The 57,671-nt window shown below is 34.9% G+C and carries 42 protein-coding genes; 18 read left to right on the top strand and 24 right to left on the bottom strand.

From position 1 onward, the window contains the following. The first annotated feature begins 90 nt into the window (after positions 1-90). Both GQS07_RS08615 and GQS07_RS13815 read left to right on the top strand, forming a co-directional pair. Positions 91-1,185 carry a hypothetical protein gene (locus tag GQS07_RS08615; protein WP_158210453.1) on the top strand — a complete coding sequence of 365 codons (1,095 nt, stop codon included), beginning with the start codon at positions 91-93 and terminating at the stop codon, positions 1,183-1,185. A 150-nt stretch (positions 1,186-1,335) separates the two neighbouring features. Next, positions 1,336-1,467, top strand: coding sequence for a hypothetical protein (locus GQS07_RS13815; RefSeq protein ID WP_262885439.1), 132 nt, complete (start codon positions 1,336-1,338; stop codon positions 1,465-1,467). A 92-nt stretch (positions 1,468-1,559) separates the two neighbouring features. Here GQS07_RS13815 and GQS07_RS08610 read toward each other — a convergent pair whose 3' ends face one another. The 12 genes from GQS07_RS08610 to GQS07_RS08555 all read right to left on the bottom strand — a co-directional run bounded on the left by GQS07_RS08610 (position 1,560) and on the right by GQS07_RS08555 (position 17,082). Further along, positions 1,560-2,054 carry a hypothetical protein gene (locus tag GQS07_RS08610; RefSeq protein ID WP_158210452.1) on the bottom strand — a complete coding sequence of 165 codons (495 nt, stop codon included), beginning with the start codon at positions 2,052-2,054 and terminating at the stop codon, positions 1,560-1,562. Between the two features lie 10 nt (positions 2,055-2,064). Further along, positions 2,065-3,267: a hypothetical protein gene (locus GQS07_RS08605; protein WP_158210451.1), complete on the bottom strand. Its 1,203-nt coding sequence runs from the start codon at positions 3,265-3,267 to the stop codon at positions 2,065-2,067. Positions 3,268-3,531: 264 nt separating this feature from the next. Beyond that, complete coding sequence (locus GQS07_RS08600) at positions 3,532-6,990, bottom strand: DEAD/DEAH box helicase family protein (protein WP_158210450.1); 3,459 nt, start codon at positions 6,988-6,990, stop codon at positions 3,532-3,534. A 321-nt stretch (positions 6,991-7,311) separates the two neighbouring features. Next, positions 7,312-7,713: a hypothetical protein gene (locus GQS07_RS08595; protein ID WP_158210449.1), complete on the bottom strand. Its 402-nt coding sequence runs from the start codon at positions 7,711-7,713 to the stop codon at positions 7,312-7,314. A 153-nt stretch (positions 7,714-7,866) separates the two neighbouring features. Next, positions 7,867-8,988 (bottom strand): restriction endonuclease subunit S, encoded by a 1,122-nt coding sequence (locus GQS07_RS08590; protein WP_158210448.1) that lies wholly within the window; start codon positions 8,986-8,988, stop codon positions 7,867-7,869. A 10-nt stretch (positions 8,989-8,998) separates the two neighbouring features. Beyond that, the gene (locus GQS07_RS08585; protein ID WP_158210447.1) at positions 8,999-9,841 is read right to left on the bottom strand and encodes a hypothetical protein; all 843 of its coding nucleotides are present in this window, start codon (positions 9,839-9,841) and stop codon (positions 8,999-9,001) included. After that, positions 9,841-11,403 carry a class I SAM-dependent DNA methyltransferase gene (locus GQS07_RS08580; RefSeq protein WP_158210446.1) on the bottom strand — a complete coding sequence of 521 codons (1,563 nt, stop codon included), beginning with the start codon at positions 11,401-11,403 and terminating at the stop codon, positions 9,841-9,843. The genes GQS07_RS08585 and GQS07_RS08580 overlap by 1 nt, the downstream gene beginning before the upstream one ends. A 343-nt stretch (positions 11,404-11,746) precedes the next feature. Further along, complete coding sequence (locus tag GQS07_RS08575) at positions 11,747-12,259, bottom strand: hypothetical protein (protein ID WP_158210445.1); 513 nt, start codon at positions 12,257-12,259, stop codon at positions 11,747-11,749. Further along, complete coding sequence (locus tag GQS07_RS08570) at positions 12,256-13,197, bottom strand: DUF6731 family protein (protein WP_158210444.1); 942 nt, start codon at positions 13,195-13,197, stop codon at positions 12,256-12,258. The genes GQS07_RS08575 and GQS07_RS08570 overlap by 4 nt, the downstream gene beginning before the upstream one ends. 976 nt (positions 13,198-14,173) lie before the next feature. Continuing rightward, positions 14,174-14,569 carry a hypothetical protein gene (locus GQS07_RS13685; RefSeq protein ID WP_199269092.1) on the bottom strand — a complete coding sequence of 132 codons (396 nt, stop codon included), beginning with the start codon at positions 14,567-14,569 and terminating at the stop codon, positions 14,174-14,176. Position 14,570: 1 nt separating this feature from the next. Beyond that, positions 14,571-15,818: an AAA family ATPase gene (locus GQS07_RS08560; protein ID WP_158210443.1), complete on the bottom strand. Its 1,248-nt coding sequence runs from the start codon at positions 15,816-15,818 to the stop codon at positions 14,571-14,573. A 358-nt stretch (positions 15,819-16,176) separates the two neighbouring features. After that, positions 16,177-17,082: an endonuclease NucS domain-containing protein gene (locus GQS07_RS08555; protein ID WP_158210442.1), complete on the bottom strand. Its 906-nt coding sequence runs from the start codon at positions 17,080-17,082 to the stop codon at positions 16,177-16,179. Positions 17,083-17,622: 540 nt separating this feature from the next. Here GQS07_RS08555 and GQS07_RS08550 point away from each other — a divergent pair. The 4 genes from GQS07_RS08550 (at position 17,623) to GQS07_RS08535 (ending at position 21,877) form a co-directional block, all read left to right on the top strand. Continuing rightward, positions 17,623-19,047 (top strand): L-serine ammonia-lyase, encoded by a 1,425-nt coding sequence (locus tag GQS07_RS08550; RefSeq protein WP_158210441.1) that lies wholly within the window; start codon positions 17,623-17,625, stop codon positions 19,045-19,047. Positions 19,048-19,051: 4 nt separating this feature from the next. After that, the gene (locus GQS07_RS08545) at positions 19,052-20,227 is read left to right on the top strand and encodes an SH3 domain-containing protein (protein WP_158210440.1); all 1,176 of its coding nucleotides are present in this window, start codon (positions 19,052-19,054) and stop codon (positions 20,225-20,227) included. A gap of 56 nt (positions 20,228-20,283) precedes the next feature. Then, on the top strand, positions 20,284-21,102 hold the full coding sequence (gene panB, locus GQS07_RS08540) for a 3-methyl-2-oxobutanoate hydroxymethyltransferase (protein WP_090407256.1): 819 nt from the start codon (positions 20,284-20,286) through the stop codon (positions 21,100-21,102). 79 nt (positions 21,103-21,181) lie between these two features. Further along, positions 21,182-21,877 carry an RluA family pseudouridine synthase gene (locus GQS07_RS08535; protein ID WP_090407252.1) on the top strand — a complete coding sequence of 232 codons (696 nt, stop codon included), beginning with the start codon at positions 21,182-21,184 and terminating at the stop codon, positions 21,875-21,877. A gap of 221 nt (positions 21,878-22,098) precedes the next feature. Here the strand turns inward: GQS07_RS08535 and GQS07_RS08530 are convergent, their stop codons facing one another. Beyond that, positions 22,099-22,944, bottom strand: a complete 846-nt coding sequence (locus tag GQS07_RS08530) for a sulfurtransferase (protein ID WP_158210439.1) — start codon at positions 22,942-22,944, stop codon at positions 22,099-22,101. 38 nt (positions 22,945-22,982) lie between these two features. Then, positions 22,983-23,927 (bottom strand): hypothetical protein, encoded by a 945-nt coding sequence (locus tag GQS07_RS08525; protein WP_158210438.1) that lies wholly within the window; start codon positions 23,925-23,927, stop codon positions 22,983-22,985. Between the two features lie 124 nt (positions 23,928-24,051). Between GQS07_RS08525 and GQS07_RS08520 the strand changes: the two genes are divergently transcribed. Both GQS07_RS08520 and GQS07_RS08515 read left to right on the top strand, forming a co-directional pair. Continuing rightward, entirely contained in the window at positions 24,052-26,586 is a 2,535-nt protein-coding gene (locus GQS07_RS08520; protein WP_158210437.1) for a heavy metal translocating P-type ATPase, read from the top strand. A gap of 721 nt (positions 26,587-27,307) precedes the next feature. Beyond that, entirely contained in the window at positions 27,308-28,153 is an 846-nt protein-coding gene (locus GQS07_RS08515; protein ID WP_158210436.1) for an EamA family transporter, read from the top strand. Positions 28,154-28,523: 370 nt separating this feature from the next. Here the strand turns inward: GQS07_RS08515 and GQS07_RS08510 are convergent, their stop codons facing one another. Beyond that, entirely contained in the window at positions 28,524-29,519 is a 996-nt protein-coding gene (locus GQS07_RS08510) for an IS110 family transposase (protein ID WP_158210435.1), read from the bottom strand. Between the two features lie 1,033 nt (positions 29,520-30,552). Continuing rightward, on the bottom strand, positions 30,553-30,861 hold the full coding sequence (locus GQS07_RS08505; protein WP_158210434.1) for a DUF6804 family protein: 309 nt from the start codon (positions 30,859-30,861) through the stop codon (positions 30,553-30,555). Between the two features lie 233 nt (positions 30,862-31,094). Between GQS07_RS08505 and gcvT the strand changes: the two genes are divergently transcribed. The 4 genes from gcvT (at position 31,095) to GQS07_RS08485 (ending at position 35,025) form a co-directional block, all read left to right on the top strand. After that, positions 31,095-32,177, top strand: coding sequence for a glycine cleavage system aminomethyltransferase GcvT (gene gcvT / locus GQS07_RS08500; protein ID WP_158210433.1), 1,083 nt, complete (start codon positions 31,095-31,097; stop codon positions 32,175-32,177). Positions 32,178-32,277: 100 nt separating this feature from the next. After that, positions 32,278-32,988 carry a YebC/PmpR family DNA-binding transcriptional regulator gene (locus GQS07_RS08495; RefSeq protein WP_090407234.1) on the top strand — a complete coding sequence of 237 codons (711 nt, stop codon included), beginning with the start codon at positions 32,278-32,280 and terminating at the stop codon, positions 32,986-32,988. Positions 32,989-33,357: 369 nt separating this feature from the next. Then, positions 33,358-34,212, top strand: coding sequence for a neutral zinc metallopeptidase (locus tag GQS07_RS08490; RefSeq protein ID WP_090407230.1), 855 nt, complete (start codon positions 33,358-33,360; stop codon positions 34,210-34,212). A 39-nt stretch (positions 34,213-34,251) separates the two neighbouring features. Beyond that, complete coding sequence (locus GQS07_RS08485) at positions 34,252-35,025, top strand: hypothetical protein (RefSeq protein WP_158210432.1); 774 nt, start codon at positions 34,252-34,254, stop codon at positions 35,023-35,025. Here GQS07_RS08485 and GQS07_RS08480 read toward each other — a convergent pair. After that, positions 35,017-36,558 carry a YifB family Mg chelatase-like AAA ATPase gene (locus GQS07_RS08480; RefSeq protein WP_158210431.1) on the bottom strand — a complete coding sequence of 514 codons (1,542 nt, stop codon included), beginning with the start codon at positions 36,556-36,558 and terminating at the stop codon, positions 35,017-35,019. The genes GQS07_RS08485 and GQS07_RS08480 overlap by 9 nt on opposite strands. A 311-nt stretch (positions 36,559-36,869) precedes the next feature. Between GQS07_RS08480 and GQS07_RS08475 the strand changes: the two genes are divergently transcribed. The 3 genes from GQS07_RS08475 to GQS07_RS08465 all read left to right on the top strand — a co-directional run bounded on the left by GQS07_RS08475 (position 36,870) and on the right by GQS07_RS08465 (position 42,709). Further along, on the top strand, positions 36,870-38,012 hold the full coding sequence (locus tag GQS07_RS08475) for an efflux RND transporter periplasmic adaptor subunit (RefSeq protein WP_158210430.1): 1,143 nt from the start codon (positions 36,870-36,872) through the stop codon (positions 38,010-38,012). Between the two features lie 62 nt (positions 38,013-38,074). Beyond that, positions 38,075-41,224, top strand: a complete 3,150-nt coding sequence (locus GQS07_RS08470) for an efflux RND transporter permease subunit (protein ID WP_158210429.1) — start codon at positions 38,075-38,077, stop codon at positions 41,222-41,224. Positions 41,225-41,236: 12 nt separating this feature from the next. After that, on the top strand, positions 41,237-42,709 hold the full coding sequence (locus GQS07_RS08465; protein WP_158210428.1) for an efflux transporter outer membrane subunit: 1,473 nt from the start codon (positions 41,237-41,239) through the stop codon (positions 42,707-42,709). Positions 42,710-42,986: 277 nt separating this feature from the next. Here the strand turns inward: GQS07_RS08465 and mltG are convergent, their stop codons facing one another. From mltG to dapF, 3 genes are read right to left on the bottom strand one after another with little or no spacing between them, the layout of a single operon-like run. Further along, complete coding sequence (gene mltG, locus GQS07_RS08460) at positions 42,987-44,024, bottom strand: endolytic transglycosylase MltG (RefSeq protein WP_158210427.1); 1,038 nt, start codon at positions 44,022-44,024, stop codon at positions 42,987-42,989. Positions 44,025-44,033: 9 nt separating this feature from the next. Next, the gene (locus tag GQS07_RS08455; RefSeq protein ID WP_090407367.1) at positions 44,034-44,558 is read right to left on the bottom strand and encodes a GNAT family N-acetyltransferase; all 525 of its coding nucleotides are present in this window, start codon (positions 44,556-44,558) and stop codon (positions 44,034-44,036) included. Between the two features lie 4 nt (positions 44,559-44,562). Then, positions 44,563-45,348, bottom strand: a complete 786-nt coding sequence (gene dapF / locus GQS07_RS08450) for a diaminopimelate epimerase (protein WP_158210426.1) — start codon at positions 45,346-45,348, stop codon at positions 44,563-44,565. Positions 45,349-45,485: 137 nt separating this feature from the next. Between dapF and GQS07_RS08445 the strand changes: the two genes are divergently transcribed. Together GQS07_RS08445 and GQS07_RS08440 are read left to right on the top strand one after the other, a co-directional pair. Continuing rightward, positions 45,486-46,889: a S1C family serine protease gene (locus tag GQS07_RS08445; protein WP_158210425.1), complete on the top strand. Its 1,404-nt coding sequence runs from the start codon at positions 45,486-45,488 to the stop codon at positions 46,887-46,889. A gap of 112 nt (positions 46,890-47,001) precedes the next feature. After that, a complete protein-coding gene (locus tag GQS07_RS08440; protein ID WP_090407203.1) occupies positions 47,002-48,450 on the top strand; it encodes a glyceraldehyde-3-phosphate dehydrogenase in 1,449 nt (482 codons plus the stop codon). A 1,003-nt stretch (positions 48,451-49,453) separates the two neighbouring features. Here GQS07_RS08440 and GQS07_RS08435 read toward each other — a convergent pair. From GQS07_RS08435 to GQS07_RS08425, 3 genes are all read right to left on the bottom strand, one after another. After that, positions 49,454-50,020 (bottom strand): TlpA family protein disulfide reductase, encoded by a 567-nt coding sequence (locus GQS07_RS08435; RefSeq protein WP_158210424.1) that lies wholly within the window; start codon positions 50,018-50,020, stop codon positions 49,454-49,456. Between the two features lie 119 nt (positions 50,021-50,139). Continuing rightward, positions 50,140-51,456: a solute carrier family 23 protein gene (locus GQS07_RS08430; protein WP_158210423.1), complete on the bottom strand. Its 1,317-nt coding sequence runs from the start codon at positions 51,454-51,456 to the stop codon at positions 50,140-50,142. A 195-nt stretch (positions 51,457-51,651) separates the two neighbouring features. Beyond that, positions 51,652-53,913 (bottom strand): aconitate hydratase, encoded by a 2,262-nt coding sequence (locus GQS07_RS08425; RefSeq protein WP_158210422.1) that lies wholly within the window; start codon positions 53,911-53,913, stop codon positions 51,652-51,654. A gap of 317 nt (positions 53,914-54,230) precedes the next feature. On the opposite strand from GQS07_RS08425, the gene GQS07_RS08420 reads away from it, so the two are divergent. Then, positions 54,231-54,701, top strand: coding sequence for an OsmC family protein (locus GQS07_RS08420; RefSeq protein ID WP_158210421.1), 471 nt, complete (start codon positions 54,231-54,233; stop codon positions 54,699-54,701). Positions 54,702-54,763: 62 nt separating this feature from the next. On the opposite strand, the gene GQS07_RS08415 is transcribed toward GQS07_RS08420, so the two are convergent. Next, complete coding sequence (locus tag GQS07_RS08415) at positions 54,764-57,526, bottom strand: bifunctional aconitate hydratase 2/2-methylisocitrate dehydratase (protein ID WP_158210420.1); 2,763 nt, start codon at positions 57,524-57,526, stop codon at positions 54,764-54,766. Positions 57,527-57,671: the final 145 nt, after the last annotated feature.

The raw sequence follows: 57,671 nt of genomic DNA, 5'->3' as shown, positions 1-57,671 counted from the left end.
ATAGATAAGCAATAAGCACGAATTTTACAGTATGAGCGCTAACAAAAATCACCTATATTAATTATTAGGAGGTGCAAAACAAAAACAGTTATGAAAAATATAGACAGTATAAGCCCATTCAAAATAACGAATCAAACAACCGATTTTGGTTTACTTACAACTCTTTTAGCTGAAGTTGAAGTATCAACCAAAAATAGTATTTCAATAGATGACAAAACGTTGATGGCAAATTATATTTATAAAGAAAACGACACCTATAATTTAGTCTACACCCTCATTGACGCAAACGGAAATACGGAGAGTTTTATAGAAGAAGACGGCATATTACCTACCTTATTTTTAAGCCCTAATCAGGAGAATTACGTGTCGATTGTTCCCTACCATCCTACTAAAGAATTAGAAATTAGCATTCCTATTTTCAATAGAGAAAATACCGAATTACCAAAGGGCAACCGACCTTTTGAAGGTGATTTCATAGGTGTATCTAATCAGTTTTCTATCTTCTATGATGTTGATTTTTGGTCAGACACAAAACCAGACAAGATGCTGTCGATTGAATTTAAAAACAACCTGATAAAAAAGAAACATAATGTCAAGATTCCACTTCCAAGGAACAACAAAATATTCATTAACAACAATGAAATTCACCTGCTTACGGATAGCGGAAACACTTGGTTACACAGGCAAATTGACGAAAAAGGAAAAGAGCTAAAACAGCGTAAATTACAGTTAACCCAAGACAACTTCCACCAGATACTCAACCTATCGTTTACAGAAGACTCTCATTTAATAACACAAAAAAAAGGAAAAGTAAGCATTGAAAAAATAGACATACAAGGTAATTGCAGAAGCATTGATCTCATCGATATAAAAGATCCTTTTTACAATACGTGGCAACCTGTAAGCCTATCAGAAAACACGTCTATCACCCAATTCAACGGAGAGTTTGGCAACGGTTGGTTCACAATACAAAACGATCAACTCTTAGAGTTTTTTTACAGCAAAGGACAAAAGGGGTATAAGAATTTACTGACAAATGAAGTCTTACCTATGGACAGTGAAAACCTGGCTATTTCAAGTATAAACAAAACGAAACAGAACAGCTATGCTGTTGTATTTTACCCAATGACAGATCACCCAACTAAAAACAAAACGATCCTTGTTTTAAATCGCGTTGTGGGATAAAAATTTATGACACCTTGAGGTTAATATGACTACTATTTTAAAATAAGATAATAACTACTTTATTTTGCTAATAATTATAGCAGTAAATAACGCAGTAATAGTTTAAAATTCCGGATTTTAGTATATCTAACTTAATCAAATTATTATACTATGGGAATCAAACCAGGACCAAAAAGAATCGCTACCTCTACAGGTAAACCAGACAGGCGTCAAAGAGATAATAAAAGCACACCTGGTAACACACCTTCACTTAAACCGCATAAACATAAAAAAGGTGATTAGAAGTACAAAAAAAGCACTATTAATTAAATTAACAGTGCTTTTTTTATGCTATACATAGCTAATACTACTAACTAATACCAAATCCTCTAACCTTATTTTTTTTTTGGCAAATAGTCTGTAAACGCTCTATCCTCTGGTGAAAAACCTAAACTAATATTCTTTTGCAAAAGCAGATTAGCTAACTTAAAGAAATCATCAGGAGTAGTACTCCATTCTGTCAATATATCAATTACCTTTTCCATATCTTTCATTTTAGACATACGAGAGTCAGCTCCACGAGTTCCGTAACTAATATTACTCAATTCTTTTCCTGTCAGCATAATCGTTTTCATCTCTAAAATCACTGTTCTCATTTCCGTTTTTTTAGGCATAAGTGTCGTTAAAAACGATTGAATCCCATTATAAAACAAATCATAAGTCTTCTCTGGATCCTGTAATACATTTTCATCTAGAAGTGAATCCCATACATCACTCCCACTCTCTTTACCAATTTTAAACAACAATTGATCCTTCGAATTTTTCTGACTATCCGTAATTTGTCTTGCCTTAGAAATAAACTCTTCTATTTTCTTTTTTTCCAAACTCATCCTATAAATATTAAGCAGTTAGTAAATTTAATTTCTTTTTCATTTCAAGCACAGCTGCATCAATACTTCTCCTACCTACTGCATCAAATACAATATTCTTTAAAGCTGTTGTAGAACTTGGTAAATATTTAGCAAACCTCGGAAAATCTCTCGTTTGAATACTCTTATTTGCACTGTCCAAATAAACACCATATAACATAGAAGGATGCATATCTAAGCTTTTAGCTAACTGATTTATTTTCGCGCTATTATTAATCAAACTATCAAGAATTTCCATTTTATCCTTTGGCACAAAAATCTCTCTTGCAAATGCATCCGCATTATCTTCAGAAACAAATAAATCTCTATTCTCTATATCAGAAATATGGTAACTAGTTGTTTTTAGATAATCATAATCTTCTATCACATGATATAATTCGTGAAGTAAAGTAAACCATAATTTATAGTATTGTTTTCCCATATCAGTAATTACAATACAAGGTTTATCATTCACTATCATAGTCATCCCATACGCTTTGGTTTTAGTAATGTAAGACTGTACAATAACCGTAATTCCTAATTGAAATAAAACAAGTTGCACCTCACTAAACCCATCTTCTGTATCTTTTGTAAATGATTTAATGCGCTTTAAAAACTCAAACAACAACTCTTTATTAAACTCATTAGGATTATTGATCTTACGAAAACTTTCAATATTAGATTTAACCCAAAAATCCTGCATCATCTTTTCCTTTGTCGGATTTACAGCCATATTTGATTTACTAAAAAGGGGTGCTTTTATTGTAAAATCAGCATATTCAGTAATACTTTTATAACCAAAATACCCACACAACTCCTCTTCAATCTTGTTGTATTCATTTACACTACTAATAACCTTACTAGCTTTTAACTCCGCCAAATCAAAATTATCTAATAGAAAAGCCACTTTCTTTGCATAGTCTAAATACACTTCCTCATCTTCCTTCGCTTGTAACAAGAACCCTTCTAACAAACTTTCACTACTAATATCTAATAACCTGGCAATTCTAATTGCATGACTAACCTTACAATCTTCCCCTTGTAAAATTAACTTCAACGTTTTTCTATTTATATTCAAAATCGTTGCCAATCCTGACTCAGAAAGATTATTCTCTACCATATAATGACTCAACATTTCTCCAATTGTTAAGTCTGCATATTTATCATCCGATAAAAACTCTTTTAAAACCCTCACAAGCTGTCCATTTGAGGACAAATATATTAAAAATAAACGAAAAAAATCAGATTATATTGTCCCAAAAAGGACAATAAAAATAAAAAACATATAAACAACCTTTTAAATAGTTCACATTTCCATTGCTCATTTTAATATAGAAAACAAAGAGAGCAAACCCACTTATATAAAGTTCAATACCATAACAACACAAAAAAAACCGATAACATCATTATCGGTTTTTTTATTTATCTCAGTATTTGCTCTAATAACACTATCCCCTATTTAAGAAACACGTTCAGCATTACCATTTATTCTTTCAATCAAATTTACGATCTTAACCACTTTAGCAGTATCTTCAAAAATACCAAACACACCGTGATCATCTAAATCTGTAAATGGTGGCTCAGAAAGCATGCTTTTCTCTAAAACCCCATTCACTGTTAAGTATTCAATTATTTTCTGCACAAAAAGCATTTGATTTGCATTTAAGTTTTCTTCCGCTATAAAATCAGCAAAATGTTCATTAGCAGCAGTAACATCTAAGCCAATTATCTTACGGATAAAAACACCTAAAGAAACACCATTATACTCTTTTTCAATATCCTTAATTTTAAACTCGCCCTCGTTAAAAAACACTTCTAACACTTTTAATTCAGCATCCGTAATCGGAATATTGCGATACAGTTTATCAATTACCAAGTGATTTTTATTCTTACGTATAAAACTTTCTACGCGGTCTTTATAACTCTGTAGCGATTTATAATTAATCAGTAAATCATGCTCTACAATCTCAGATACAAATAATACATCTTCAAATGCAGTATAAACAGGTACCTCTTTTTCATCCTCTTTTAAAAACTGCATAAGATCACGTAAATCTGTACGCACTTGTTCTAAGCGACTTAAAGTAATCGTACTCCAAAACTGCTCATCAACCACGTTGGTAATAATAGCCTCCCTTTGTTTCACAGCCGGAATATTTATTTTCTTGCGCAAAGCAGTACCAATCGCCATAATATTAGAAATAATATCTGCCTGTCTCTTTTCACATCTCAAAATAGCCAACGTCAATTGATAAATAACCAAATCAAACTTCTTAGCCATTTCATCTCGATCCTCATTATACGAAACAAGACCAGACACATGATTCTCAATCTCCAACAACGATGAATTATTTAAAGCATTCCAATTGTCTTTAACCTTATATTTTTTTACAGTCTCCCAACTTCTTCTTACCTCAAACCTATGCTCGTCTAACCTCTCAACCTTAGCAAACAACTGCTCTACAAATTCTGCCGCCAATGCTTGTTCTTCTTCTGTTGACTCCCCATCGTGTTGTATGGTAAACACCACCTCTACCTGAGCCTCAAAAAGACGTTGCTGCAGTGATTTTGCTGTTTTAGCAGTAAAACCATCCGGATAATTTTCAAAAAACTCAAAATTACCACAGATATCAAAAATCAAGAAAAACTCCTTATCCTTTCCTGGTCCAAAAATATCAGGACACAAACGCGTTCCCCTTCCAATCATTTGCCAATACTTAGCATAGGATTTAACCTCTTTAAAAAAGACTAAATTCAATACCCTTGGCGCATCTACCCCTGTATCCATCATGTCAACAGACACAGCAATTTGTGGGTCTTTTTCTTCCCCTTTATCAAAGCAAAAACGCTCTAATAAATCTTGTGCCTTATCCGAATAATTATCAATTACTTGTAAAAAAGTACCTCCATACTCAGGGTAATTTTTATTAAATCGCTCCTCAATAAATTTAGCATGCTTGTGATTCTTTGCAAATATTATTGTCTTTCCCAACTTGTCTCCAGACTCTATTTTTTGACCGTTTGTCATCAAGTGATCCAACACAAGATCAACCGTATCTGCATTATATAAAAAACTATTAATCTTACTTTTAGGAATATCAAGCACCCCATCCTCTACCTGCTCCTCAGCAGCAATGCCAAACAGTTCTTCAAATTGTCGCTTATCCTTGTCAGACAGGTCGTTGTATTTCACCCCATCTCTCGGAAACTTAACCGGAACAGTATACGCCTTTGGCGGCACTAAATGCCCGTCAGACACTGCCTTATCAAGTTCATACGCAAAAGTGGGGTTATCATCCTCTATCTCAAAAAGAGTATATGTATTTTTGTCAATTTCCGTTTTAGGCGTAGCGGTTAATCCGATTAAAATAGCATCAAAATAATCAAATATTGCTTGGTATTTTTGATAAACAGAGCGGTGAGCCTCATCTATAATGATTAAGTCAAAATGCCCTATTCCAAACAATTTCTCTCCATTACTCTTAGCCTCATCAATTTGATTAAGCATGGTAGGATACGTAGAGAAAACAACGCGAGCCTCTGTATCTTCTTTTTCTTTTGTCAAGTCAATAGCAGACAAATGAGGTAAATGTTCTTTAAACGCATTCTTTGCCTGTATCACCAAAGCGGTTCTATCTGCTAAAAACAAAATGCGCTTCGCCCAGTTGCACTTTGTAAACATATCTACTGCCGCCGCTGCCGTACGTGTTTTACCACTTCCGGTAGCCATCACCAGTAAAGCCTTGCGATGACGACCACGCATCTTTAGCTGATTTATCGTGACCATCTCTTCCGCTATACGCTGAATAGCTTGCAATTGGTAAGGTCGCCCTGCAATAGCCCTATTTACAGTAAAATTGCGCAAATCCATGCGCTCACTTCTTCTGCGAATTAGTACCTGTAATTCGTCTTTGGTATAAAAACCATGCACCGCTCTGGAAGGATAGAAACAATCATCCCACAAATAAGTTTTAAACCCATTGCTATAAAAAATAATAGGGCGTTGTCCGAATTGCTTTTCAAGCGAATCTGCATATAATACGGCTTGGTGTTTTCCTTTTGTAGCATCGTGTAGCGTGCTTTTTGCCTCTACAATTGCCAAGGGCTTTCCATTGTCATCCCACAATACATAATCTACAAACCCCTTACCTGACGGATTAGTAGATCGGGGCATATCCGACACTTCATATTCTATATCTCTACCCGCTTCAAAATTATGCCATCCCGCTTCTTTTAAAAGTAAATCGATCAATTGCTTTCTCGTTTCTTGCTCAGAAGTCAAAGCTGGTACAGGATCGCTATTTTTGTAGGCTTCTTCTCGCTCCTCCTTACGCGCCTTAATTTGGCGCAATTGCTCTTCTAACTGCAGTTTTAAAACCTCGTTTTCTTCGGCCAACAATTGATTGGCTTTAAACGCTTTTTCTGCCTCCTGACGCTTCTTCTCATTCTCAGCTACTAAAGCCTCTAACTGCTTTGCCGTTTTATCTTTCTCATCTCCATAAGGAATAAAACGCTCATCAAAAGCAGGAATATCAGGATTAGACTCACTGTAGTACTTACTCAACCACGACAGAAAGCGAAAAGTGTGTTTCAAAACACTCAAAGCCTCTAATGCTCTCACTTTTTTACCATGGGCTGCATCATTTCCAATACGACGTACAATATCTAATTCTACCAAAATAGATGGTTTAATAATTAGCTTAAACGAATCACTTTTTAGTAGTGATGCTAATTTAGTATCATACGGCAAATCTAATTCTTCATCGTTTTCGTATAGCCAAAACAATGTTTTTTCTAAAACCACACGACACAAAACTGCTGCATGACGAGGGGCAGTAAAAGTGAACTTTTCTGCTTCTATCATATCGGCATAAAACCCTGGAAACTCTCCTTGTAAAAAAGTAAAATTGGTATTCATATTGGCATTGAGTATTTCGACTAAAATACAACAAATTGAAATAGCATAAAAGAATGTTAAACAAAGATTTCTATTGACTTCACAGCCCTATTTATTTTATTTATTTCACATTTTTTAAGAGATACAAATAGAAATCAGACTCTTTTCACCTGCCTTAGTTATAATTTGTTAATCAACAAGCACTTTTTCAAATGCACAAAGTGCTTTTACCTTGCGTATTTATTTGAAACGAAGCAAAAAATAAGCAAATGCAACGCCTTGCAAACTGCCTATAAACAAAAAAGCACAAAGTATTTTACTTTGTGCTTTTATAGATATCGTTTAATGTCTGCAAAGAATAGGATGCCCATATTGCAACCTCCATAGCTTTTCCACGTCACTGGCATATAGAGTATATGCAGCATCATCTTGTAACCAAGAAATCAATTTTTGATGAGCTACCTCATCAAAATTAAAAAACGAAACATAAAATCGTTCTATATCCAAATTGGTGTTGGCTAGATTTAATGTCCCCGTACGAGGATCATTACAATTAAACTCTTGGCGAATGCGCTCTCTTAGCCCAAATGCTGGTTTAATTGAATTGCGATAACCACCTATACCATTGTAGAGTACAATGCGATTACCTACCTGCTGCTTACACACATAATCTAACATCTTGCGTTGATTAACTAAAAGACGAATATTAACATGCCGACTTTTAGGTATGGGTTCGTACGCCATAGTAGCAAGTTCCTCAAATGTATAATCTGTCCAAATCCAATACAGCCCTCTTTGCTTAGAGGCTAAATATGTATTTAGTTCCTTATAAGGCACAATCGTTTGCAATTGCGATTGATGAATGACTTCTAGATCTTCTTTCGTTATCACGCTCTCTTAGTTTTTAAAACTCTCTTGCAACAAACTGTTAAATAAGTCTTGACTTTTAGCAAGGCTTTCTTGTACCTGTTGTTTTTGAGCTTCTATAATTGCTACTCGCTCCGCAAATTGGTTTTGTAACGCTATTGGTGGATAATTAATCTCTAATTCTTTAATCATTGTTAAGTTCATGTTCTTCTGACGAACCCCCCTTTGTTGACTTTTATAAAATTCTTTTCCGTATTGTATTGAAAAATAAACAAATAATGAGTTTACTTTTTTATCATCTAATTTGGAAAAAGCAATAGCTTGATTACATGTTATTTCTTCTGTATTAATACTTGACTTAAGTGCTGCTGTATCATACATTCCTAAAAGAATACTTCCTTTTTCAATAATCTTAGCGGCTGAATTCTGAATAGCTTCTTCTGTAATAAACTCTTTTGATGTATGAATAAAAATTTCATTAAGCTCTCCGGATGAAACCCAAGGTATCCTACCTGTATAATATTTTTCAATAGATCTTAATGGTGTACCTCCTGATTTCCAAATTCCAAATTCATTTAATTCTCTCTTCTCCCATCTCTTTTCATTTTTTACAGGATCACCAAACATATCTAAAAAAAGCGATTGCGTTAAGGCATCATAGTTCGCAATGATTTCTTCCGTATAGCGGATAACTTCTTGCGCTTTATCTAACTTCGCTGCAATGGCTTTTTGCTCAATAAGTGAAGGAAAGGGGATTAAAGTATTATCAAATTTACCTTTTGTAATATGTTTCATTGTTGCACCATGAACTTGAGATTTTAAATCATCAAGAATATACTGAATTACAAAAACAAAATACTTTTTATCAATATTTAGCTTATCAAAAATAACTTTAAATATATGTTGATTTAACCATGCATCATCTCTTTGCCAAATATAAATCCCCAAAGTGGCTGACCAAGAAATTAAAATATCTCCTTTAACAACTTTATATTTTTCATTAATTTCTCCGTCATAAAAGTTAGTATCTTTATTAGACTTCGTTAAATTCTGAATACGAATTATTTCTTTTCCATTTTCTTTCCAATCTGTTGGTTTAAAAGCATATCCATTTACAAATGTAGCTACATCACCTAATCTAACTTTCTTCATACTTAAATAATTAACACCAGTGTACTGGGTTTTGGGTTTCTACTGCGGCTTTGCATATTTTTTCTAAAGCTTCTATGATATACTTCCAATAGCTATCACTTTGGTATATATCTTTAACCACTTCGTAAGCTATTTCTGTTTCCAAGGGCTTATTTTCACCCAACTGCATAGGAAAATAAGAACCTATACGCAAGCTTTTCGCCTGGTGATCGCAATACGCAATTCTTTTTTCTTCTACTACAACAGTAGAGAACTCCATAGCTTGAAACAAAATATAATCGTTCTCCACCCCATCTACTTCTTTGGTTTCTACAATGAAAAAACCTCGATTATCCAAAATCATTTTTTTGTTTAAATCAAAAAAAGCAAATGGAATTGTATCCTCGTAATCTCCTATCATGATAACGTTCTTAGATTCTTTCTCTCGCAAGACAATTTTCTCCATTGGAACTTTTAAACCTTTTAGATAGTGCAATTCATGTAATGCTTTTTCTGCTTGACTTGCAGGCATACAACCACCATTTACTGATGGTAATTCTTTTAGCAATACCGGAAATACCTCCATGCCTCCTTGGCTGTACAAATAACTTTTGAAACCAGCCATTCCCATTCCATTTGCAAGCCACACTTCGGCATATTCCATAGCCTCATGCGAACAAGCGGTGTGTTTCCACTCGTCAAATTGGTTTTGTTTTTCAAAATAAAGCTCCCAATCTTCATCAGTATGCAGATCCGTTTCGGGAATATCTAAACTCAAACCATCTTCATCCAAAACCACCAGCTCTGGAAAAGGCGGAACCGAAGTTTTACCATCTTGGTAACATCTACAAACTACAAAAGAACTGTAACTCACTATCCCAACATTTTTTCCAGTTCTACAATAGCAGCTTGTCTTTGAGCATCTAATTCTTTTATAGCAGCAATAATATCTTTGGGTGCATCGTAGTGCACTTCTTCATATACGACTTCTTTGTATCGGTTAATGCTTAAATCATACCCATTAGCTACAATCTCTGCCTTTGGCACTAAAAACGATTGCGCTGTACGTGCTTCTACTAAAGCTTCAACCTCTTTAGGTGTTAAGTCCCCTAATTTATTCCATGCACCTAAAATAGCAGGTATATCACATTTTCCGGCTACTTCTTCTAACACGCTCTCTGGTTTTGAAAAAACCTGAGCCATAGCCTCTTCTGACACTAACATAGTACGCTTGTCGTCTAAACTATATCCATCAGCTTTCATATCGTAAAACCATACGTTATCTGTACCTCCCGAATTTGTTTTAGTAAAAATCAAGATAGCCGTACTCACCCCTGCATAAGGTTTAAACACCCCACTTGGCATTGAAATAACACCTTGTAATTGCTGGTTTTCAATCAACTCTTTGCGGATGTTTTTATGAGCAATAGAACTACCAAATAACACACCATCGGGTACAATAACCGCAGCGCGACCTCCTAATTTTAACATGCGCAAAATCAAAGACATGAATAATAATTCTGTTTTCTTTGTTTTTGTTACTTGCAATAAGCTACTTTCAACCTCATCATAATCTAAAGCTCCTTTAAACGGCGGATTGGCTAAGATCAAAGAATACTGACTCGTGATTTCGTTGCTTTCTGCTAAGGCACTACCTCCCATCACAACAGGAGTGTCTATACCGTGCAACTGCAAGTTCATAGTAGCAATACGCATCATCGAAGGGTCTATCTCAATTCCGTTAAACATCTTGGTATTGTAATGCTCGCGAAACCCTTTTTCTAAAAACCACTCGTTGTGAACCTCATTTAAATACTGACTTGCATTCACTAAAAATCCAGCCGTACCCATTGCAGGGTCACAAATAGTATCTTCTTTTGTCGGTTGCATCAGCTCCACCATCATACGAATAATGTGGCGAGGCGTACGGAACTGTCCGTTAGTCCCTGCTTCTGCAATTTTACCCAACATATATTCATACAAATCTCCTTTGGTATCTTTTTTATTTAAAGGCAATTTGTCTATTTGTTGTACTACTTTATCTAACAACTTTGGTGTTGGAATCATAAAAGTAGCCCCTTTCATATACTCTGAAAACTTACCACCTACAGCGCCAATGGTTTTCATAAAATCAAAAGCAGTAACGTGATTTAATTCTTCTTTTGGACGTGTAAAAATATCAAACATCACCTCTGAATCTTTGTCTTTAAAAAAATTCCAGCGCAGGCTTTTTTGGTCTTTGGTATAAATATTTTTCTTTACAGAAGTACCCAAATCGTTAATTTCCCTTTCAATTAAAATTTGTCTATCATCTAATTGTTTCAAAAAGATAAGATACGTAAACTGTTCTATTACTGTCAATGGGTTAGAAATACCCCCTGTCCAGAAATCATTCCATATTCTATCAATCTGAGACTTCAATTCTCCTGTAATCATAATTGCCTGTATTTATTGTTATTAGTTAAAAACATTACACCAAACAGCTGTTTACTGTGTGTTTAAAATGCTTTTCATAAACTTATCCACCAAAGATAGGGCAATGCAAAACATTTGCAATTATGCCTTATCTATTATTTTAAAAAAAGAGCCATCTCTTATCTAACACAGATAATGGTTTACAATACAAACAACAGATGAATTAAATATGCTATCCCTCCCAAAAAAAAGAGAAACATTAAATTTCTCTTTTTTAATTTCGTAGTTCATTATATTTTTTTAAACGAATACGTTTTCCTATAAACATTCAAAAACATTACATAAATATGTAGGCAATATTTTTTTAATGGTAATTTTCTAATTCGTTTTTATTTTTATGCTTAATAAGTAAAAACAGTATTTGAATGTATTTACATATATAATACATTGTTATTGTGGATATGGAAACATATAAAGAGAAAAGAACTAAACTTAAATTTAAACTAAATTCTTTTTTTAGAATTGTAAAGCTTATAATTTTTAAAAAAGATTCATTATATAAAACAAAGATGAATGACATCACAATAACTATAATATTTAATGCAATCAGTTTTTTTGAAAATTTTATTAAACTATTATAAAATGGCCTATCACTAAATTTATCAAACAAATATAAACTACCTACAAAAACCCCAAAGAAGAGTGCTGAAACATCTATCAGTTTATCATTAAATAAATTTACCTTGTCACTATATGTTACTTCTAAGCTATAATTTATTATAAATGAAATCACACATACAAGCCAAGGAATTATAGAATCTTTCCTCTTCCTAAATTTTATTCGCTTAATTTCTTTTATATTTTCCTCACTAATCATATATAACTTTTAAGATCCTTTATGTTCTCATTAAATAATTCAATAATTTTTTCTTTCCTTTCATTTTTTTGCAAATCAACTCCAACTCTAAAAACTTCTAATTTCATTCTTAAAAAATAAATATCACCTAACAAATTTAGTTTTGTTAATGATCGATCAGATTCTTCTGTATACCCATCAACCTCTACAACAGAAACATAATCATTTAATTTGGACTTCGATATCGAATTATTAAAATAATTAATAACTTCTAACATTAAATCTTTTGCTAATCCCCCCTTACTCTTAGGTTTGTCTACTTGAAATATAATTTCAGAAGAATCACTATTAAATTCAACAGCTTTCTTAATTTCTTCCTCAAAATTAATAGCTATCTTATCATTAATACTTGCCTGTAAAATTTTTGCTTCCGCTAGATACTTTGCAGGTTGTCTTACCAACATTTTAAACTTTTTATATATATCCATATTTAAAGCTTTCTTATATTGATCTTTTTTATAGATCGTACTAAATTTAATATCATATTTTTCAGTACCATCTTTAATATTAAAACTATGAAGAAAATCTATAAAACCATCTAAGTAAATACTATTAGAATTAATTTCATAAAATAATAAATCATTCTCTTTATCGTATAAAAATATATTCCCATAAACAAGAGAATCCTCTTCTTGTAAATCTAAAGGCTCAATCTTATTTGTAGTACCATTTAATTTAGGTGGAATATTCTTAGTAATTTCAGATTGAATAAATCCTATGAAAACATTGCTATTATCCTCTATTACTTCATAAGAAATACGCTTACCTCTTATTTCTTTTTTTATATTTAAAAGATTTTTTTTAGAGAGTATATCGTAAAATCTCAGGCTTTCTCCTTTTAAATTTTTCACTACAGAACTCACTACATCTACTTTTTTACTTGAAGGCTTATTAGTCATTAAAATATTATTAAAATTAACAAACAAAAGAAAGTTTTATTTGTTAATAAATAAAATGCTTTACTAAATAAACTCCTTACTTCACAAAGTATATAACATAAAAAATCCCCAATCAAGGGGATTTTCATCTTTACTAACAAAAAGCATACAAACTACCACCTTACTAACGTAAAATCGCCCAAATATTGGCTTTTAGAAGATGCTATAATTCGGTCGGACTTAGTCTGATACCAAAAGCCCCAAATATGCACCGTGTGTGATAACCACCCTTTGTGAAACTTTATAAAAGCCTCTGTAGATTCTCTGTTTTCTTCCATTTCAAGAATAGAGTACTCTTTGCTAGTTGGATTATTAATATACAAAACCAGTCTGTTTTTTTCATCTGGCATTAGTTCAGATTCAAACTTGTTCCATCTAATTCTAACCTTTAAACCACGTCTTAACCTTACGTTTCTACTCCTACCTGCCTACCTACAAACACCTTAATCACTGAATTACAACAACATACATATCTCATTCGCTTCTTTCTTTGGAACGGCTTTGCAATAGTACAAGAATCCTTCGCAAAACAAGGGTGTTTTGCGAAGGATTCCTAACCAATGCCAAACTCGTTCCCGATAAAAACAACAAAGTAAATCATTATTCAAACATCATAAAGGCAAATCATTATTCGCCTATATAACAATATAAAGTAAAATATATCTGTAATAAAATATCTCTTTTATAACTGGAAATTGAAAGACAACAAATCTATCATAAATAGTTTTATATAGATACAAGAACAACCTATACCTACTTTTATTCTTATTTGGTTAGAGAGTATGACACAGTACTCAAGCACGTCCTGTGAAATATGATAAACCGGAAACAGGTTGTAGTGCCAGTGCTTTTTTAGGGAAGTTTTAATGAGGAGAGTGTTGTTGGAAAAAGAAAACCCCACAGTGTATGCTGTGGGGGTTTTGGGTTTCTATATAAATTAATAATTATCTATTTTTTTATTCGTGGCTATATCAAGCTTTACATTTGCTCGTCGAGCTTTCATTTGTATATTTTGCTTATCTGTATCTTTCTTAGGAGAACTACTACATACTATATACGCTTTTGAGTTTCCTTTAGCCCCTAATTGTCTTTTAGTTTCAATTATTTGATCTATCCCATGTTTAACATCAGTTCCTTTTAATTCGATGAAAATTTCTAAATCTTTACTGTCTACAATTAGCATAAAGTCACACCTTATCCCCTCTTTAATCTCACATCCATCTACGGCAACTCTTTTGCTTACAACCTGATCGGGATTATTCAGCGTTAATTTTCTTCCATTTTCTTCAAAAACGTGAATCTTACGAGAATCTTCTATTATACATGTACTCATATTAATCAAATTCTATATCCAACAATTGATCAAATTCTCTCCCTATATCATTAGACACCTCATCTAATACAGTAGCATTGATTATATTGTTTTCTTCATCCATCAAATCAATAAGTGCTGTTTTTGTAAGTGCATAAGCTCCAACAGCATCACAGCTTAAAAACTGTTCTTCTGTAATTACTTTCCCTACCTCTTTGCGTTTTTCTGTATTCTTATTTGCTATATTCCCAGCATAAATAAGATTATTAAATGACGACAAGATATACGGACTATGTGTGGTAATGAATATTTGAATATTAGTAGAGTTGCTATTATACACCTTTGCTAACAACTCAACAATTGCTTTTTGAGCTGTAGGAAACAAATGAGCTTCAGGCTCTTCTATGTACAAAATACATCCTGAAGTATTCAACTTTTTATCATAAATAGCTCTCAATATCATCAATAAAGGCAAAGCTTCTTGTTGTCCTGAAGACACATTTTTAAGTTCTACTTTACGATTATCTTTATGCAAGATATAATCTTTACGATTATCATCGCGTATAAACTTACCTCCAATTACATCTTCAATTAAACGATCACAAGAACTATCCTCATTGATTGTAGTTTGAAAATCACTAATTATCTGATATAGCTGTCCAAATTCTCTTAAAAAATAGTCAATTGAATTAGTATCACTATTAAGAATTGAATAAATGTTAGAATGTAGTGTTGAGAAAAAACTACGCCCTGCAGGAATAAAAAGCTGTGGTACATTCCTATCTCTAATTTGATTACGTACTATGTTTCGAAAATTGTTTTTTCGAGATAAATATTCTTGAATATCTTGATCTTTATAAATCTGAAGCTTAGAGTCATTTTTAATATTGTATAATCCTTCCAATAGATTATTTATAGCGTTGGGTAAATGAATATCAAAATTGCCAAGACCATTACCTTCTATAACAAAGATTTCCCCTTCTATACTAGTATAAGTAATTTTAAAAGGTTGTTTTGTATTAAAACTACTTTTATCAAATATCTTTTTAAATTTGTTTTGTACTGACTCTTTAATAAAACTTACTTGATCTGTAGTTTCAATTCGTTCAACTGCATCATTTACAATCCCTTTAAAGAAATAAAGCAATTTTACAACAACACTTTTTCCAACCCCTTGAGGGCCTATTAGAATATTGACTGGTTTAACTTCTAAATATAGATTGTCAATTCCTGCAAAATTCTTAATATCGATTGTTTCTTGATTTACCATAAAGTTATTAGTATAAATATAATGCTTTTTAAAAAGTATGCTTTCTCAAAAACAAATATACTATATATTGTTTTGTTATCAGAGTTGTCTTGTTTTTTATTACTTTAGTTATAAAAAAACACTAACGCATATTGCTTTTTTTAAATATCTTTTCAATAACCTATTAGACAGTTTAAACGCTATTAAAATGAATGATAAATATTGAATATCTTAGAGTTCAAACCTTTTATCCAATTGAGAGAAAAGAGGAACTTGATAAATTAAAAGGAATGAAATTAGAAATTGTCAATGATAATTATGGTTTTTACTCATAACACCTAAAAGCTTATTTTTAAAACTATTTACTTTTAAAAAAACTCTACAAAGCTTGCTTAACCAAGCTCATGATATATTCTAAATTATCTGTACTTGAAACAGCTAATTCATAATCTCCATTTCCATAATGCCCTTTTGTAGAAGCATCAATTGTTAGCTTTTTAGTGTCTTCTAATGTTCCTTTCTTCATATTAATCCACAAGATCAAATTCTTCTGTTGAACACGTATATCAACAATATTATTTTTCAACTTAAATGCGATATACATCTTCTTGGGAACAATTTCTATATCTCCCGATAAATTAAGAATAGATGCTTTAAAAGCTTCATATAATTCTATAATATCATCACTCTTCCCTTCTAAATGATTTTCTTCAGAATAAACAATTATTTCTTTTGCTACTTTAGCTATTTGCGAATCTTGATCGCTCTGTACCTCTTTAATAGCTGGTGCTGACTTTGACTTCTTAATAGGATTAACTACAATGATATCATTCGTATATTGCTTTATCTCCCATAATTCAATAGGCAAGTCCTTAAAATTAGAAGCTTGCTTTTGAAATGAAGTAAATGATGGTGATACAAAAACAACTTTAGATTGAGACCAATCTACATCATTGCGCTTTAGATTACCGCTTTGACTTTCGTTGTATTCTACTATAAAATCTGCGCGATTCTCTAACATCAGATTCAGATAAGATACTCCCTGATCGACTACAGAATAACTGCGCTCTCTTTTATACTCTATAATAACAAACGAATTGTTCTCTTGATCATAAGCTAAAGTATCTATGCGATTTGCTTTGATAGAAAACTCAGATTTAATAAACTTCCACCCTGTTATATTCTCTAAGTTGGCTTCAAATAATTGCTGTATTTCTTTCTCTAGCTTAAATGGCTTTTCTTTTAAGCTTGACAACTTACTTTTTTGTTGAGTATATAATTGCATAGGATACTGTTTTTATTTCTGATTTGATTTTTTTTCACAAGATGTCCAAATATACAATAAGTAAAATCTTGATGATAATTAAATGTGCAAGTGGTGCTCTTTATTTAGTAAACAAACTGGGAACTGAATTAAGTGAGATGTGAAACGTGATGTGTCAAAACTGAAAACAGGAAACCGAAATATCATTGTAAAGAAAACACCACAATTTAACCGGAGCGCCTAAGCGGCCTTATTTGTTTCTTTTTGGTATCAAAAAAGAAAAGAAAGAAATAGAAAAACATAATTTTTCAAGAAAGAAAGGTTGAAAGCTGTGCTTTCAAACAAAATATGCAAATGTTAGATATCAGTCGTAAATGGAAATCATTGCTTTTAATAAACAACACATCATTATAAACCTCATAATTACAACTCATACAACAATAAAAAAAACAATATGTCACGCAGTTATAACCGATGATAGGTCCACGTTAAATCACTTGTTAAAACTTGCAACAGAACAGAATTTAGCTATCTTCGTATTACTAAAACTGAAACAACTTTATGGAATGTATTTCTGTATTTGATATGCTCAAAATTGGCGTAGGACCTTCAAGTTCTCATACTTTAGGTCCGTGGAGAGCAGCAGAACAATTTTTAAATGAACTGCACGATCGCCAAATATTTAATCAAGTTTCTAATGTAAAAATAGACTTATATGGCTCGCTTTCTCTAACGGGAGTGGGACACGCAACGGACTTAGCTGTGATGCTGGGTTTAAGTGGGGCTGACCCTGAGTATGTGCCTGTAGAGGATATAAGCTCAATTATAGCTAAGATAAATGATACGAAAACCTTGGTTTTAGGGGGTAAAACACCAATTACCTTTGATCCTAAAACTCAGATTGTTTTCAATAGAAACTTCTTGCCTTTTCACGCAAATGGAATGACGTTTACTGCTCAATATGGTGAACACGAAATCTATGAATCTACTTTCTACTCTATTGGGGGTGGATTTGTTGTGAAAGAGGAAACAGCACAGAATAAAGAAAATGACGAGATTAAAGCGTCTTTCCCTTTCCCTATTGATAAGGCAACTGAACTGTTAGCTTATTGTAAAGAGCAAGGAATGTCGGTTTCTGAAATCGTGTACGAAAATGAGAAATCTCTTCGTACGGATGAGGAAATTCACCACGAACTTATGCGTGTGTGGAATACAATGCTGGAATGTATGTACATTGGTTGTCACACTGAAGGTATATTGCCTGGTGGACTAAATGTGCGTAGAAGAGCATATGATACTCACTCTAAATTAAAAGGCGAATTACCTTATACTAATCCACAAGAATGGCTACAAACAATCCGCAAGACGAAGGTGTACTTCCGCCAAATCTTGAAATGGGTAAGCTGTTTTGCTTTAGCTGTAAACGAGGTTAACGCTGCTTTAGGTCGCGTTGTTACTGCTCCTACAAATGGTAGTGCAGGAGTAATTCCGGCTGTTTTGATGTACTATTTGGTAATTGAAAACCACAAGGCAAGTGAGAAAGAAATTAAGCAGTTCCTTTTAGTGGCGGGTGAAATTGGTAGTATCTTCAAAAAAGGAGCAACTATCTCTGCTGCGATGGGTGGTTGTCAGGCTGAAATTGGCGTGTCAAGTGCTATGGCGGCTGGTGCATTGTGTGAAATGATGGGTGGTACGCCTGAACAAGTGATGATGGCAGCTGAAATTGCTATGGAACACCACTTGGGATTAACGTGTGATCCGATCGGTGGTTTAGTGCAGGTACCTTGTATTGAAAGAAATACAATGGGGGCTATTAAGGCTATTAATGCGGCTGAATTAGCGTTAGACACTGATCCTAAGAATGCGAAAGTGCCTTTGGATAAAGTGGTTAATACGATGTGGGAAACGGCTAAAGATATGAACAACAAGTATAAAGAAACTTCTGAAGGTGGACTGGCAGTTGCTGTTAGTTTGTCTGATTGTTAACTATATGAAGAGACTAATAACGACAATACTTTGTTGTATTACAATACAAACGTGGGCGCAAGACATACTGTATGTCAACGCGCCTACGGTTGCTTATAAGGATAGCCAAGCAACGCAAAAAATGGGTATCTACACACAAGGAACACAGCTGACTTCGTTTGAAAAAGTGTCTAATAAATTGTATAAAGTGCTGGTTGATTACCAATCGCCTATGTACATAAATGACATTAAAAACCTCAGCACGAAGTATAAAGAGGTGGAAACAATTGCTTCTCCTGCTCCTATTATTGATAAGGACGAGTTTTATGCGGCTCCTCACTTGTTTACAACTGTGGCGGGACTAAAAGTTCGCGAGTATCCTTCAAGTACGTCTTCTGTGTTGGGAACAGTGCTAAATGGTACTATTGTGCCACTACCCTTTTTCCCTGACGATAAAGAAGCGTGGGTTTCTATTGATTATATGGATAGAAAGGGGTATATTCAAGCAAAATTTTTAGGACAACGCCCTGATTTAGACGAGTTAATCCAAGCGTATAAGTATGCTACGGACACTCAGGACCAAAAGAAATACGCTGAGCGCGTGTTGGAATTGGGTTGGAATAGTGCGCATTATTACACGATTCAGGCGTTAGACGTTTTTGTTGAGTATGCTAAAAACAACAATTTGATGGAGTTAGCAGAGATTAATCAACTTAAAAAACAAGTTTTAGAGGCAACTCCGCTTGACGGGGATTCAAGTAAAGTAGAAAAGCTACAGAAAAAACAACAATTTGGTTTTACAATCAACGGCATCGTTGAACCATTGGCTGGTTTTGATGGAGAGCTGGTTAAACAATATATTGGGTATCCTTTAGAGACGTACTCGGATTTGGAAGATTGTGCTTTAGGTGATTATGAAGGTAATGCTTTATATAACTCGGCTGAGTTTATCACGAACGATTTGTCAAATACCGTGAAAGCTCGAAAAATGGATATGCTTAATTTCAACGGTTTTAAAATTGGCAAACATTTGCTAAATGGCGAAACAACGGAGAAAGATTTTTTAAAAATAGCTAAGGGGTTGATAGGTAATATCTCGCCTTTAGACAAATCATACACCATTTATTTAGATGGACAGGCTTGCCTTTTCATCTTCCAAAATGGATTATTATCAAGAGTGGAATTGATTTATTACTGTTAATCCTTTTAATTCCCCTCTTTTTATCTAATTTTACATTTCTAACAAAAAGAACAATTATGTCAGTAGCAAAAAAAGATTATAAGAAAGTGACTACTAAGTCGCTTATCGATATGAAAGCTAATGGTGAAAAAATTTCAATGCTTACGTGTTATGATTACTCAATGGCTAAAGTATTGGAAGCTGGAGGAGTAGATGTAATGCTTGTAGGTGACTCTGCAAGTAATGTAATGGCAGGACATGAGACAACATTGCCTATTACATTAGACCAAATGATTTATCACGCACAATCTGTTGTACGTGGTGCGGAGAGAGCTTTAATAGTTGTTGACTTGCCATTTGGTTCTTATCAATCGGATCCTAAAGAAGCTTTGCGTTCTGCAATTCGTATCATGAAAGAAAGTGGTGCACACGCAGTTAAAATGGAAGGTGGAATTGAAATTAAAGATGGTATTAAACGTATCTTAGATGCTGGTATTCCTGTAATGGGACACTTAGGTTTAACACCTCAATCTATTTACAAATTCGGAACTTACACGGTAAGAGCTAAGGAAGAAGAAGAAGCAGCTCAATTAATTCAAGACGCTAAAATGTTGGAAGAAATTGGATGTTTTGCTGTTGTTTTAGAGAAAATTCCTGCTGCTTTAGCGAAAAAAGTAGCTGAAAGCATTTCTATTCCTGTAATCGGAATTGGTGCTGGTAATGGTGTTGACGGACAAGTATTGGTTATCCACGATATGATTGGTTTAACACACGAGTTCAACCCTAAATTCTTACGTCGTTATTTAAACATTTTCGACCAAATGAAAGGGGCTGTTGAGCAATACGTACAAGACGTTAAAGCTGTTGATTTCCCCAACGAAAATGAACAATATTAAGCTTATATACTCTTTTATATAAGTTCAAAAATATCCTTTAAACACTATTAAAGGATATTTTTGTTTTAAAATCTATTCTATGAAAATTGTTTCTACACCTGATAACTTACAAGTGCTTCACGAGGATAACCATATTATTGTGGTTAATAAACGCGTGGGTGATATTGTTCAAGGTGACCAAACGGGCGATATGCCGCTAAGTGATATCGTCAAGCTTTATTTAAAGAAAAAATACAACAAACCAGGTGAGGTGTTTTTAGGGGTGGTTCACCGCTTAGACAGACCTACGTCGGGATTGGTGGTTTTTGCTAAGACTTCAAAAGCGCTTACTCGCTTGAATGAGTCGTTTAAAAATAGAGAAACACAAAAAACGTATTGGGCGGTAATTAAGAATGCCCCTCCTAAAGTGGAAGATACTTTAGAGCATTTCTTGGTTAGAAACCCTAAAAACAATACGTCTAAGGCGCATAAAAAGGAAGTTCCAAATAGTAAGAAAGCAAAGTTGTCTTACCGTATGTTCCATCAGTTGAAAACATACTCTGCTTTGGAGATTGATTTACACACGGGACGACACCACCAGATTCGCTGTCAACTTGCCGCTGTGGGGTGCCCGATTAAAGGGGACTTAAAGTATGGCGCTGACCGCAGTAATCCTGATGGAGGTATTCACTTACACGCACGCAAGCTTACTTTTGTGCATCCTGTTACAAAAGAATCCTTGACGATAACTGCCCCTACTCCAGAAGATGTTATCTGGAATGAGGTATCAAACTAAAATATAAAAGGTGCATATCGCAATTGATATGCACCTTTCGTATTTTATATGGTTACCAGTTTTCGGTTAACAGTTCCCTGTTCAACGCATCATGTATTTCGGTTTTCGGTTACCGGTTAACAGTTTACGGTTCGACGCATCACGTTTTACGTTTCACGTATTTCGGTTTTCGGTTTTCGGTTATCAGTTCCCGGTTTCCGATTAACAATTCCCCTTTTACTTTACTCCTCTGTAACAATCGGTTTATCATTTCGCGACCACTCACTCCACGAACCAACGTATAACTTCGGAATCTCCATTCCTGCTGAGGCGATGGCTAATAAACTATGGCAAGCAGTGATGCCTGAACCACAGTGAACGATTACTTCTTCTTTTCCTGTAAACGCTTTGGTGTATTTGTCTTTCAACTCATTAGGTGATAAGAACAATCCGTTACCATCTAAATTAGACATAAACGGAATATTCACTGATCCTGGAATATGTCCTGCCACTTGGTCAATAGGTTCTGTGTGTCCTTTATAACGACTTGGCTCACGAACGTCAATAACCAAATAAGTAGGCTTTTCTGAGTTTGCCTCTACTTCATCTATTGTCGCTGTTGGCAATAACCACGCATTAATAGGGTAAGCCCCTACTGCCTTTATCTCTACGGGTTTATCATTCGTAGGAAAACCTTGTTTCACTGCCTCTTGTATTCCTCCGTTTAAGACCTGTACCTTTGGATGTCCTACTGCTTGTAACATCCACCAAAAACGAGCTGCCGAATTAGCGCCGTTCTTGTCGTCGTAAATGACAACGTGACTATCAGGTGTTATTCCTAAGTCTTGTAAAGCTTGAGCAAACTGAGCTAACGTAGGTAAAGGGTGTCTTCCGCCTTGTGCTGCGTCTGCTCCTATATTAGCCAACTGCTTGTTAGAATCGACAAAAATAGCACCCTCTAAATGCTGTGCGTCATAATTTGCCTTTGCGTCTTTGTGGTTTGAAGCATCAACAATAACAAGGTTATCCCCTCCTGTTTGTTGTAATACTACTAACTCTGACACTTGTATAATGGGTTGTAAGCTCATCTTTCAATAGTTTTAATTGTGGTTCTAAAAATACGCGATTACAATCGCGGAATAGCAATAATCTTTGTTAATCTCATTCCTAAGGCTAAAATATCTCTATCGCCTTTCACATCATACGTATTATTAGTCATTGAAATACTCGTTTCTGTATCCAACACCATTCTCTTCACGGCTGTACTCACTTCATAGGTTACGTACAAATCGTCTGTATCTAAAAACTTGGTTACAATTTTCAACACCCCGTGTTCTTCATTTACATTAAACGGTAATACCTTATTAATCGCTGGGTTAAACGATTCAGACACATACACCGTTAGCTCTTTAGGTAAGAAGCGTTGACCAACTGCCATTGCCTCTTTCGCTGTGTACACAATTCGCTCTGCCTTATACCCTACTAAATCAATAAAATCACCTGTTGCCACGCGGTCGTAATTCAACGTATCTATATTCGTTTGCAACTGCTCAGCGTCTATATAATTCTTTTTATAAGAGAAGTTTAACTTGCTGTTAGGTGCAATCGTTGACCCGACATACGCAAAGCCCTCATCCAAAATATCATTCCACTTATTCTCTAAAACATACGTAAGCCCCTCTCCTTTGTAAACCGCCTCGTAACCTGCAACATAAACACTACTACTGATAAAAGGCAAAGTGCCGTAAGTGGTAGTGAAAGACGGACTATTCTTAATCACTTCTTGCAAATGGGCGTTGTCTTCTTTTGATAGTTTAGCCCCGTATTCTTTTGCTAAATCAAGCATATGTAACGGATCTTTACTCACATATTTTACAAAGTCGTTAAAGATAGGATCACTCATAGACATTGTGTACGTCAAGGCACCTTCTTCAAACTTATCTACTTCTTGTTTCTCTTTATTTACTGATTCTGTCTGTGGTTCCCCCGTTGGTTCGTCTCCCTTTTTATCGTTCTTACAACTGGTAATTAGGAGTCCAACACCCAACAATAATAGCATACTTTTTTTCATAAACATCATTTTTTGTATGCCTAAAATACGAAAACTATATAACCCTTTCTAAGAATTGTATAACTAATAATTGGTTGAATTGTTCGTATTTTGTAATTACCTTAATACACATATTTATACTATAATGAAAAAACTATATAAAGTTAGCGGAATGAGCTGCAACGGTTGTAGAACCAAAGTAGAGAATACGCTAAACGAACTAAAAGACATTAATGCACAGGTTACGTTAGAAACGGAAGAGGCTGCTATTGAATCGAAAAGCGAGATTGACACCTTACACTTGCAAAAGGCATTGCTGAAAAAAGGGAACTATATCTTACAAGAAATTGTAACCCATACAGATGGTACACAAGAGGTACTCCCTCCGGTTGAAATTAGTGAGGAAGACCAGTATGTACAGGAGATTCCGCAGGGAATGGCAGACAAGGCAGGGAAGTATTTCTGTCCGATGTTATGTGAGGGTGATAAGGTTTATGACACCAATGTAGGTTGTCCGGTATGTGGGATGAACTTAGAACACATACCAGCTGCAAAGGTTGAAAAAACAGTGTATTACTGTCCGATGTTATGTGAAGGCGACAAGACCTATGACGAACCAGGGGATTGTCCTACTTGTGGTATGAACTTAGTTGAAAAGACGATTTCAGTTGAACCAGAAGATACCACGTATAAGGATATGTTGAAAAAACTGCGCATCTCCTTAGCTTTTACTATTCCTGTGTTTTTACTGGCAATGGGTGGTATGATTCCGGGTGACCCAATTGGCCAGGTAATCCCCCATCACATCAATAACTACTTACAACTGCTATTTACCATTCCGGTTGTCTATGTGTGTTGGATGTTTTTCCAACGAGCGTGGACATCGTTTAAAACGTGGAATCTAAATATGTTTAGTTTAATTGGATTAGGAGCTGCGGCGGGATTGGTATTCAGCGTAGTAGCGTTGTTCTTTCCAAACTTATTTCCTGAGGATTTCAAAGGAGAACACGGTATTCACTTGTATTTTGAGTCGGTAGCGGTTATTCTGACCTTGGTTTTAGTTGGACAAGTAATGGAGGCGAAAGCGCATAGTCGTACCAATACGGCAATTAAAGAGTTGTTGAAACTATCGCCTACTGATGCTACGTTGGTAACAGATAAGGGGGATGAAAAAATAGCGATTGACAAAATAGTCAAAGGCAACAAACTACGCGTTAAACCAGGAGAGAAAATTCCCGTTGACGGTGTAATTGTAGAAGGAGAAAGTAGCATTGATGAGTCAATGATTTCAGGAGAACCAATTCCTGTTCACAAGATAAAAGGTGCCCCTGTAGTAGCGGGAACAATCAACGGCAACAGCTCTTTTGTGATGTCGGCTGAGAAAGTAGGTAGCGAAACCTTGTTGGCACAAATCATTGAAATGGTAAACAACGCGAGTCGCTCACGTGCGCCAATTCAGAAGTTAGCAGATAAAGTGGCGAAATACTTTGTACCAACGGTGGTTTTGATTGCTGTGGTCACTTTCTTCTTGTGGAAAATATACGGTCCGGAACCTAAATTGGCTTTTGCTTTTGTGAATGCCTTAGCCGTGTTAATCATCGCTTGTCCGTGTGCTTTAGGATTGGCAACGCCTATGTCTATTATGGTTGGAATTGGAAAAGGGGCACAAAACGGTATCTTGATTAAGAACGCAGAGGCACTGGAAACAGCGAATACTATTGATGTGGTAATTACGGATAAAACGGGTACGCTGACAGAAGGGAAACCATCGGTTGAGAAAATCGTTAGTCTGACTGAGGCTTACACAGCTGAAGAGTTGCTATACTTGACCGCTTCGTTAAACCAGAATAGTGAGCACGCTTTGGCGACTTCGTTTGTTAATAAAGCAAAAGATGAAGGCGTACAGCTTATTCCTGTAAAAATGTTTACCAACAACACAGGTAAGGGTATTCAGGGAATTGTAGATAAAAAGCGTATTTCTCTTGGTAACAAAGCGTTAATGGTGAGCGTTCGCGCTGAGTTGTCTGATGTGTTAATACAACAAGTAGCAGTTGAGCAAAACCTTGGAAAGACAGTTTCGTATATCGCTGAAAACAACACCATTATAGGATATGCAGTGTTATATGACAAGATAAAAGAGAGCAGTAAACAAGCAGTGAAAGACTTGCAACAAAAGGGTATTGAGGTAATTATGATTACGGGAGATAACCCTAATACCGCTAAGGCTGTAGCTGATGAATTAGGCATTGTTCACTTCCTTGCTGAGGCGATGCCACAAGACAAGTTGAACGAGATTAAGAAGCTACAAGAACAAGGGCGTATCGTAGCAATGGCAGGTGATGGTATTAATGACGCTCCAGCATTGGCACAGGCAAATGTGGGGATTTCAATGGGTACGGGAACTGATGTGGCTATTGAAAGTGCGGAAGTTACGTTGCTAAAAGGCGACTTAGCTGGTATTCCAAAGGCGATTAACTTGAGCCACGGGGTAATGCGTAACATCAAACAGAACTTATTCTTTGCTTTTGTGTACAATAGCGTGGGAATACCAATTGCAGCAGGGATTTTATATCCTGTATTTGGTTTACTCCTATCGCCAATGATTGCGGCAGTAGCTATGAGTTTTAGTTCAGTTTCTGTTATTTCAAACTCGTTAAGACTGAAAAACCTGAAACTTTAGGGAGTTAAAACACTTACTTTAGGGTTGATAAATAAGCTTACCAAGACAACACCAGTTTAGGTGATTATAGTAGATAAAAAATAAAAGGTTGCAACGCTGTGTGTCGTTGCAACCTTTTTACATTTAAAAAACACAATATAAATAAAATCAAAAAAGAGCTCGATATACTCAAGCTCTTTTTCTCACCTTAAATCAAAAACTGCAAACACATTTTACAATTTTAATTTTTTACTTTTAAAAAAAGGCCACTCGATAGAATGGCCTTCTATACTGATACATCTTATATTAAATAAAACAAGTCCCCACTCCGTTTTTTTAAATTGTATTAAGATGCCCAGAGCAATATTTTTTCCTTATTACCTACGGCTAAGATACATATTAATTCCAAACTTTAACAATTAAAAATAAATAATTTTAAATAATTACCAAAAATTAATACATTACAACTAAAAAACAATATTTCATTATTCAATTTTCACAATACACATTGTTTTTTTAACAATTAGCACTTTATACAAACACTCTGTTAGTGAATATATTATTTAAATCATACAATTCCCCCTCAATGTATAGTTTTACTACTGATATACAACTACATAACGCTAACTTTATTCATTTATTGAGTTTACAATGACGCTTTGTAACATATATTTTAACAGCATATACCTCATTATCCGTTTTTTTAAACTAATTTGACCTCTTTACAAAACAATCGCCGAATATGAAAAAATCAATACCTGCTATCCCCGCTGCTATCTTATCTATGATGAGTGTACAAGGTGGTGCTTCTATTGCAAAATCACTATTTCCTATCTTAGGAGCAGCAGGTACAAGTTCACTCCGCATTGGTATATCGGCTATTATCTTGTTCTTTTACAACAGACCTAACTTAAAAAAGCTCACTGCTCTTGAATGGAAGATTAGTTTTATGTACGGAATGTGCTTAGCTTTTATGAACTTATTGTTTTACTTTGCAATTCAGCGTATTCCCATTGGATTAGGGGTTACCATCGAATTTATAGGTCCGCTTAGCTTGGCTATTTTCTCCTCTCGTAAAAAAATAGACTACGTATGGGCAATGATTGCAGCTGTTGGAATATTACTAATTGTTCCTTGGCAAAACAACTCTCTTGATTTTATAGGACTTTTACTTGCTTTTGCAGCCGGATTATTTTGGGCAGGGTATATTGTTGTTGGGGGAAAAGTAGCACAAAAAATGGATAGTAACACATCGGTTACTGTTGGTATGGGATTCGCAGCTTTATTTATTATTCCTTTTGCTTTAGTATCAGGTGATTTAATGGCATTAACTGGAAAGTTATTGTTGATTGGAACGGCTGTTGCGCTATTGTCAAGTGCTATTCCTTTTTCATTAGACATCATTGCTTTAAAGAAATTACCGTCAAAAACCTTTAGTATTTTAATGAGTTTACAACCTGCTTTTGGTGCTATTTCAGGATTATTATTCTTAGGTGAGATTCTGACATTTTTCCAATGGCTGTCAATTTTGTGTGTCATCTCTGCAAGTATTGGAACGACAATTTCTTCAAGAAAAGAAGTTCAATAAGGATTATTTGATGTATCGGGAAACGTGATACGATATATTGCATATTCTATTCAATATATTCATATAGTGAATTACATTGCGGTATCCGTAAGGGTACACCTCTTATTAATTAATAGCATTACAGTATTGTTTGTTTATAAATAAACAACAGGGGGCAAACACGTGGGTTTTCCCCTACGAGCGCGATATGTGATATACATTATGTCGTATGCCGTGCGGGCGAATAATAATTCGATTACTATGACAAAACCAATTAAAAATTAGAAATAATTATTGTTGTTTTTTGAGAATATTTTAATAAAACAAAGCATACAAATCCCTAAGGGTAACTTGTGGTTATCCTTGTTTTTATATTATATGTAAAATTAAATTATGCTATTAATCTAATTTCATAAGGTCTATTATTTTTTACACAAGCACAAATACGATGTATAAGTTTATTTCTAACATTGTTCAATACAAGCATTTTACTTTTACCTTCAGCTACTTTCTTATCATAATATTGTTTCATCTCAATATCATTTTTAGAACTAGATAGAGCACATAAATGCAATAGTTTTTTAAGCTTTTTATTTGCCATAAAATGAACCTTTGCTCTACCACGAACACTTTTACCTGATGTATATTCAAAAGGAACTACACCACAATAAGAGGCTAATTGTCTTGGGTTTTCATAGGTTGTACAAGCATTTGTAAAACAGATTAAAAACAAAGCCGTTACTCTTCCAACTCCAGGAACAGAAGTGATATGATTATATAATACCTGAAGTTCTTGATTCTCTTTAATTAAATCATCTATCTGATTTTCAATAGCTTTTAAAGCTACCTCTTCTGATCTTATGATTGCTTTAATATTCTTTGATAATACATTATAAACTTCTATATCATACACTTTCAATTCATTTGTTCTAACTTGTAAAGCCGTTTTATGAGATAAAATCATTTCTCGTTGCCCTAATAACCCTTGTATTTTATCTAAAACCTTATCCGATGCTTTAAATATTTTTGCATCTTCTTGATTTTTCTTGGCATAAAGAGCTATTCTCTCAGAATCAATTTTATCATTTTTTCCTCGTTGAATTCCACTACTACGAATAATACGATATGACATCTCAACCCAGACATAAAACGATTTATTTATCAAAATATCTAGTATTATCTTATTATAAATACCAGTATATTCCATACAAATTAGAGTAACATCCATAGAACATTTTTCTTGCCTTACCCATTTCAAAAACTGAGTAATTCCCTTTTTTGTATTACTAAATTGATTGTGTGAAGATTGTTTTGATTCACCTAAAATCGTTGCATCGAAATACTCTTTTGAAATATCTATTCCAATAAAATGCTTAAATTTGTTCATAATAAAAATTATTTATAACAACCACTTACTAAAGTATTATCTAAACCTTGATACTAGACCCGAACGTCTTAATTACTAATTTGATACTTCTTAGTATAACCAACAAAGTCCTAATCGAATTATAAGCCTTGATGCTTTGCCCCTACGATGGTACACTTTGTTGGTTTGGTTGTTTATTTATTCTACTTCTCTCGTATATATAAATTTATCATTTTTTTATTAAGCAAATCTAAAGGCCCCTACAAAAGTTGGGTTGTGACGATTTTGTTTGTAATGGTATTTCGTTTTTTATGCATTGGTTCAATTGTGATATTTCAGGGGATAAATGTCATTTCATCGAAATAATCACATCACATACATATTGATTGAATTGTAATATTTCAGGGGATATATGTCATTTCATCGAAATAATCACATCACATACATATTGATTGAATTGTAATATTTCAGGGGATAAATATCATTTCATCGAAATTATCACATCACATACATATTGATTGAATTGTAATATTTCAGAGGATAAATGTCATTTCATCGAAATAATCACGCCATATATATTGATTGAATTGTAATATTTCAGGGGGTAAATATCATTTCATCGAAATAATCACGCAATATATTGATTGAATTGTAATATTTCAGAGGATAAATGTCATTTCATCGAAATAATCACGCCATATATTGATTCAATTGTGATATTTCAGGGGATAAATGTCATTTCATCGAAATAATCACGCCATATATATTGATTGAATTGTAATATTTCAGGGGGTAAATATCATTTCATCGAAATAATCACATCACATACATATTGATTGAATTGTAATATTTCAGGGGATAAATATCATTTCATCGAAATAATCACATCACATACATATTGATTGAATTGTAATATTTCAGGGGGTAAATGTCATTTCATCGAAATAATCACATCACATACATATTGGTTACGTTGTGACGATTTTGTTTGTAATGATATTTCGGTTGAATTATGATATTCTTGTTTACGATGATCTAACAATGTTTTCACCCATTACTTTTTACTCTTCACTTCTTCTTTTTTCTCAAAAAATAGAGAAACAATCAATCCTACTGCAAGTACGCCTTGAATGACTAACCACCAAGTTCTATCGAGTGCGATCACGTAAAAAGGTTGGAATACTAAAATCAAGAAAACATAGGTAATCATCTCTATGACCTTCTTGTTGATATGGGAGTTATATGCTAAAATACCAAAAGCTACAATCACTATAAAACTCATCAGTTGATGGTAATCTTGTGAGGTTACAAGCATATTCAACACTAATAAAATAACTACTATAATTTTGATTGCTCTTTCCATAATAACTATCTTTAAGAATACTTCCTTTAAATATATACATTTTATTTCAATATTCATAGTTATTAATAAGATATCCTAAAAAAATAGCTCATCATTTGCATTATATTTAATATACACTTCCTACTATTATAAATACTGTTATACTTCTATTGTCCTTATTCAAATTTGCTTTTATTTGAAACAAAAAAAACTTACTTTAGCACTTAATTATTATCAATTTATATAACAACACAATGAAACAAGTAACATTAAATCACATACACGAAAGTTTAGGAGCGAAGATGGTTCCATTTGCAGGGTTTTCAATGCCTGTTCAATATGAAGGAGTAAATGCAGAACACGAAACAGTAAGAAATGGCGTGGGAGTATTTGACGTTTCTCACATGGGAATCTTCAAAATTTCAGGTCCTAACGCGTTGAGTTTAATTCAAAAAGTTACTTCTAATGACGCTTCTACTTTAGTTGACGGAAAAGCACAATACTGCTACTTTCCAAATGAAAAAGGTGGTGTAATTGATGATATCATTACGTATAGAGTAAACGAAGAAGAATACCTAATGGTAGTTAATGCTTCTAATATTGAGAAAGACTGGAACTGGGTTACAAGTCACAATGACGTAAACGCTACAGTTGAGAACTTATCTGATGGATACTCTATCTTAGCTATTCAAGGGCCTAAAGCTATTGAAGCAATGCAAAGCTTAACTGCTGTAAACCTTGCTGACATTAAATTTTACAACTTCGTAATTGACACATTTGCTGGCGTTCCTAACGTAGTTATTTCTGCTACAGGATACACTGGTTCAGGAGGTTTTGAAGTATATGTAAAAAACGAAGATATTGAAACTGTTTGGACTAAAGTATTTGAAGCTGGTGCTAACTGGGGAATCAAACCTATTGGATTAGCTGCTCGTGATACATTACGTCTTGAAATGGGATACTGCTTATATGGTAACGAACTAAACGATGAGATTTCTCCTTTAGAAGCTGGTTTAGGATGGGTAACTAAGTTTACAAAAGACTTCGTTAACTCTGAAAACTTAAAAGCAGAAAAAGAAGCAGGTATCAAAAACAGATTAGTTGGTTTTGAATTAATCGGTAAAGGTATTCCAAGACACGATTACGAAATCGTTGACGCTGAAGGAAACGTAATTGGTAAAGTAACTTCAGGTACACAATCTCCTTCATTAGGAAAAGGTATCGGAATGGGATATGTACCAGTAGCTCTTGCAGCAGAAGGAAGCGAAATCTTTATCCGTATTCGTAAGAATGACGTTGAAGCAAAAGTGGTAAAAACCCCTTTTTATAAAAAATAAACTAATTAAAACGGGAGCTTGAAAATAAGCTCCCGTTTTTTTTATGATATATTTGAATAATACTATATTTTTGCACTATTAAAATTAAGTAAGAATTATTATGGGAAGAGCGTTTGAATTTAGAAAAGGACGTAAGCTAAAACGTTGGTCTGCTATGGCAAAAACGTTTACAAGAATCGGTAAGGACATTGTAATGGCTGTAAAAGAAGGTGGACCTAACCCAGAAGCTAATGCTCGTCTTCGTGCTGTAATACAAAATGCTAAGGCAGCTAATATGCCTAAAGATAATGTTGAACGTGCTATTAAGCGTGCTACAGATAAAGATACTGAAAACTATAAAGAGGTAATTTTCGAAGGATATGGTCCTCACGGTATTGCTTTCTTAATCGAATGTGCTACTGACAACAACAATAGAACTGTTGCTAATATCAGAAGTTACTTCAACAAATGTAACGGTACATTAGGTACACAAGGATCGGTTGAGTTTATGTTTGACCACACTTGTAACTTTAGAATTCCTGCTGAAGAAGGTAGAGATTTAGAGGAGTTTGAATTAGAACTTATCGATTTCGGAATTGATGAAATCTTTGAAGATGAAGATGGTGTAATGATTTACGCACCTTTCGAAAGCTTTGGAGCTATCCAAAAAGAATTAGAAGGTAGAGGAATTGAAATCTTATCTTCTGGATTTGATAGAATTCCACAAGTAACAAAAGAACTTACAGAAGAAGAACAAGCTGATGTAGATAAATTGTTAGACAAAATTGAAGAAGATGACGACGTACAAAACGTATTTACTACGATGGCGTAATCACCGATTATAATATTTGAAAGAGCTTCCACTGGAGGCTCTTTTTTTATATCGATACCTCAACGATACTTGTTAGCTGTAAACATAGAATGAACGATTATAAACCACTCACTCTTTAATGGGGTCTATGGTTCCCCCTATTCTTTATAAACTCACAATGAACTATTGTTATTTACTTTTCAATGCAGTTCCCCTATTCAATCTAAAAGCTACTTCTACTAACAACAATCCCACAGCACAATCTATCTTTCATTCCTATTACACCTAAGCATCAAATACCTACCCCACAATTAGCTGTTCTCTTTAAAAAATAGATATATAACATTAAGTACTCAAATTTTGCTATTTTTGCACAAAAAACATTAAAGTATGAAATGGGAAGGTCGTAGAGAAAGTAAAAACGTCACAGATAGTAGAGGTAAATCTTCTGCTGGTAAAACTGCTTTAGGTGGTGGACTTGTGGGGATTATAGCTGTATTGCTATATATGTTTGGAGGAGAAACAGGCAAACAAATTGCACCTGTTTTAGAACAAATGAATACAGGTCAGCAAACCGAGCAAGTTGAAACAAGACAACTATCTCAAGAAGAACAACAAATGGGTAAAATGGTAGCAGTAATTTTTGCTGATACTGAAGATGCGTGGCACAAAATTTTCCAAGAAAACGGAATGCAATATCGCGAACCTAAAATGGAGTTATTTGATGATCAAGTAAACACTAAATGTGGTGGTGCTACTGCTGATGTTGGTCCTTTTTACTGTCCGGCTGACGAGACTGTATATATGGACTTGCGCTTTTTTGAAGAACTACACAACCGTTTTGGTGCTGAACGCGGTAACTTTGCTATTGCTTATGTAATTGCACACGAAGTAGGACACCACGTACAAACACTATTGGGTACAAATAGTAAAGTACACCAATTACAACAAGGTAAAAACAAAAAAGAAGCTAACAAACTTTCAGTTGGTTTAGAGTTACAAGCTGACTTCTACGCTGGGGTTTGGGCTAAATACAACCAAAAATACTTAGAGCCTAAAGATATTGATATCGCTTTAAGCGCAGCACAAGCTGTAGGAGATGATGCTATTCAGAAAAGAGTTACAGGACAAGTAAACCCTGACTCGTTTACACACGGTACTTCTCAACAAAGAAAAGAATGGTTTATGAAAGGGTTTAATACTGGAGATATTAAACAAGGAAATACTTTCGACCACCTGAGATAATAACAATTAATTACAAGGCCAAAACAAATGGCTTAGCTTATGGACAATACAAAACAACGACTTAAAGACATTGCTGAAAACGGTTTAAACCTACAAATGAACAACGTAATGTCTGAAGCCTTTGCTTATTATAAAAAAATAGTAATCCCGACATCGGCAGCTTTAATGCTTCTTACGTTTTTAGCTTCTATTGGTTTTTCATCTATCCTTTTAAAAATGTATGGAGAGGACACAGAGGCTGTATTAGAGCAATTACAAACATTCTCGCCTATGAACTTACCTTTAGATCAGATATATATCTACCTATTGGTTATGACGGGGCTTACTGCTTTTAGTTCAATCCTTATGGCTGGCTTTTTAGAAATGGCTGCAAATGCTTACAAAGGAAAAAGATCAAGCTTATTCTTAGCGTTTAAATACTTTGTAAACGTAAAAGGATTATATCTTTTATTCATACACTTTATAGTGTCTATTGTATTATCTACAATTGTTTTCTTCTTACAAATGGAAGGATTAGGTATGGTAGCAATGGCAATTAACTGGCTTGTAAACGCACTTATCGTGTTTGTTACCCCGTTAATTATCTTTGGTAATTTGTCACCTATTCAAGCTGTAAAAAACAGTGTAATGGTCGTTAATAAACAACCATTCACCATTATATTAATCTTATTGTTTAGCTACTTTGTGGTTGGAGCTGGATTATTCTTTTTCTTAGTAGGGGTTTTCTTTACAATTCCGTTCTTATTCAGTGTGTGTTTTGCACTGTACAGACAGGCGATTGGTTACTACCCTGAAGAAGATAAATTATCCTAACCACCCCTCTCTATCTAAACTACGATATTGTATTGCCTCAGCTATGTGCTGGGGCATTATTTTTTCACTGTGATCCAAGTCTGCTATTGTTCGCGATACTTTCAATATACGATCATACGCACGAGCAGATAAATTCAGTCTATCCATCGCGCTTTTCAACAGGCTTAACGAATCTGCTTCTAAGCCACAATACTTTCTTATTAAAGCCGTATTCATCTGTGCGTTGTAATGTACCCCTTTATGTGATTCAAAACGCTTAGACTGGATATTACGCGCTACTATTACCCTTGCTTTAATGTCTTTACTTGGCTCAGCCAATTGCTTGTCAGACAACTTTTCAAAAGGCACAGGATTTACTTCTATATGAATATCTATTCTATCTAACAAAGGACCAGATACCTTGTTGAGGTAACGTTGCATTTCAGCGTGAGACGATTTGATTGGTGCATCAGGATCGTTGAAATACCCACTTGGACTTGGATTCATACTTGCCACAAGCATAAAAGAGGACGGATACGTTATTGTAAACCTCGCCCTTGAAATGGTTACCTCCCTGTCTTCTAAAGGTTGTCGCATTACCTCTAATACATCTCGTTTAAATTCTGGCAACTCGTCTAAAAACAACACTCCATTATGTGCAAGAGATATTTCACCTGGTTGTGGATATCCCCCTCCGCCAACAAGAGATACGGACGAGGCCGTGTGGTGTGGACTTCTAAAAGGTCGGTTGCAGATTAATCCACTGTCTTTTGCCTTGCCTACTACACTGTGAATCTTGGTAGTTTCTAACGCCTCATCCAATGTCATTGAAGGCAATATACTCGGCAAGCGCTTTGCCAACATCGTCTTTCCAGATCCCGGTGGTCCAATTAATATAATGTTATGTCCACCTGCCGCTGCAATTTCCATTGCCCGTTTAATACTCTCCTGTCCCTTCACATCCTTAAAGTCAATAGCTAAATGGTTTTCCGAATCGTCGTTAAACATCGCTTTTAAATCTAACTTCACGGGTTCTAAATTTATCTTACCAGACAAAAAGCCAATCACCTCATCTATTTTACTAACACCATAAACATCTAACCCTTCTACAATAGCCGCTTCCCTTTCATTTCCCTTGGGAATTATAATTCCTTTAAACCCCTCTTCTTTTGCTTTAATCGCAATAGGTAAAGCACCATTGATACACTGCAAAGAACCATCTAACGACAATTCTCCCATTATCACATAATCCCCTAAAGTCTTTTGAAGAGTAATTTGACTTGACGAAACCAGTATACCAATAGCAATAACCAAGTCATAAGAAGACCCTTCCTTTCTCAAGTTGGCAGGGGCTAAATTGATAGTTATCTTTCTACCTGGCATACGATAACCGTTATTCTTTAACGCTGCCGCAATCCGATAGCTGCTTTCTTTAATTGCACTGTCTGGCAATCCTACAAGGTGATACCCCACTCCTTTGTCAATGTGTACCTCAACAGTTATTGTTGTTGCATCAATGCCGTAAACAGCACTACCAAAAACCTTTTCTAACATATTTCCTCTATTATTTAAGTGTCTCTTTTATCAAAAAGAAGGTTTTTAAAATAAATTAAAGAATAGTGTATCATTTTCATTTTGTAGAGCACATCCCCACAATGCAACACTTTCACAATCTTTGATTTATTTTATATTTCTTTTCTAAATACTTTGATTTATTTAAAAAACACCAAGTATTTAACTACATATCAGTACGTTACAAAAAATATACCGAATATTTCGAATATGTTTTCTCTTTTTTGGCATTAGTATTGAATAGTATTTCAATGTAGATTATTTCTCACCTTCAACAATTAACAGTATTTAAAATGATAACAAGTAAAAAAACAGTTTTAGTAGCAATCTCAGCTTTGATAATGATAGGTACATTGATAGGTATCAACAGCTGTAATATAGGTTCTTCTAAAACGATTGATCCGAAAGAAAATGCACTGGCTTTACCTATCATTCAAGTAGATACAACAACAGCAATTACAATTAAAGACTATATCGGAAATATAGAGGGTAAAGTAAACGTAGAGATTCGCCCTCAGGTAGAAGGTCTTTTAGAACAAATATTTATAGATGAAGGGGCTTTTGTAAAAGAAGGTCAACCTCTTTTTAAAGTGGATCCACAACCTTACCAAGAGGTTTTAAACAATATGGTAGCTACAGAGAATGTAGAAAAGGCTAAACTAAAAAATGCAAAGCTTGAAATAGACCGTTTAAAACCATTGATCGACAATGAGGTAATTGCTGAGGTACAATTGCAAACAGCAAAAGCTAATTACGAAATCGCAAGAGCTTCATTAGCAAAAGCAAGTGCAGCTGTAGCAAGTGCTAAGATTAACTTAGACTACACCGTAATCAAAGCTCCTGTAAGTGGATACATTGGCCGTATGCCTAAGCGTATTGGTAACTTAGTTTCTAAAAGTGATAAAGAACCGCTTACTGTACTTTCTGACGTAAGTGAAGTTTATGTGTACTTCGGAATGAGTGAGTCTGACTTTTTATACTTCAGCAAAGGGAATAAAAAAGCAGATACAACAGCAGCTGGACAGTACTTACCAGATGTAGCGCTGATTTTAGCTGACGGACACGAATATGCTGAAAAAGGAAAAGTAGATATGATTAACGGACAAGTTAACCGTACAACAGGTTCTATTTCTCTTAGAGCTTCATTTCCAAACTCTCAAGATGTGATGAGATCTGGTAACACAGGAACAATCAAATTAAAAGAAACAAATCCTCACGTAATCTTGATTCCACAAGAAGTTACTACTTCTATTCAAGACAAAACTTTTGTTTACATCTTAGACAACGAAGACAAAGTAAAATTACAATCAATCGTATTAAACGGGGTATCTGGAACAAACTATATTGTTTCTGAAGGATTAAAAATCGGAGACCGCGTGATTAAAACTGGTTTTGACAAATTAACTGAAGGAATGTATGTAAAACCTGTCAACTAATTTACTTGTCAAACAACAATTGAACTATGCGTTATTTTACTCACCTTACTAAATAATTTTATATGTTAAAAGCTATTATAAATCGTCCTATCCTGGCTACAGTAATATCAATTATGTTCTTATTACTTGGGTTAGTTGGACTTACATTATTACCGATAACACGTTTCCCAGAGATTGCACCACCGAGTGTTACTGTCTCTACTTCATACCCTGGTGCAAATGCTGAAACTGTTGCTCAGAGTGTCTTATTACCGATTGAGGAATCTATCAATGGGGTTGACAATATGAGTTACATTAGTTCAAAAGCAAGTAACAGTGGATCGGGAACTATAAACGTATATTTTAAAGCAGGTACTGACCCTGACCAAGCATCTGTAAACGTACAAAACAGAGTAAGTAAAGCGTCAGGTGATTTGCCGTCTGAAGTTAATGAAAACGGTATTTCTGTTACTCCTCGTCAGAGTGGTAATATTATGACGATTAACTTTTACAGTGACCACCCTGAAGAGGTGTATGACGAAACTTTCTTACAAGCATACACACAGATTAATATCAACCGTGAACTACTAAGGGTTCCCGGAGTTGCATCTGTTGGACGTATTGGTGCACGTGATTACTCAATGAGAACGTGGTTAAACCCAGAAAAACTGGCTTTATATAGTCTAACTCCTCAAGACATCATTAGTGCGATTAAAGATCAAAACTTTGAAATTGCTCCTGGTGCTTTTGGAGAAACATCTGATGAGGCATTTGAAACATCATTGAAACACAAAGGTAGATTTAGTCAACCTGAGCAATATGAAAACATTGTAATTAAAACAAACAAAGACGGTTCTGTTTTACTATTAAAAGATGTAGCAAGAGTGGAGTTTGGCGCGTCTAACGTGGGGAGTGATAACAGTGTAAACGGTTACCCTGGATTGACAATGAACATTACGCAAACTGCTGGTTCAAATGCCAGAGATATTGATATTGCCGTTAGAAAAGTATTAGAACGCGTTTCTAAGTCGTTCCCAAAAGGAGTACACTATGAAATTAGCTACTCTGTAAAGAATCAGATTGACGAGTCGATTAACCAAGTAAAGAGTACGCTTTTCGAGGCTTTCTTCTTAGTGTTTATCATTGTTTACTTATTCTTACAAGACTTTAGATCAACAATTATTCCCGCTATTGCTATTCCTATTTCACTGGTAGGTACGTTGTTCTTTATCTACTTAATGGGATTCTCTATTAACGTATTAACAATGTTTGCTTTAGTGCTCGCCATTGGTATTGTAGTAGATGACGCCATTGTAGTGGTTGAGGCTATACACGAGAAAATGCATCAGACGGGAATGAAAGCAAAAGAAGCTACAATCTCAACGATGAACGAGATTACAAGAGCTATTATCTCTATTACTTTAGTAATGTCAGCTGTGTTCTTACCTGTTGGTTTTATGCAAGGTCCTGCTGGTATATTCTATAAGCAATTTGCCTATACCCTTGCCTTTGCTATTCTTATTTCAGCTGTAAACGCATTAACGTTGAGTCCTGCTTTATGTGCTTTGTTTTTAAAACAACCATCAGGAGATGAGTATGTAGCAAAGAAAAATAAAAACACAGTACAACGCGTAAGTGGTAGATTCTTCTTTGCTTTCAACACAGCATTTGACAGTTTCACTGAAAAATATGTAGCTACAATTAAGAAGTTAATCACCAATAAAAAAGTGGCTATTGCCGGATTGGCATTAATCATCGGATTAGGAGTTGTATTCTTATACAAAACGCCTTCTTCATTTATTCCAAGAGAAGACGACAGTTATATTACATACTCTTTAGCAATGCCTCCTGGTGCTTCGTTAGCACGTACAAAAGTTGTTCTTGCTAAAGCAGATAGTATTTTAAAACAACGTACGGATATTGAGGGAATGACTGCTATTTCTGGTTATAACGCCATTGATGGTAACGCGAGTCCGTCATTTGCTGTTGGTTTCCTTAATTTGAAACCGTACAAAGAAAGAGGAAAAACAAAGAATATAGATAAGATTATTGAGGAGATTCAAACCGACTTATCTGTTATTAACGAGGCGTCATTCAACGTATTCCCAAGACCTACTATTTCAGGATTTGGTGACTTCGGTGGTATTGAATTTGTTCTTCAAGACCGTATGGGTGGTGGATTCGACGAATTCAGTAAGGTTAGTGATGAGGTGATTAAAGAATTGAAAAGCAGAGATGAAATTGCAAATGCATTTACTTCTTTTAAAGCCAATTACCCTCAATACTTATTAGAGATTGACTATGTGAAAGCAAAATCTTTAGGCGTTAGCGTAAAAGATTTAATGACAACGGTTAAGAATTACTACGGTCGTATAAAAGCTGGGGATTTCAACAGATTTGGACGTACATACCGTGTGTATATGCAAGCAGATATTCCATTTAGAGAAAGTCCAGAGTCATTCCGTTCTATTTACGTGAAAAACAAAGACGGTGAAATGTTGCCTGCCAATACGTTGATTAAACTGAAAAAAACATTAGGTCCACAAACGGTAACGAGATATAACTTATACAACTCTATTTCTATTAAAGCTACACCTGCTACGGGTTATAGTACAGGAGATGCTATGAAAGCCATTGAAGAGGTAACAGGGAAAATACCTGGTAACTATTCGTATGAGTTTACAGGAATGTCTTTAGAAGAAAAAGACTCAGGTAACCAAGCTATCTTGATTTTCGCCTTGAGTATTGTATTTGTTTACTTCTTACTATGTGCACAGTACGAGAGTTATTTATTGCCTATTGCAATTTTACTTACTGTACCAACGGGGTTATTAGGGGTTGCGCTATTTGTAAACTTAGCGGGATTACAAAATAACATCTATGTACAAGTAGGTCTGATTATGCTGATTGGTTTATTAGCTAAGAACGCTATTCTGATTGTGGAGTTTGCTCTACAACAAAGACGCAATGGTCTATCTATTTTTGACGCAGCTATAGAGGGGTCTAAGATGCGTTTAAGACCAATCTTGATGACATCATTTGCTTTCGTAGCTGGATTAATTCCATTGATGTTTACTGTTGGTCCATCTGCTCAAGGTAACCATTCTATCAGTTTTAGTGCCGCTGGAGGTATGGTATGTGGAGTAATCGTAGGGATTTTTATTATCCCTGTACTATTCTTCATTTTCCAAACGTGGGATGAAAAACTTAAAGCAAAATTTACTAACGACTAAAAATAGAAACCTATGAATACAAAAAGAATATTAACATACACTTTATATGCTTCGATGGTTTCTGCTTTGGTGGCATTACAATCTTGTGCACCACAATCGAAATACAGAGCACCTCAATTAGACTTGCCTGAAAGCTATAGAGGACAAAGTGATTCAATTAGAACAGCAAGCGACTCTGTTGGTATTGCTGATATTGATTGGAGAACGTTCTTTGAAGATGAAACGTTAATCCACTTAATTGAGAAAGGATTAGAACACAACTTTGATATGCAGAATGCGGTCAAAAACATTGAAATTGCCAATATGAAAGCGGGCCAAGCTAAATTAGAATGGTTGCCTTCAATTAATATGGATATGGGAAGTGTTTCTTATCAATATAAATCTCAAAACTACTATGGCTCGCCTTCTTCTAAGTACTATGCTGACAAGGGGAAAGATGCTCCTGATAATATGTATGTAAACTCGGCACAATACATCACTGGTTTAGGGTTGAGCTGGGAAATAGATATTTGGGGAAAAATAAAGAGTAAAAGTACAGAGGCATTAGCAAGATACTTACAGACCAATGAGGCTAAGAAAGCAGTACAAACTACTTTAATTGCTAATATTGCTGAGGGATATTACAACTTACTGTTGTTAGACGCACAAATGGAAGTAGCTGAAACCAACTATGAGTTGACTAAAAACACCCTGAAGATTGTAGAATTACAACGCGATGCGGGACAAATCACTTCCTTGGCGATTCAGCAAACGCGTAACCAAATGTTGGTTGCCAAAGCCTTAATTCCTTCTTTGAAACAACAGATTGCTATTCAAGAAAATGCCTTGTCATTACTTACTGGTCAGTTGCCTAATGATATTGAAAGGGACACCAAATTAGCTGATGTGAAATACGACGAAACCCTGACAACAGGTATTCCGTTGTATATGATTAGTCAAAGACCTGATGTACAAGCAGCAGAATTAGAATTACAAGCTAAAAATGCTATTGTAGGGGTAACACAAACAAGTAGATATCCATCATTACAAATAGACCTTACAGGAGGATTAAACAGTATGTTAGGATCTAATTGGTTCAATATTCCTGGTTCTCTTTTTGGTGGTTTAGTTGGTAAACTTACTGCTCCTATTTTCAATAAAAAGAAACTAAAAACAGACTTTGAAGTAGCTAAAATTGAAAGAACGAAGTCAGAGATTGACTTTCAGAAAACAGTTTACACAGCAATAACAGAAGTAACAGATGCTTTGATTACATCTGAAACTGTGAGAGAGCAAATTGATATTGCAGAGGAACAAGTTTCTACATCAAGATTAGGGGTTAAGCAATCTAACTTATTATTTAATAGTGGATATGCAACATATATTGAGGTAATCAACGCACAAAAAAATATGCTTGATAGTGAGTTGAATTTGAATAAACTTAAACAAAACAAATTGCTATCGAGAGTTAAGCTATACAAATCTCTTGGAGGAGGTTGGAAATAGTTTACGAAACGAGTAAAGTAACCAAACTTTAAATAGAAAAACCTAAAAGGGAGAACATCGCAATGTTCTCCCTTTTCTTTTATATGCCGACACTACGCTATCTCCTCATACTTACTTTCACACCCTTTTTTGAGATTGCCTTTGAACTCATCATCCTAACGCAATGAAATCAAAACCATTTAAAACTTTCAAAACGCTAATACAATATACTACACTACAAGTCAAAAAAAGAGGATGCCTATATAGACATCCTCTTTTACGTATAAAAACAAACTGTTTATTTTATTCCATTTTGGTTTAACCAAGCACTGTATTTTCTACTATTAGCATTGTGTTGCGCTAAAGTAACAGCAAACTCGTGATACCCCATTTTCTCAACGCTTGCACAGAAATACACATAATCGTGTTTCTCTGCATTTAACACAGCGTCAATTGTATTCTTATCTGCCATAAAGATTGGCCCTGGAGGCAATCCAGTATTTTGATACGTATTATACGGAGATGGTACTTCAGTGTCTTTTAAGTACACTCTTTTGATTACTTGATCAAAATCACCTGTATATAATTTCTTAGCATACACCACTGTTGGATCAGCTTGTAAAGGCATTCCCATTTTTAAGCGGTTAAGATATACACCCGCTACTTTAGACTTCTCGTCATTTTTAGAAGTTTCTTTTTGTACGATAGACGCTAAAATAGACACTTCAATAGGAGTTAATCCCAAAGCTTTTGCTTTCTCCTCACGCTCAGCATTCCAAAAACGGATATACTCTTTGTGCACTCTATTTCTAATTTTCAACGGATTTACATTCCAATAAAACTCATACGTTTCTGGTAAAAAACACGTCAATACATTCTCTTTTGTAAACCCTGTTTCTTTCAAGAAACTCTCGTCGTAAAACGATTGTAAGAAAGCTAAACTATCTGGTTCAACTTGTGCTGCCATACGCCCTGCCAAGTTTTCAACGCGCTCCATATTATTAAACGTCAAACGAACAGGCACATTATCTCTCAAAGCTTGAATAAGGTCGTAACTGTTCATTCCGTTTCTCAACTTGAACTTTCCACCCATAATATTTCCAGAGTAGCTTCGTTGTTCAGCGATCTCCTCAAAACCATTCACATCATTCAAATACGGCTCTAACTTCTTAACCACAGTTTGAAAATTATCTCCCTCTGTTAAGTACACATATTCTTTTTCATCCCATCCGTGTAAGTTTGGAGAAAATGCCTTTCCGTACCAAACGTACAGATATCCTAATAAACCGAATCCTCCTAATACTACAAGTAAAACTAAGATGTTCTTTAATTTCATAACTACTCTTTAAAATATTAATTGATACATAGCCTCATCTTTATAGACAGAGCCAACTTTATTCCATTGTTTTTTAACGCCAATTAGTTCAAAACCATACTTGGTAAACAAGTGTGTACTTGCCGTATTATCAGTTGCAATATTAGCATACAATTGGTTTAATCCCAAATACTGTTGGCTGTAATTTATAACCAATTCTAACGCTTCTGAACCAATACCCCTATTGCGTTCATTAAGGTCTTGAATAACGATTCCAACCCCCGCTTTATTGTTCTTAGGATCAAAGTCAAACAAGTCTATCAATCCAAGTGTAGCCTTGTCGTCTTTATCACAAATTACCAAGCGCAATTGTTTTGCCTCATAAATATCTAAATGGGCATTTTCTAAATATTGGTGAATTAAAAATCGACTGTATGGCGTTTGCGTATTACTAACCTCCCACAGCGACATATCGTTTTCAATCTGATATATAAACTCTAAATCCTCTGGCTCTAAAGCACGCAGATAAATCGTTTCTCCTTGAATATGCAACATCTCTTTAAATTTCAATTGTTCCTTCAAACACTAATTCAGCCGGACCATTTAAGAACACCTTGCTAAACTTCTTGTTTTCATCTACCTCAAAAGCAACCTTTAGGTTCCCACCTTCCACGTCAATCTTTATAGTAGTATCGTCTGCCTTTCCTGTTAAATACATAGAGATAGCCACCGCTGTTGCTCCCGTACCACAAGATAAAGTCTCGTCTTCTACTCCTCTTTCAAACGTTCTTATTCTAAAATGATTAGGACCTTCTTGCTCTACAAAGTTCACATTAGTACCTCCTGGAGCATATAGTTCACTTTCGCGAATCTCCTTTCCGTTGTTAAAAACATCGTACTCCTTTACATTTCTAACCAACTCCACGTGATGAGGTGAACCCGTATTTAAAAAGCAATATTCTTTATTTACAGTGATCTCTTGCACGTCAATCATCTGTAACGACACCTTGTTATCTTTATCTATCGTAGCATTGTGTTCTCCATCAATAGCAATAAAACGGCATTTATCATTTGTTATTATTCCCAACTGCTTTGCAAAAGCAACTAAACATCTCCCTCCATTACCACACATTGTACTCTCACTACCATCTGCGTTAAAGTAAACCATTCTAAAGTCGTACTGTTCATCGTTTTCTAATAATATCAAACCATCTCCTCCTACACCAAAACGACGGTGACATAAAAAAGCAACTAACGCTTTGTCTTGTTTTGGAAAGAACCCACTTCTGTTGTCAATCATCACAAAGTCGTTCCCTGTTCCTTGATATTTATAAAACTTAATCATATACCTTTAATTTATTAAAGGGGTAAATTTACAAATAATTGTGCGTTAGTTCACATTGTTAAGTGTTGGTTAAAGCATTTACTCTATAAATTTTAGTTTCTTATTTTTACTCTTAAACAGTTAAATAATATTCTATTATGAAGAAAACTCTTAGTATATTCTTTATCAGTCTTCTTAGTGGTGCTCTAACATTAGGAGGATATAAAATTTTATTTGAAAATAAACAACAAGCACAAGAGCTAAATACTACTGAAAATGCGTTGCCAGACACTACTCAGGCATCGCGCATTACTCCTCTTCCAGGCAGTCTTGACTTTACAAAATCGGCAGAAAGCACCGTCAATGCGGTAGTTCACGTTAAAAACCTAAGCTATATCACTACGCGTTCTAATCCGTTGTTAGAATTTTTCTACGGATATAAAGGAGGTACACAAGCACAAGTGGGTACAGGTTCTGGAGTTATCATTACAGAAGATGGATATATTGTAACCAACAACCACGTAATTGCTAATTCGTCTGAATTAGAGGTGACCTTAAATAACGATGAGACTTATAAAGCAAAACTCATTGGTACAGATAAACAAATGGACATTGCCCTGCTAAAAATAGAACCTAAAGACAAACTGCCCTACATCGTATTTGGAGATTCTGACAATATCCAATTGGGAGAATGGGTATTGGCTGTTGGTAATCCATTTAACTTAACCTCAACGGTTACAGCGGGAATTGTATCTGCTAAAGCAAGAAACTTATCTAAAACAGGTATACAGTCGTTTATACAAACTGATGCTGCTATCAACCCTGGTAACAGTGGTGGTGCATTGGTAAACACGCGTGGAGAACTAATCGGTATCAACACAATGATTTCATCCAACACCGGTTCTTATGTCGGTTATGCCTTTGCAGTTCCGTCTAATGTAACCCGTAAAATAGTTGAGGATTTGTTAGAGTATGGAAACGTACAACAAGGGGTACTTGGGGTAAGTGGTTTTGAGTTAAACCAACAGCTCATAGCAGAACTAAACTTAAAAAACACGAAAAACGGTTTTTATGTCAAAGAGATTACTCCTAATTCCGGAGCTGAAAAGGCAGGAATAAAAACGGGAGATATCATAACAAAAATCAACAACAAAGACATTAAGACATTTGTAGATATTAAGTCCGTGCTCAACACAAAAAGACCAAATGATTTAGTTGATATTAGTTTTATTAGAGATAACGAACCACAGCAAACGCAAATTGCCTTAATTAAACGAGAGAATCAGCAATTTGCCTATAAGGGAATTGAATTCGAAGAATTAAGTGACGAAGATCGAGAAGAAAACAACATCAATTACGGTATCAAAATAGTGCGAATTACAGACAAAGAACTGTCAAATTACAAGAGAGAATTAGAGGGTAGCTTGCTTATTTCTATCAATGGAATTAAAATTATGTCTATAAATCAGGCCAAAGACATCCTAAATCAGGTAGGGCTTTCTCAAAAAATAAAGGCAGATATTGTCACTTTGAAAGGAGAACATTTACGTTTACTAATATAAAATAGATGTTCACCCAAAATATCGAAGAAAAAGTCCAATTTGTCATTTTGAATTTGATTAATTCATTAAAAAAACGGACTTTTGCAGGAATTTATCACAACACAATCTAAATATGAAGAACAATAGCTTATACGAAAAGGAATTAGCATTTCAAGCAGACCGCAGAAAGGCTTGTGTAGAATTCATTAAAATCGTTAGTGACTTATGGTATGATAAGTCTATCGAATTATTAATGTTCCGTAATCAACTAATCGACCGTAGCGTAAGCGATATCATCAACTTACACGAATACGCTGCAAAATTTGTTGGAAAACCAATCAACATTTTCGATTCAGTAGAAATCGCTGAAGCTATTCAAAAAGCAGACTTACCACCATCAAGAATTGATATCGGTCGTTTGACTTACGAATACCACTTAGAAGATAACCAACACAGTAACGCTTTAGCTTTCGTAAACGCGAAATTAAAAGATGCTAAAGAAACTGAAGAATTAGTACCAAAAGACGTTGTATTATACGGATTTGGACGTATCGGTAGATTATTAGCTCGTGAGTTAATGAACAAAATCGGTAAAGGACAACAAATGCGTTTAAGAGCAATTGTAACTCGTGATAAAAACGATGCTACTTTGTTAGAAAAACGTGCTTCTTTATTAAAATATGACTCTGTACACGGAGATTTCGAAGGTTCAGTTATCGCTGACCCAGAAAACAATGCTTTAATCATCAACGGAACTACTGTTCATATGATTTCTGCTAACTCTCCAGAAGAGATTGATTATACAGCTTACGATATTGACAATGCACTTATCATTGACAATACAGGAGCTTTCAAAACTGACGAAGACCTTAAGAGACACTTAACTGCTAAAGGAGCTTCTAAAGTATTATTAACTGCTCCAGGTAAAGGTGTTCCAAACATCGTACACGGTGTTAACCACACTGAGTACAACCCAGAGGAAGTTGATATTTGGTCAGCTGCTTCTTGTACTACAAACGCAATTACTCCTATTCTTAAAGTAATGGAAGATAATTTCGGAGTAGTAAAAGGACACTTAGAAACTATCCACGCTTACACAAATGACCAAAACTTGGTTGACAATATGCACAAAAAATACCGTCGTGGTAGAGCTGCAGCGTTAAACATGGTTATTACTGAAACAGGTGCTGGAAGTGCTGTTGCTAAAGCATTACCATCATTAGCTGGTAAATTAACTTCTAACGCTATTCGTGTACCAGTTCCAAATGGTTCATTAGTAGTATTAAACTTAGAAGTTGAAAAAACAACTTCAGTTGACGAGTTAAACGAAGTTATGCGTAAAGCAGCTTTAAATGGTGATTTAGTAGAGCAAATCAAATATTCAATCAACAATGAATTAGTATCTTCTGATATCGTTGGTACTTCTGCTCCATCTATCTTTGATAGTAAAGCAACTATTGTTTCTGCTGACGGTAAAAACGTTGTTATGTACGTTTGGTATGATAACGAATATGGTTATAGCCACCAAGTTATCCGTTTAGCTAAATATGTAGCGCAAGTTAGACGTTATACTTACTATTAGTAGATAGTCTTTTATAATATAATAAAGCCCGTTGTAATTGTTACAACGGGCTTTTTTTTGTTTATAATTTATACGCATCAATTACACATCATATTTTCGGTACCCCGTTTTCAATTTCACGTTTTACGCATCACGTTTCACAAATACCAGTTCCCCATTTTCGGTTTTCGATTACCGATACATCATTTATGTTCACTGGATTATCACATCTCGCGCTCGTACGGGCGAACCCGTGTGTTCGCCCCCTTTTGTTTATTTATAAACAACCTGCAAGATATTTATGTGTATGATTAATTATTGATAATTAATATGGGGTAAACACATAGGTTTACCCCTACACATACCGCAATGCAACGCAATATTTTGGTGCATATATACAATGTGGAGACGTGAAGTATCACATCTGTACCGATAATTACAATGACGTTTCACGTTTTACGCATCACGTTTCACAAATACCAGTTCCCCGTTTTCGGTTTTCGATTGCCGACACATCATTTATGTTGACTGGATTATCACATCTCGCGCTCGTACGGGCGAACCCGTGTGTTCGCCCCCTTTTGTTTATTTATAAATAACCTGCAAGATACTTATGTGTATGATTAATTATTGATAATTAATATGGGGTAAACACATAGGTTTACCCCTACGCATACCGCAATGCAACGTAATATCTTGGCGTATATATGCAATGTGGAGACGCGAAGTATCGCGTCTGTACCGATAAAACAAACCGATAATTACAATGACGTTTCACGTTTTACGCATCACGTTTCACAAATACCGGTTCCCGTTCTCGGTTACCGATATACTGAACGGATATTTACCCCTATAAAACATATCGAAAGTATGCATAATACATATCTATAAAGACGTTTCACGTTTTACGCATCACGTTTCACAAATACCGGTTCCCCGTTTTCGAAACCTCAGTTCCCCCTAAAAACAAAAAAACCTCTGAAAGCAATACGCTCAGAGGTTTTTTTCTTTTCTATATAAAATGCTATTTCAGCAATTCGTCTAACGTAACTCTAAACTTAGAGCTATTCCAATCGGCTGCTCTAAATTTCTTAACCACAATATTCCCTTTTTTGTCAATCACATACGATGACGGAAGTGATGTAGAATATAATTCTGTTGGCGCACTATTCTTTTCATAATACACAGGTAAAGTATATTCATTCTTTTCTTTAAACGCTTTCACCTTATCCACTGGATCATTCGTTACAAACATAAATACTACCTTATCCTTATAATCGTTGTAAAGCTCTTGAAAACTCGGTTTCTCAGCAATACAAGGAGGACACCACGTAGCCCAAAAGTTGATAATAACAACTTTACCTTCTACAGTAGTAAAATCAAAAGGTTTACCCTCTTCATCAACAACTATCCAGTCTTCAAAACTCACCTTCTTCACATCCTCTTGCTTCTCTAAAGACGGACTCATAGCAACAAGGCGATTTACCCATACTTTAAAACTTGTTCCAAGTGGCGTAAAAAACACTACCCCAATAAATATTATAAATAGAATATTAGATATCCAACCTTTCCCCTTTTTCTTCTCTTTCATAGTAATCGCTTAAAATAAACTTATACAAATATAGTACTAAAGCTTCTAAATATTAAAAATAGAACAAAACAAGCGGTATAACCAACAATAATTATATATAATAATAATTTTAACACTTTTTAAGAATCCTTAAACATCTCATCAAACTTAACTTCTTCCCTTCCTGGTAAAACTAAGTTCAAAACAATACCGATGATAGACGCTAATGCCATTCCTTCTAATGAAAACAAATCTCCAATATGAATAGCTGCTCCTCCAATTCCGATAATTAAAATAACAGACGAAATAATCAAGTTTCTCTTAACCTTGAAATCTACATTATTCTCTACCAACATACGCAACCCACTTGACGCAATAATACCGAATAACAAAATAGATACTCCCCCCATTACTGGTGACGGAATAGTACTTAACAAGGCTGCTACCTTTCCACAGAATCCAAATAGAATAGCAAAACACGCTGCCCCGATAAAAATATAAATACTAAAAGCTCTTGTGATGGCTAATACACCGATATTTTCTCCATAAGTCGTATTGGGTGGTCCACCAATCAAAGATGCCAACATTGTCGCTACACCATCTCCTAACATAGATCTATCTAACCCTGGTTCTTTGATTAAATCTTTTCCGATTACTTTACTCAATACCAATTGGTGTCCAATATGCTCTGCAATAGGCACAATTGCCACTGGTAACATCAACAGAATTACATACCAAGAAACAGATGGTTCATAATCAATAAAAGGCATCATAAACTCTGGAACTGCAATCCACTTAGCATTTGCTACAGCTTCAAAATGTACAACTCCCATTATAGAAGCAAAAGTATATCCTCCGATTATTCCTACTAATACGGGAATAACACTTAAAAATCCTCTTGTAAAAATAGCCGTAATAATCGTAATTGAAAGCGTTACTAATCCAATCAACACATAATTCAAATCATACTCTCCAGCCGGATTATTAGTAACCATTCCCACTGCTGTACTTGCTAAACCAAGACCGATAACCATAATAACAGGACCTACTACAATTGGAGGTAATAGTTTCATCAACCAATTCGTACCTGCTTTTGCTATGATTAACGACACTAACGAATACACAACCCCAACAAGGAAACTCCCCACTAAAAAGCTACCAACAGGCATTCCTGAATTAGGATCTGCCTCCAATGCTTTCATTGCGATAATAGGGTTAATAAAAGCGAATGACGAACCTAAATAAGAAGGCACTTTTCCTTTTGTAATAAAAATAAAAACCAAAGTACCAATTCCACTTGATATTAAGGCAATTGCAGGATTCATACCTGTTAATGCAGGAACCAAAACGGTAGCCCCAAACATGGCAAATAAATGTTGAATACTCAATAGTATCCACTGACCTAATTTTGGTTTTTCATCAACGGCCAATACAATAGCCTTTTCTTCTTTAGCCATACTTCTTTATCATTTTGTTAAAACTGCGTAAAATTAAACTTTTTAAATGATTCACTTTTGGTCTTATAGAAAAAACAAAGACATATTATAAAGAAAAATACATAAACCAAGGCACATTAATTCCATTAAGACAAAAAAAAGAGACCATCTGTTATAGATGATCTCTTCTTATATTCTTATGTATTTGTCAAATGACTATTTACCAGCAGCAATTAAATTTAATGCAGAACCAGCTTTAAACCATTCGATTTGACTTGCATTATACGTATGGTTAGCCTCAATTACATCTTTAGATCCGTCGGCGTGTACGAACTCAATATGTAACGATTTACCAGGAGCAAAATCAGTTAAGTCTAAGAAGTTGATTGTATCGTCTTCTTGGATTTTATCATAATCTGCTTCATTAGCAAAAGTTAATGCTAACATACCTTGTTTTTTCAAGTTAGTTTCGTGAATACGAGCAAATGATTTTACTAATACCGCTCTAACTCCTAAATGGCGAGGCTCCATAGCTGCGTGCTCACGAGAAGATCCTTCTCCGTAGTTTTGGTCACCCACTACAATAGTAGGAATACCAGCCGCTTTGTATGCTCTTTGAACAGCAGGTACAGGACCATACTCTCCAGTTAATTCATTCTTAACATTGTTTGTCAAATGGTTAAACGCATTTTCAGCACCAATTAACATATTGTCAGAAATGTTGTCTAAGTGACCACGGAAACGCAACCAAGGACCAGCCATAGAAATGTGGTCAGTAGTACATTTACCAAAAGCCTTAATCAACAATTTAGCTCCTGTAATATTTTTACCATCCCAAGGAGTAAATGGCTCTAACAATTGAAGACGTTTAGAATCAGCAGACACTTCAACTTTTACGTTTGAACCATCTTCTGCTGGTGCTTGATAACCTGGATCATCTACATCAAATCCTCTTTTTGGCAACTCATCACCTGTTGGAGGAAGTAATTTCACCTCTTCTCCGTTGTCATTGATTAACGTATCTGTGATAGGGTTAAAACTCAAATCACCTGCAATTGCTAAAGCAGCCACCATTTCTGGAGACGTTACGAAAGCGTGTGTATTTGGGTTACCATCCGCACGTTTCGAGAAGTTACGGTTGAACGAGTGAACAATTGTGTTCTTCTCCCCTTTATCAGCTCCCTCACGATCCCATTGTCCGATACAAGGTCCACAAGCGTTAGTAAACACTTTAGTTCCCATTTTCTCAAAAGTATCAATGATACCATCTCTTTCAATAGTAAAGCGAATTTGCTCAGAACCTGGGTTAATACCAAATTCAGCTTTTGGAGTAATACCGTGTTTAACAGCTTGCTCAACAATAGAAGCCGCTCTTGACATATCCTCATAAGAAGAGTTTGTACAAGATCCGATTAATCCCCATTCCACTTTTAAAGGCCATCCGTTTTTATCAGCCTCTTCTTTCATTTTAGAAACTGGAGTACCTCTATCCGGAGTAAATGGTCCGTTGATGTGTGGTTCTAATTCAGACAAGTTAATTTCGATTAACTCATCAAAGTATTGTGATGGATTAGCATACACTTCAGCATCCGCAGTTAAGTGTTCTGCTACCTTATCAGCAGCAGCAACTACGTCCTGACGACCTGTTGCAGCTAAATATCTTCTCATTGAATCATCATATCCGAAAGTAGAAGTTGTAGCTCCGATTTCAGCTCCCATATTACAGATTGTACCTTTACCAGTACAAGACATAGAAGTAGCTCCTTCACCGAAATACTCAACAATAGCTCCTGTTCCTCCTTTTACAGTAAGAATATCAGCTACTTTCAAGATAACATCTTTAGGTGCAGTCCATCCGTTTAATTTACCCGTTAACTTAACACCGATTAATTTAGGGAATTTCAACTCCCAAGCCATACCAGACATTACGTCAACAGCATCAGCTCCACCAACACCAATTGCTAACATACCTAAACCACCAGCATTTACTGTGTGTGAGTCAGTACCAATCATCATACCTCCTGGGAAAGCATAATTCTCTAAAACAATTTGGTGAATAATACCAGCTCCTGGTTTCCAGAAACCGATTCCGTATTTATTTGATACCGATGATAAGAAATTAAATACTTCTGAAGATTGCGTTTCAGCAACTTTTAAATCTGTTGCAGCGCCAACTTTTGCTTGAATTAAGTGGTCACAATGCACTGTTGTCGGTACAGCTACTTTCTCTTTTCCAGCGTGCATAAATTGCAATAAAGCCATCTGTGCAGTTGCATCTTGACAAGCTACTCTATCTGGAGCAAAGTCAACATAATCTTTTCCTCTTTCAAACGCTTGTGAAGGTTGTCCTTCCCATAAATGCGTATATAAAATTTTCTCAGAAAGTGTTAATGGACGACCTACCAATTGACGAGCTTTTTCAACTCTGTCTGGCATTTTATCGTACACTTTTTTAATCATTTCAATATCAAAAGCCATATTAATTTTATTTGATTCTACATTAATTACGTCTTCCCAAATTACTAATTATTTCCATACTAATATTTTAAAAAAATGCTAACACCTTCAATTTAAAACGATTCTACTTAAACAAATTAAGTTTGCAAAGAATACTTTAATGCAAAGTTTAAGGATGGTATTGCAAAAGGCAATTAGTTGACTATTTTGTTTAAATTTGAATAAAACTAAAGTTAATAAGGGTGACTATTACACACTCCTTATCTAAACTAACCAACCAAAACACATAGGTAGCAAATACTATTTGTGAATTCATCCTCTTATTTAAAACAACCACTATGTACAAACATCTTTTTAAAGCAGCACTAAATTGGATTGCTACCGACAAGCTAAAAGAGTCAAACAAAAAGGTGTATGCCAAAAGCCATACTATAAAAATAGAAGGAAAAGAGATTCTATCGATTTCTGCTGCCAAAGCCTTTAAAGGAGACCCAACATTGCTAAATCCGGAAGATTTATTACTGACTGCCCTTACATCGTGCCATATGATGTCGTATTTATACGTATGCCAGCAACACAATATAGAGGTGCTTTCTTATGAAGATAATTCAGAAGCGACACTGGTACTAAATGCTGATGGCAGCGGGCGTATAACCAAAGTAGTTTTAAATCCGATAGTACGCATCAAAAATGAATCGCAAAAAGCGTTAGCATTACAACTGCATATTCAAGCTAACAAACTCTGCTTTATTGCTAATTCCTGTAATTTTGAAATAGAACATCACGCACAATGCTTTAACGAAGAATAAACCATAAAAAAAGCGAGGTAATCTGTATAGACTACCTCGCTTTATATATTTATTACTTTCTATTACTTAGTTGAAATAGGAGCAAATTTTGTTAAGTTAATTCCTTCTACTGAAGCTTTATACTCTTCAATTGTTGGAATTCTACCTAAAATAGCTGAAAGAACTACAACTGGAGTTGATGCCAATAAAGACTCTCCTTTTTTGCGTTCTGAATCTTCAACTACACGTCCTTGGAACAAACGAGTTGAAGTAGCCATTACTGTATCTCCTTTTGCAGCTTTCTCTTGGTTACCCATACATAAGTTACAACCAGGACGCTCTAAATACATAATATTTTCATATTCTGTACGAGCATTGTTTTTAGGTAAAAGGTCGCTAAATTCGAAACCAGAGTATTTTTGTAAATATTCCCAATCTCCTTCAGCTTTTAACTCGTCAATGATGTTGTAAGTAGGTGCAGCAACAACTAAAGGTGCGTTAAATTTAACTTCACCATTTTGTTTTTCAATGTTTTTAAGCATTTGAGAAACAATTTTTAAGTCATCTTTGTGAACCATACAAGATCCTACGAATCCTAAATCTACTTTTTTATCTCCACCGTAGAAAGAAAGCTCTCTAATAGTATCGTGTGTATAACGTTTAGAAATATCGTCATTGTTAACATCTGGGTCAGCAATCATTGGTTGCTCGATGATGTCTAAATCAACCACTACTTCAGCATAATATTTAGCATTAGCATCTGGAGCTAAAGCTGGTTTATCACCAGATTTAATCTCTTCGATTCTCTTATTCGCTTTATTAATTAAACCTTGTAATACGTGGTTTTTGTTATCCATACCTTTATCAATCATGATTTGGATACGGTTTTTAGCAATCTCTAAAGACTCGATTAACGTGTCATCTTGAGAAATACAGATAGACGCTTTCGCTTTCATCTCAGCAGTCCAGTCAGTAAATGTAAACGCTTGGTCAGCCAAAAGAGTACCGATATGAACCTCGATAATTCTACCTTGGAATACGTTTTCACCACCAAATTGTTTCAACATTTGAGATTGAGTAGCGTGAACCACATCACGGAAATCCATATGAGATTTCATCTCTCCTTTAAATGTAACTTTTACAGATTCTGGAATTGGCATAGACGCCTCTCCTGTAGCTAAAGCAAGAGCTACTGTACCTGAATCCGCTCCAAAAGCAACACCTTTAGACATTCTTGTGTGAGAGTCACCACCAATAATGATAGCCCAATCGTCAATAGTAATGTCGTTTAATACTTTGTGAATAACGTCAGTCATTGAATGATATTCTCCTTTAGGGTCACGTGCTGTGATCAATCCGAAGTCATTCATAAATTTCATTAATTTAGGGATGTTAGCTTGCGCTTTTTTATCCCAAACTGATGCAGTGTGACATCCTGATTGGTATGCACCATCAACGATAGGAGAAATAACTGTAGCAGCCATTGCTTCTAACTCTTGAGAAGTCATTAATCCAGTTGTATCTTGAGATCCAACGATATTAACCTCAACACGAACGTCAGAACCAGCGTGTAATACTTTTCCTTCTGTTACTCCAACTGCATTTCTATTGAAGATTTTTTCAACAGCAGTAAGCCCTTGACCTTCGATAGAAATTTCTTTTGACGGAGCAAAAACTACAGGAGCATCAACTCCTAATGTTTTAGCAGCAAAAGTTTGGATTTTTTTACCAAATACGATAGCATAAGAACCACCAGCTTTGATAAACTCTAATTTTTGAGGTGTAAGAGCTTTTGCAATATCAATTAACTCTTGGTCTCCATTATAAAGTTTTTTCGCTTTTGTATCAATTGTAAGAACAGTACCTGTAGCTACAGAGTAAACTTCTTCTAATACTGGCTCTCCTTTTTCGTTACGAACTACTTCTCCGTTAGCGTCAGTCTTTTTAACCCAGTTTTTAAGGTCAAGACCAATACCACCAGTTACATCAACAGTAGTTAAGAAAATAGGAGAAATACCATTAGTACCCCCAACAATTGGAGCAATATTTACAAACGGTACATAAGGACTCGCTTGTTTTCCTGTCCAAAGAGCAACGTTGTTTACTCCAGACATTCTTGAAGATCCAACTCCCATTGTACCTTTTTCAGCGATTAACATTACACTTTTTCCTGGGTGTAATTCTTGTAACGCTTTAATTTCTTTTTGTGCTTCAGGAGTAATCATACACTGTCCGTGTAATTCACGGTCAGAACGAGAGTGAGCTTGGTTACCTGGAGATAATAAGTCAGTAGAGATATCACCTTCTCCAGCGATAAATGTAACTACTTCAATTTTCTCAGCTACAGCTGGTAATTCTGTAAAGAACTCAGCTTTTGCATAGCTCTCTAAAATATCCTTAGCGATTACGTTTCCTTTTAAGAAAGCTTCTTTTAAACGATCAGTATCTGCGTCGTATAAGAAAACTTGAGTTTTAAGTACTTTTGCAGCTTCCTCAGCAGTTGCAACATCATTACCTAAAGCTAAATCAAGAAGAACTTCAATAGAAGGTCCACCTTTCATATGAGATAATAATTCGAAAGCATAAGCAGGAGTAATTTCACTTACTACAGCAGTACCTAAGATAATCTCTTTTAAAAATTTTGCTTTAACACCAGCAGCACTTGTAGTACCAGGTAAAACATTATAAACAAAAAGTTTTAAAGACTCTGCGTGATATTCATTAGCAGCATCTTTAACTTGTTCAATAATTTCACTTAATAGTTCAGCACCATCAATTGGTTTCGGGCTAAGTCCTAACCCTTTTCTTTCTTCAATTTCGTTTAAGTAATCCTTATAAAGGCTCATAATTAATATCTATTAAATCTAAGGTTGACAAAGTAATTTTGACATTTCTATCAACCTATTAATGTTATTTTGTTTTTAGTTTTAATACTCGCTATGCTCTCACAAAGCACAAGCCCTTGCTCCCTTTAGATTACTTCACTTTTAA

Source organism: Myroides phaeus (genome assembly GCF_009799805.1).
GTDB lineage: Bacteria > Bacteroidota > Bacteroidia > Flavobacteriales > Flavobacteriaceae > Flavobacterium > Flavobacterium phaeum_A.
Note: the sequence above shows the minus strand (reverse complement) of the source record. Positions and strands in the feature narration are given on the sequence as shown.

Excerpts from the sequence above, each read along its gene's own strand:
- GQS07_RS08490 (WP_090407230.1), top strand. The coding sequence starts at position 33,358 with ATGAAATGGGAAGGTCGTAGAGAAAGTAAAAACGTCACAGATAGTAGA.
- mltG (WP_158210427.1), bottom strand. The coding sequence starts at position 44,024 with ATGAAATTAAAGAACATCTTAGTTTTACTTGTAGTATTAGGAGGATTC.
- GQS07_RS08610 (WP_158210452.1), bottom strand. The coding sequence starts at position 2,054 with ATGAGTTTGGAAAAAAAGAAAATAGAAGAGTTTATTTCTAAGGCAAGA.
- panB (WP_090407256.1), top strand. The coding sequence starts at position 20,284 with ATGTCAGTAGCAAAAAAAGATTATAAGAAAGTGACTACTAAGTCGCTT.
- GQS07_RS08465 (WP_158210428.1), top strand. The coding sequence starts at position 41,237 with ATGAATACAAAAAGAATATTAACATACACTTTATATGCTTCGATGGTT.
- gcvT (WP_158210433.1), top strand. The coding sequence starts at position 31,095 with ATGAAACAAGTAACATTAAATCACATACACGAAAGTTTAGGAGCGAAG.
- GQS07_RS08480 (WP_158210431.1), bottom strand. The coding sequence starts at position 36,558 with ATGTTAGAAAAGGTTTTTGGTAGTGCTGTTTACGGCATTGATGCAACA.
- GQS07_RS08545 (WP_158210440.1), top strand. The coding sequence starts at position 19,052 with ATGAAGAGACTAATAACGACAATACTTTGTTGTATTACAATACAAACG.
- GQS07_RS08470 (WP_158210429.1), top strand. The coding sequence starts at position 38,075 with ATGTTAAAAGCTATTATAAATCGTCCTATCCTGGCTACAGTAATATCA.
- GQS07_RS08520 (WP_158210437.1), top strand. The coding sequence starts at position 24,052 with ATGAAAAAACTATATAAAGTTAGCGGAATGAGCTGCAACGGTTGTAGA.
- GQS07_RS08505 (WP_158210434.1), bottom strand. The coding sequence starts at position 30,861 with ATGGAAAGAGCAATCAAAATTATAGTAGTTATTTTATTAGTGTTGAAT.
- GQS07_RS08510 (WP_158210435.1), bottom strand. The coding sequence starts at position 29,519 with ATGAACAAATTTAAGCATTTTATTGGAATAGATATTTCAAAAGAGTAT.
- GQS07_RS08430 (WP_158210423.1), bottom strand. The coding sequence starts at position 51,456 with ATGGCTAAAGAAGAAAAGGCTATTGTATTGGCCGTTGATGAAAAACCA.
- GQS07_RS08485 (WP_158210432.1), top strand. The coding sequence starts at position 34,252 with ATGGACAATACAAAACAACGACTTAAAGACATTGCTGAAAACGGTTTA.
- GQS07_RS08570 (WP_158210444.1), bottom strand. The coding sequence starts at position 13,197 with ATGACTAATAAGCCTTCAAGTAAAAAAGTAGATGTAGTGAGTTCTGTA.
- GQS07_RS13815 (WP_262885439.1), top strand. The coding sequence starts at position 1,336 with ATGGGAATCAAACCAGGACCAAAAAGAATCGCTACCTCTACAGGTAAA.
- GQS07_RS08420 (WP_158210421.1), top strand. The coding sequence starts at position 54,231 with ATGTACAAACATCTTTTTAAAGCAGCACTAAATTGGATTGCTACCGAC.
- GQS07_RS08415 (WP_158210420.1), bottom strand. The coding sequence starts at position 57,526 with ATGAGCCTTTATAAGGATTACTTAAACGAAATTGAAGAAAGAAAAGGG.
- GQS07_RS08560 (WP_158210443.1), bottom strand. The coding sequence starts at position 15,818 with ATGGTAAATCAAGAAACAATCGATATTAAGAATTTTGCAGGAATTGAC.
- GQS07_RS08530 (WP_158210439.1), bottom strand. The coding sequence starts at position 22,944 with ATGAGCTTACAACCCATTATACAAGTGTCAGAGTTAGTAGTATTACAA.
- GQS07_RS08445 (WP_158210425.1), top strand. The coding sequence starts at position 45,486 with ATGAAGAAAACTCTTAGTATATTCTTTATCAGTCTTCTTAGTGGTGCT.
- GQS07_RS08575 (WP_158210445.1), bottom strand. The coding sequence starts at position 12,259 with ATGATTAGTGAGGAAAATATAAAAGAAATTAAGCGAATAAAATTTAGG.
- GQS07_RS08515 (WP_158210436.1), top strand. The coding sequence starts at position 27,308 with ATGAAAAAATCAATACCTGCTATCCCCGCTGCTATCTTATCTATGATG.
- GQS07_RS08440 (WP_090407203.1), top strand. The coding sequence starts at position 47,002 with ATGAAGAACAATAGCTTATACGAAAAGGAATTAGCATTTCAAGCAGAC.
- GQS07_RS08580 (WP_158210446.1), bottom strand. The coding sequence starts at position 11,403 with ATGATTACAGGAGAATTGAAGTCTCAGATTGATAGAATATGGAATGAT.
- GQS07_RS08555 (WP_158210442.1), bottom strand. The coding sequence starts at position 17,082 with ATGCAATTATATACTCAACAAAAAAGTAAGTTGTCAAGCTTAAAAGAA.
- GQS07_RS08590 (WP_158210448.1), bottom strand. The coding sequence starts at position 8,988 with ATGAAGAAAGTTAGATTAGGTGATGTAGCTACATTTGTAAATGGATAT.
- GQS07_RS08495 (WP_090407234.1), top strand. The coding sequence starts at position 32,278 with ATGGGAAGAGCGTTTGAATTTAGAAAAGGACGTAAGCTAAAACGTTGG.
- GQS07_RS08475 (WP_158210430.1), top strand. The coding sequence starts at position 36,870 with ATGATAACAAGTAAAAAAACAGTTTTAGTAGCAATCTCAGCTTTGATA.
- GQS07_RS08435 (WP_158210424.1), bottom strand. The coding sequence starts at position 50,020 with ATGAAAGAGAAGAAAAAGGGGAAAGGTTGGATATCTAATATTCTATTT.
- GQS07_RS08425 (WP_158210422.1), bottom strand. The coding sequence starts at position 53,913 with ATGGCTTTTGATATTGAAATGATTAAAAAAGTGTACGATAAAATGCCA.
- GQS07_RS08455 (WP_090407367.1), bottom strand. The coding sequence starts at position 44,558 with ATGTTGCATATTCAAGGAGAAACGATTTATCTGCGTGCTTTAGAGCCA.
- GQS07_RS08535 (WP_090407252.1), top strand. The coding sequence starts at position 21,182 with ATGAAAATTGTTTCTACACCTGATAACTTACAAGTGCTTCACGAGGAT.
- GQS07_RS08595 (WP_158210449.1), bottom strand. The coding sequence starts at position 7,713 with ATGGCGTACGAACCCATACCTAAAAGTCGGCATGTTAATATTCGTCTT.
- GQS07_RS08525 (WP_158210438.1), bottom strand. The coding sequence starts at position 23,927 with ATGAAAAAAAGTATGCTATTATTGTTGGGTGTTGGACTCCTAATTACC.
- GQS07_RS08600 (WP_158210450.1), bottom strand. The coding sequence starts at position 6,990 with ATGAATACCAATTTTACTTTTTTACAAGGAGAGTTTCCAGGGTTTTAT.
- GQS07_RS08615 (WP_158210453.1), top strand. The coding sequence starts at position 91 with ATGAAAAATATAGACAGTATAAGCCCATTCAAAATAACGAATCAAACA.
- GQS07_RS13685 (WP_199269092.1), bottom strand. The coding sequence starts at position 14,569 with ATGAGTACATGTATAATAGAAGATTCTCGTAAGATTCACGTTTTTGAA.
- GQS07_RS08550 (WP_158210441.1), top strand. The coding sequence starts at position 17,623 with ATGGAATGTATTTCTGTATTTGATATGCTCAAAATTGGCGTAGGACCT.
- dapF (WP_158210426.1), bottom strand. The coding sequence starts at position 45,348 with ATGATTAAGTTTTATAAATATCAAGGAACAGGGAACGACTTTGTGATG.